Source organism: Paenibacillus sp. FSL P4-0176 (assembly GCF_037975265.1).
In the GTDB taxonomy this organism is placed as follows: Bacteria; Bacillota; Bacilli; order Paenibacillales; family Paenibacillaceae; genus Paenibacillus; species Paenibacillus amylolyticus.
The window spans coordinates 3056591-3114261 of sequence record NZ_CP150242.1; the positions used below are offsets into that span (position 1 = coordinate 3056591).

Here is a 57671-nt window from a genome sequence, read left to right on the forward strand (position 1 = left end):
ACTGAAGGGATTGCCAAGAGTATCAGCGGCAAGAGCCTGCAAAAAGGGATTGACGTACACGTCAAAGACGATCAGGCAACCATCCAGCTGCGCATCAATATTCAATATGGCAACAAGATGCACGAGGTCTGCCGTGAACTTCAACATAATGTTCAACAGGCTGTAGAACAATTAGCCGGCGTTATGGTCGATGAAATCAAAGTGCAAGTTGTTGGCATATCCATGCCGGAGACGGTATAAACCAACGTATAGAATGTAAGGAATCACGACTGTAAGGATAAACGATTGGCACAAACAGCACCTTCCCAATTAACAACTTAACTGGGAGGGTGCTGTTTTATGTTTGCGGTAGTAGGTGGGCGCTTCACCCATCACTTTTTTGAACATTTTGGAGAAAAGCAATTGATCCGTATAGCCCACAGAACGGGCAATATCACCAATGGTCAGGCCGGGATCAAGGGTCAATTCGGCAGCCCTGCGCATCCGGTAATGAACCAGATACGACTGGATGCTGCTTCCCATCTGGTCCTTGAAGAGAGAGCACAGGTAACTGCGCTGTAAACCGACATGGGCCGCGATGGACTGAACGGTAACGGCATTGGCATAGTTCATTTCAATGAAGTCCATTACCTGCGTAACGTACGTTTCCTTCGAATAATCCGGCATGGGTTGAAGATGCTCGGAATTAGCCTGATCAATCAAAATAGAGAAGAATTGATACAACAAACCAGTCATGCTAATCTCCCAGCCTTTATGGGTATTGCGGGAATTGATCATTCGGTGCAGGCAGGATCGCATCTCGTCATCCTCATTACCCAACTCAAAAATCGGGTGATGCTCGGACAGACAGGCCTGCTGTAAAAAGGATGGACTATTGCTGCCTTGAAAAGCAACCCAGCTGTATTCCCATGGGTCATCCTGATCTGCTTCGTAATGCACGACGGAATGCGGAACGATCAGAAATCCTTGACCTTTGTACAGGGTATACGTTTTGCCACCAACTTCGAAGGTACCTTTGCCATTCAGAATATAATGAATTTTGTAATAGTCTCTCATGGCTGGGCCAAAGTGGTGGCCTGGTGTACAGGCTTCCGTACCATAATGAAGGAGCTGTAGCTCCTGAAAATGATTGTTTTTGAACATATACGTAATCAAGGGTATTCACTCCTGTACGATTTTGTCTCATCTTGCATTTTAACATACTAAATAGCTAAAAAGATTAATTATTTAACATTAGTATATATAGATAACAATCATTATTCCATATGTTCAAAGTGAAATGCCATATCGTTTAGCCAGGAAAATGTCTAAGATGAAAAGGAATTCAACAAACCTTACAGGAAAGTGAGAATAACGATGCCCTATACTGCGAGTGAACAACGATATGATGAGATGAAATATGTACGTTCCGGCAAATCCGGAATCAGACTTCCGCAAATTGCGCTGGGTCTATGGCAGAACTTTGGTGGCAACCGTACATTGGATATTCAGGAAGAAATGATTTTGCGTGCCTTTGACCTCGGAATTAACCATTTCGATCTGGCGAATAACTATGGTCCACCTCCAGGATCAGCGGAAGAGAACTTTGGCGTGATTTACAAAAAACATCTTCGTCCTTACCGGGATGAACTGCTCATCTCATCGAAGGCCGGTTACCATATGTGGAGTGGGCCTTATGGTGAGTGGGGTTCCCGCAAAAACCTGATTGCCAGTCTCGATCAAAGTCTTGGTCGGATGGGACTGGATTATGTGGACATTTTCTATCATCACCGTCCAGATCCGGATACACCATTGGAAGAAACGATGACGGCATTGGATCATATCGTGCGACAAGGTAAAGCACTGTATGTAGGTTTGTCCAATTATAATGCAGAACAGACGCAAGAAGCGGTAACCATTCTTCGTCGTCTGGGTACGCCATGTCTGGTTCATCAGCCAAACTACTCGATGCTGAATCGCTGGATTGAAGACGGTCTGCAAGACGTACTGGATGAGCAGGGCGTAGGCTCCATAGCGTTCTGTCCACTCGGCCGCGGTCAGTTGACGAATAAATATGTCGACAAGATCAAGGAAGAACGCGCCAATCCAACAGGCAATTTGAAAAAAGAAGCATATACAGACGAACGGATTGCCAAGTTCGATGCGCTTCAGGCAGTTGCCGAGCGAAGAGGGCAGACGATCTCCCAACTGGCTCTGAACTGGATTTTGCGTGGTAACCGTGTAACCTCTGCATTAATTGGTGCAAGCCGTGTGTCCCAGATTGAAGAAAATGTCGCTGCCCTCCAGGCACCGGATCTGACAACGGAAGAGTTGAATGAGATCGAAAGCATTTTGGACGGAATGGGTAATTATCCGTGGTAAAATACACAGTCTGGACTGTGTGAAAATTATAGTTAGGGAAAACTAATGTAATATAAGTGAAGAATGAAAATGGCGCCTACCTGATCAATCAGGAAGGCGCCATTTTGTATATGTCATTTTCATTATAGGATAAGATCTATTATAATAGTTCATTAATTGACCTATGTTTATTTTTTTCAGAATGAACCTAGTTCATAGCACCTGGTCCTAGGATTTAGGGTATAATATATAGAAGCTTTACAATTGAACTACGAAGGAGAGGCTCCATTTGAACTTTGAACAGTGGATTTCGCCTGAAAGCTATAACCTGACATCCGAGATGGAGAATCATCCATCAGAGCGGATTGCACTTAGATGGCTCAGCGATCAACGAGAGGTGGAAGAGATCACGTATGGTGATTTATTCAAGCAGGCGAATCGTCTTGCTGGAGGTCTGCGTGAACTTGGACTAGAGAAGGGTGATCGGGTGTTGGTCATGGTACCACGCCGTATTATTGCCTATGTCATTTATATTGCTTGTCTGAAATTGGGGATTGCCGTTATTCCTTCCTCCGAGATGTTACGGGCAAAAGATCTGGAATATCGTCTGCGTCACTCTGAGGCGCGGGCTGTTATTGTATGGTCCGAGACGACCTCGGAAGTGGAAAAGATGGACGCGGATCTGCCGTCACTGGCACATCGCATCGTGGCATCACCGAATGAAGAAGTTAGCGTACCTGCTGAAGGTTGGGTCAATGTGCATCAGTTAATGCAGAATCAACCCGATGAGATGGCTGCGGTGGAGACTCATCGTGATGATACGGCTATCCTTGCTTATACTTCGGGCACAACAGGTAATCCCAAAGGAGTTGTACATAGCCACGGTTGGGGATATGCCCACCTGCGGATCGCTTCTTCATTATGGCTGGATATCCAACCTTCAGATACCGTATGGGCAACGGCTGCACCTGGCTGGCAAAAATGGATCTGGAGTCCGTTCCTGTCGGTACTCGGAAGAGGCGCGACTGGACTTGTCTACAATGGATCATTCCAGCCCAAGCGTTACCTGGAACTGATGCAAGAACATCAAATTAATGTCCTTTGCTGTACACCAACGGAATATCGGTTGATGGCCAAAGCCGATGATCTTGGACATTATGACCTGTCCCATCTGCGCAGTGCTGTTTCAGCGGGTGAACCGCTCAATCAGGAAGTCATTGAAATCTTCCAGCGTCACTTCGACCTGACTATTCGAGACGGATATGGACAGACCGAGAGCACGTTGTTAATCGGCAGTCTCAAAGATGCGCCTGTACGCATTGGCTCCATGGGTCAGTCGATTACACCTGGATTGATTGAAATTATTGACGATGAGGGACAACCTGTGCCTCCGGGTGAAGTAGGAGATATCGCGGTACACAAAGAGATGCCAGCTTTGTTCCGGTCCTATTATCAGGATGAGGGACGGAAGGAAGCGAGTCAGCGTGGCGATTATTTTGTAACAGGGGACCGTGCACGCAAAGACGAAGAAGGATACTTCTGGTTTGAAGGTCGCAGTGACGATATCATCATCAGTTCGGGTTATACGATTGGACCATTTGAAGTGGAAGAAGCACTTATGAAACACGCGAGTGTGAAGGAATGTGCGGTGGTTGCAAGTCCGGATGAGATCCGTGGCAATATTGTCAAAGCTTTTGTCGTGTTGAGAGACGATTCACTGGCTTCACCGGAACTGATGCGTGAACTGCAACACCACGTCAAGGAAATTACAGCACCGTATAAATATCCACGTAAGATCGAATTTGTTACGGATCTGCCAAAGACCAACTCTGGTAAAATCCGCCGGATCGAACTGCGCGAACAAGAAAAACGTAATGGTTAGATCATTTGTATAGATGAAATTTTGGGGATTGTGCCTGCGTAGTGAAAGAGAAGGAATCGATTCTGTAGAAGCGAAAGCGGTCGTATTTGTCTCCGAATTTTAACCTTTGAAAAATACGATGAAGAAAATTTGGAGACAACGACGATCTAAAGAACGATCCTTCGCTGTAACGGCCACTCAACAGATCCCAAGTTTGCAAACCATGCCATAATATATGAAACAGGAGTGAACACAACCATGAGTCAATTTGAACAGACCTTTGAAAAGTCATTGGAACAATACGCAGAACTAGTTGTTAAAGTTGGCGTGAATATTCAAAAAGGACAGGATCTGCTCGTCACTGCCCCCATCGAAACGCTTGAATTCACACGTCTGATTGTGCAAAAAGCCTATGCGGCTGGTGCAAACTATGTACAGGTGGACTTCGATGACGACAACATTACCCGCAGTCGTTTTGAGCATGGTTCCAATGACAGCTTTGACTATTATCCAGCGTGGAAAGCGGATATGATGGAGAAGTTTGCAGAAGCAGGCGGCGCTACCCTGACGATCAAAGTTCCAGATCCTGAACTGTATAACGGAATTGACTCCGACAGCGTTTCCCGTGCTACCAAGGCAGCTGCACACGCACGTCGCGGATATGCCAAATACACACGCAACCATGAAATTAGCTGGTGTCTGATCAAAGCACCGACCAAGGCCTGGGCGAACAAAGTATTTGCCGACATCCCGGAAGAAGACCGAATCAACGTGATGTGGGAAACGATCTTCAAAATGAACCGTGTAGATGGCGGAGACGCCGTACAAAATTGGAGAGAACATCTGGATACCCTGAATACCATGAGTGATCTCCTGAATAAAAAGAACTATAAGAGCCTGCATTACCGTGCGCCAGGTACAGATTTGAAAATTGAATTGGTCCACAACCACATCTGGGGTGGCGGTGGTAGCGAAAATAAACAAGGTGTATACACCGTTGCCAATATGCCAACTGAAGAAGTATTCACCATGCCTAAACGCAGCGGAGTGAATGGATATGTCAGCAGTACCATGCCTTTGAACCTGAACGGACAACTTGTAGACCAGATGAGAATCACATTCAAGGATGGACAGGTTGTAGCGTTTACGGCAGCATCCGGTGAAGAGCATTTGAAGAACCTGTTTGCCACCGATGAAGGAGCACGTTATCTGGGTGAGGTCGCACTCGTACCACATGACTCCCCAATCTCCAACCTGAATCGCATTTTCTACAATACGGGTATTGACGAAAATGCATCCTGCCATTTGGCTGTGGGAAGTGCGTATCCATTCAACATGAAAGATGGCACAACGATGTCTAACGAAGAGTTGCTGAAGCATGAATGCAATGTGAGCTTGACTCACGTTGATTTCATGATCGGTTCCGCTGAGTTGGATATCGATGGTGAGTTACAGGATGGTACGATCGAACCGGTGTTCCGCAAAGGCAACTGGGCATTTTAATTTCTAATATGAGTAGTGAAAAAGGAGAAGAGCAATCTCTAATGAGGTTGCTCTTCTCCTTTTGGTCATACGCTTAGCAGCATAGTTGAAGACTTGAATTTATGAAATGATGAAGTTGGAATCAATGCTTTGTTTGATTGCCAATTCGTAATGCTTATTTACCTCGCTCCAATTGATTACATTCCAAAATGCGCTAATATAAGCGCTAGCAATTAATATCCTACCTGGACATTACAAGCTGTGTGAACCTGGAGGGAATTCGTTTTACTCCTGATTTGAAGACCAATCTTTGAAGCAATCTAGTATATATTCTAAATTTGTTGCTCCACCAGCGCCGTGAAACACATCAACCCTTACAATATAGTAGAACCAATCTTCTTCAATCGTTTCAAAAAGTACTTCTTCTAAATAAGTATCAGTCAAGTTTCTGTAACGTTAGATGTTAGAGAGAGAGTACATAATATTAAATTTATAGTTCTAAGTTCCTATTTACTGTAGTAGGTTCTTTTTTTTTGCCTATCCATTTTCGTATGCAGAAAAGTTGGAAGATCAAAATTTAATAACCTGCATTCTGTAAGGATTTTATGTATGTACCAATACCATTTTGTTATTGATGTCGTCTCGATAGAAGGGGGGGTGTCCTAACGAATAGGTGTTTATCTGGACAGGAATATGTTTAATAGTGTAGTCAGATTTAATAAAATAGTCCTTGTAGGCGAGAGATAAATTATGCGTTTAAAACTTCAATCATTATTCACAAGATCCTTTAGTACTATAAATAAAAGCCACATTGATCATAGGGAGCGGGATATTATGATAACATCATATATACTGGATAAAGCGTTGGCGTTGGTCAACCAATATAAATCAGGTGACTTGTTTAGCATTGCCACAGGTGAAGGAATTCTGATTATGAAAGATCCAATCGATCTGCCTAAGGGAGTTGTCCTGGGGATTGCAGCTGTATGTAAATGGTACAGAAGCATTTATCTGTAAGAATGTTTGGATGAAATTGAGAAGCATCAGGTAATAGCACGGGCAATCGGAATACATATCCTTTTCTTATTAAATCTGCAGCCTGCATGTACAGCAGTAATGGAAAATGCAACGGATGAACAGCAAGAAGATATTATCAAGTTTGCTGAAGCATTACTAAAAGAATTACACGTTTTAGTTTGAGTAACGACGTACTCTAACAAGTACGTTTTTAATTAACATATGATGCTAGAAAGGCGATTAGATACCATACCGGAATCGAATGAGAGTAGGAAGCAACAAATAATTAGAAGTACCTGTTATTTATCTAGCCAGATAAGGCCCGCCTTTTAGTAAATCTTCAAATTTTGGAGCCTATATTTTCTCATGAAAACTACGTAAAATAGAAGTTTTCCATGATATCATGGATCCGTCAAATCAATCTGAGTAGAATTTGTTGGTTTCTGGTATTGACTTCTTTGTTCATTAGAATGCAAATTGGCCCAATTAACATTTTCTTTAGAAACAACACTCTCAACCCGTTCGACCAATAGTTGAAATGGAGTCTCTGAAACGCTATAAATTCCGGTCCTAGTAAGAAACATATACTTTTCTTGACGAAGTGTTTCACATACACTTCTATATTCAATCCAATTTTCATGGTATTTTTGCAAACTTAAAAGGCCCTCCACAAATGCTATACCTGCGCCCAACACACCAATTATAATCACAATCCACTGATTGTTGGTTGTTAAGCTTGTTAAAACTGGTATAAGAGTAGCTGCAACAATTTCTCCAACTTTCCACCATTTATATTTACTCTGGCAAGACATACTCATACGGTCATACCAATTGATTTGTCCCTCTAATCTCCGGCTGATATACTCTTCTTGTAGAATATCCATAAATCACCCCTTAGTTTAGAATATTGTCAAAAAAATTATTCTATGTGTTGTGCTGCTACTAAAAAGCCAATTATTTAATATTATTTCTGATTAAGATTATGAATTACCTCTTTTTGAACTAACGAATATAAGAAATTCTGAATATCACGGTAGACTATATTATGAGGATTAAAGGATAAATTAAGAATATATTTTCTTTCTCTCGAAGTCCTATTATTTTGGTCATATATTATGAACCTCATATCTTTATCAAGATAAGTAAAGACTCCAACACGATCCTCAGCAAATCCGAACTCATCTGGATACATAGAGAAGACAGAAGCTAGATGCTCGTCTTGCGTTATGAAAGAATATCCTTGTTTAGTACCGAATTTAAGGTAAATCCAGTCTTTTTCCGAAAATAACTGAGAGAGTTCCAAAAACAGATTGAATGATTTCTCGAAATTATAAGGAGAAATAATAAAAGTAACTTTACCCAGTTCACTTTGATATATGGAACCTTTCTCATCTTGCTTTTTCCCAATTGTGTAGATTATTTTGATTCCATACACTAGAATAGTTAACTTATCTTTATTCGGGGCGTATGCGTACCTTAGATTGTGCGTAATAAGGTATTGTTTTATGTTCTCGAAATACAATTCGACGTTATATGTAACTTTTCCGCCGTTCCCATCCCCGTACTCTGTTAGCAATTCATAATGAATCGTATTAAAAACATCTCGCAAATCAAATACAGACGATCCATTCTGATAAGCAAGCATATTCGCATAATCAACATCTGAAAAACTCTCTTTAAAGCGATATTCGAACTTTTTGTTTATTACTGAAATAAAATTATTAAGCCCATCACCTGAAGTAATGTTGAATCCTTGGAGTAAGCTTAAAGGTGCTTTTAAAAGGGCTACATCAATGCCAATTCCTACAGGGATAACATCAATACTTTTTGAGTATGCAAAACCTGCTTCAAAATAGATCCAACTACTAGAAATTGAATTAGGGCTCACAAACACAAACATCACTGAAGCGTGCTTTAAACCGTCTTCAATTTTGTGTACCCAGTTACTTCCAAAGGGGATGCTTTCACCATCGCTTGAAAGGAAAATATCCAGTACTCCACCAGTAATGGAATCCAATTTGGTTTTGATTTCAAGCATTGGTTCCTTATCTTTACTAGAATGGCTAAAAAAAATGGTTGGTTTTTTCATCTTTTAGTAGGGCTCCTTGCATCAAAAGTTAAGATAAAAGACACTCATCAAAAATTACATGGAATAATACCTTCGCGATTTCTGTCAGAGACTAGGATTTAGCAAGTTATAATATTTTTATTGAGGTGACCTGTGGCTTATATTTTGCCGTTCATTATGGTACTACTTAAGAATCACCTTGAAAACTGAATTTATTACTTTGTAAGACATAGCTAATAAAGGAGTAAAGTTCAAATTTTAACAAGTTGTTTCGGCCGTTTAACGAAACACTCACTTATATTTTATGATATAAGGTGAAAGACCAAAATATGGTTTATTCTTTTGATATTCCTAAATATTCATGAAATGCAGGATTAATTTTATACCTTTTAGGTTTACCTGAGCGCTCAGCAAATTTCTGAGCTAGCTTATTAGTAATTTGGGAAGGTCTCTTCTCACTGAAAAATTCAAATTTATTGGGCATTGTCTCCTGACCGATAAAAGTTATTTCACATAATATCTCTATTAATTCATTAGGAGCTTCCGTAGCCATAGTAATACAATGCAATAGTTCCTCATGGTTGATTATTTCAAATTGCCCTGCAAATTCAAAAAGAATAGCTTCTAAGTTTCTTATTCTCTTTCCATTCTCAGGAAGCAAAGAACTAAATGCATACTCAGAATATGCATATTCTGCCGCAATGAAATCTGCTTCAGTTACCTTGCTATGGTTATTGTTTAAAGCCTCTTGAAGTGCCATTTTAAATAAGAATATGATGTCTCGCGGTCGTGGTATAATTAATTCTTGTATATACTTTCTTAGCGGTTTTCCTTTTACTGTACTGCAAAAGTAGTCATTCCAGAATGAATCTGGGCTAGTAATTCCATTACTACTATAATTAATTCTTTTTTCAATTACTCGAAATAATAGTTGTGAATCCGTCCAATCTAGATGTTTAGTTGCGATTTTATCCCGCTCGGGTGTTAAGCTCATTACTCTTGAGAAGATATCACTTCTTAAGAATACGATTAATGATACATTTACAGGCTCATGTTTATAAGTGTTTCTTTGGAATTCAGAAGTGATTTTTTGAACAACATTAAGCAATCCTAATAATAAATCGCTTAAACTACTAAGATTTGCACTATCATTCCAACCTTTATCTAAATTATCAATTAATATTTTTACACCTTCCTTTCTTTGAAGGGTAGAACCTAAGTGTCTTCTTAGTTGTGTAAGCATACTAGAGTGTAAGTATTCGCTTATTTTTTTTCGTTGCTCATCAATACTGTCTCCGACGTTAACTTTTTTTAGTTCCTTAACTGCATTTTCTAATCTCAATGTGAAATCTGCATTTATAATTCGAGAATTGTTACTAACATATAATTCAAACTCTTCTTCTGCCTTTGTCTTCTCGTAATGTAAAGGCTGACTATCCAGCCATTCATAGTATTGTTTTGAAATTTCAGTATATATAAGGTATTTCCAAATACTCTCAATAAAATTTCCTTGCTCTGAGTTAGCACGAAGTTGTTCCATAATATCAAGGACACCCTCAAACTCATGACCTTGTGGCTGAATAGACACTACAAAATTCCTTCTGTCATCAGATAGAGTCTTCTTAAGTTTTATTAAATTTGCTGTTTTCCCAGTTCCCTTTCGTCCAACGAATAATATTTGTTGGGCTTTTAGTGCTTCATTATATTCTGCAGTTTCGAGAAAATATTCTGTTAAATCTTTTGACTCATTTTCTGCTACATAGTCGCCAACTATTAGGTTGTTCAACTGACCAACTGCAGACTGGTCAGCTTTGAAGGTTTTATGTTCGTCCACCATAGTTTGGTATTCATCAATTAAAGGTGACAACCACTCTCTAGCAATCTCTTCACACTGAGATGGAGTGGAGTGAGTTTTAACATCTTCATGATAATCAAGAGGAGCTACAAAAGGATGATGAGCAAGTAATATAAAAGGAATTTTAAGTCCTTTTGCAAGACCTGCTATCATTGATTTTCGCGCCAAATCATGCTCTCCTTCAATTTCACTATTTTGTTTATGGAAATGTATAATCACTCCAAATGAATGAGGGAGAAACTTAAGGTACCAATTTAGTGGCTGAATTGCCTCAGAAAGATCGTCAATTTTTACTGGAAGCTTGGATTTTTCTTGAACTAATGTATGTAGTAAGCTAGAAGAACTAGTCCCTGCCTCACACTTTAAGTATAAGAGATTACGGTTAATATCAGGATCATTGAAAATTATGGTTGGCTTATCTGTATGTTCATAAGGAATATCTGAATAAAAAATTGATTGAAGTTCAATTGCATTTTGATATACAGAATACCCAATTCCAGTAATAAGATTAAACATCTTATAGTTGGTAGCAGCATTAGTATGGGTTGAATTAACTGAAATCCAAATAGCCTTTTTCTTAGCTATTGCATAACCAAGCTCATACAATACGTTATTGTTCAAATACGTCAGATCACACATGAACAAGTCACATTCATCAATTGCTTTTAAAATGTTAGTTATAATGGGTTTACCACTGATTGAAAAATCTTCCCATGATGTAATGTTTACTTCATTAGATACTTCATTAATTTCTGCGATAGCTTTAATTATGTGTTCAGAACTACTACTAGAATATGCGTAAAATGCTTTTTTTTTCTTCAAAATTCTTTCACCTCGATTTATATAATTTATTCTTAGAATATTTTAACACTTTTTCTTAGATAGGGTTGATATATTTCTCTACTTAATTTGAAAACATTTGAATGTTAACAAAATTTGTGCAAGTTAACTTTGTTCGTTTAAAATTTATATATAAATTGATATAAAGCTCTATATGCAAAATTAGTTTAAGCTAGACTGTTACTAATAGTATAAGCACTAAATGAATTTTCTCTCAGTATTCTACGGGGGAATGGTCGTTTAGGTTTTGGTATTTGTTATATAGAGCAGAAAAATTGAGACAATCAAGATCACTAATCGGGAAGGGTCACATCAACAAATTAACAAAACAAAATGTACCAACACCTCATGTTAATGGTAAATCAATACCAGGAGCGTTAGACCAGCTAGACCAGATGAGATTCCTAAGAAGAGGTAGAGATGATGAACACATTAAAATGGCTTCAAAACTGGTATCATGAGAACTGTAATGGTGATTGGGAGCATTCATACGATGTGAAAATTGATACAGTGGATAATCCCGGTTGGTCTGTCGAAATCAAGTAATCATAATCATTTAACTGCGTTGGATATCAGCCATAATCCAGCATTGAAAAATTTTAAGATGTTTTAATAACCGCATCACGAAGCTGGACATCATTCACAATAAACAACTGGAAGAGCTCTACTGCTCGTAAAATAAACTTGCGGAGCGGGATTCTAAACAAAATCCCATGTTGGAGAGACTTCAATATGCGGACAACCTGATTACAGAACCGGATTGTGTGGTGCCGGGGGTTGGAACTTTTCAATACAATGTTTCGTTGATCAATTATATTGTAACCGTGCCGTATAAGGGGAGAGAGCTTGTAGTTACAGCAAGTGTACCTACCAAAGCAGCTATGGAAGTGCTCACTCCTGTCATTGAAGTAGCGGACACTTCAACTCATTGGAGAAGCCCATCCATATGAGGATGTGAATGAATTGGTTATGACTGAAGTGGAATTTCAGGAAGGTGTCACTTTAAAGTAGGGTATGACGCAAGCGATACTCCTGCTGGTCGACTTTGTCTATATGCGGAGTTTGACGGCAGACTTCAAATGTCTGAAAGACTCATCTATGAATCGTATTAAAGGATAGGATGAAACCTATTCGAACGAATTAAAGCCACGAGATCGTGGCTTTTTGTTTTATCATTGAACTAGTTTGTCATTTTATATGTTACTCAGCGTGCATTTTGTTGAAGCTAACATATTCGTTAATTGGTTTACGGTAACCGCGCGGGCGCTGTTTGGCTTCCGACTTTTTGCCGATGGTGATCAGCATAACCGGTACGTAATGGTTAGGGATTTCCAGACTCCGTTGCAGTTCTTCCGAGTCAAAACCAATCATTGGACAAGTGTCCCAACCGCGATCCTGAGCGATCAGCATCAATTGCATGGCAGACAGGCTGGCATTGCGAATCGCATCCTCACGTTGGAAGAATCTGCCGCGAGATTCGTAAAATTCGGTGACACTTTGGGATTCCTGCTCGTATTGGAACGGAGTAAGAGCGCCCAGGTTCAGCAGGCCTTCGTTAATCGTGCGGATATGATGATGCGCATTGACGTCGCCCAATACCACGATGACTGCAGAAGCTGTTTTTACCTTATATTGCTGGGAAGCCTCATAGACTTTCTCTTTCTGTTCCTCGTCTTTAATCACAAGATAGTGCGTGTGTTGCAGGTTAAAGGCAGATGGTGCAAATTTGTTCAGGGCAAACATCTCTTGCAGTTCCGAATCCGAAATTTCAATTCCTTCTTCAAATATAACGGCTGATCTACGGTTTTTGACTAGATTCTCCAACTCACTCATGGTAGTTTCCCCTCGCTTATGTATGATTTATAAACTGACTATAACACACTTAGTTACTTTATGTAAGTATTATTTTAGAATAAGACAAGGATCGTCTGCCATACGCTAAAATAAAACACTAGAGGTGATTCATGAAAGCATTGATCGCAAAGTATATGGGAGGACATGACCCTCATGAATTTCGGGTATATGTGATCCAATCTTCGACGTTAAAACGTTTTGTAGTCGTGGAGATTATTCTAGGCCCTATCGTGTACAATGTCGCACTTTATTTGTGCCATAATGTAATACTTGCTGGAGTAGGCTCTTGGGCTGGAACAGAAGGTCTGAAGAGACTGCCACTGGTCTTTAGAAAAATCGTTGGGACATGATGAAGTGTGTAAATGAAAAATTGAAGCAGAAGAGGGCCAGTTGCGGCCCCATCTTCTCCTTCAGTCATGTTATCTATAGTCACGCTTCTTTTATCTAATCACATAACTGTCTACGCTTTGGGTTCAAACTTGCCTTATTTGGCACGTTCCAAATACTGCTCCAGCGTAAGTTTCTGGTTGGTAATCTCACCAGCAATATATACCCCTACATAACGTACATGCCATGGCTCATAGGAGTAACCAGTCAATTTCTCCTGATCTTTGCCATAACGGATGATGAAGCCGTATTTGTGGGCATTGGCTTTCAGCCATTTGCCTTCTTTGGTGTTGCCAAAGCTTTGCTGAAGATCGTAACCGGCCGAAGCGCTGGAGATATCCATGGCTAGACCCGTTTGATGTTCGCTTTGTCCTGGTCGAGCACTTGTTTTATTGGCAACAGCTTCACCTTTGATGCTGGCATTACGGTCAAAGATCGATTTCTGGGTCGCATAAGAGCGATAGCCAGACACCGCTTTGATATCGATGCCGTCTTTTTTGGCAGCCGCAAATAATTTTTCAATCGCGGTTGCAGCCACTTTACGCATTTGTTTCTTCGGACTGGAACCTGAGAAGCTAAAAGGAATATTAGGTACAACCAAATCTTGAGGTGCATAAGTTGAAGGCAGATTTCTCTTTTTATTGACAAGTACAACCGTACTGGACACATTGGTCACAGTTGCGACATTTTTAATCGTTTTGATCGTACGACCAGGTGCATTATCATGCAGAAATTGAGTGAAGCTAGAGCTTGCAGCAGACGCGACAGGATTCAGGCTTGAAGTGATGGGAAACGTAGTAAATGCAGAACCTGCTACAACAGAGCCTATGAGAATTGTAGATATGATGGATTTACGAGTAAAAGGTTTCATGATGTGTGTTCCTCCTCGGAATATATGAATCTATATACCGAGTATACTAGAGGATTATATCCATAGGTTCTCCAATTGTTTCCGAGTTGTAAACAAAGTTTGCTAGATTCTTCTTCAACTCTGATAGAGGCATATAAAGAAAAGCACGTTAAAAAAGCCGTTGCATAAGATGCAACGGCTTTTGATGTGAAGAGAGATAATGCTAGATTACTCCAAGTATGCTGGAGACTGTGTTACAACATGCAGGCGTCAGATCCACCGGAGCTTCCCGCAGTTACAGCACGGGTGTCACGAACGCGAACGTTGGCGCTGAGCACACCAGAATCACTGCTTAATTTGAAAGAAGGATAATTCTCTTCTGTATCCAGCTTCATGTGTTGTTCAAGGTTCAGCTGCTGCTTCGGATCAACATAGAACGGAACCAGATTGGTTTCAATCTGCGCGTCGAGAGCCGCAAGTTCATCAACAATGATAATAGCGATAACTCCGTTACATCCGCAACCTTCCAAGTCATAGATCACTTTGAAATATCCAGGTTGGTCATTCAGGCTTTCCGTCAATCGTTTTGCAGCCAAATCTGTAATTTGAATATACATATAGGTACACTCCTTTATATGTGGTCATGGTTGGTAAATAGTAAAAGAATTCATTCAGCTTCTATTCCCATTATACCACTTTGGCAAAAATCAAAGCATTTATTTTCTTGACTGATCAGTCTAGAAAAGGTATTCTTTAGTTAATGAATAGGGAGGTGAGGTCTTAAATTGGGAAGAGCCAAGGAGTTCGACACGGAGACTGTTCTAAGAAAAGCAACGTCTGTATTTGGAGCGTACGGTTATGAAGGTACATCTTTGAGCTTACTGCTGAGTGAACTTGGCATTGCGCGGCAAAGCCTGTATGACACCTACGGAACTAAACATGATTTATTTGTCTCTGCTCTTAAATTCTATATTCAGCAGAAGACAGAGGCGGGGATCAGACTATTAAATGAATGTACAAATGTGAGGCAAGGCATGACGGAGTTGTTCAACGAAGCGGTTAACGTGTTGACAGACAACGAACGTCGTAATGAATGTTTCATCATTAATAGCGCGGTTGAACAGGCACCACAAAATCACGAAATCGCCGTCTTTATTCAAACCACTAACCAACAAATGGAAGATGTTTTTCATACTGCGCTGTTACGAGGCCAGAGGAGCGGCGAATTGAAGCACGCAGAGGAAGAATTGCCCGGGCTTGCCCGTTTTCTGAATTATTCCCGACTCTCATTGACCTTTACGGCTAAGAGCGGTGCAAGCACAGAAGCGCTGCGGGATTTTGTACAGATGACCCTAAGGGCTATGGATTAACGTTTTACATGATTTGAGTAAGAATTCTTTACGTTTTCTTGAAAATGGACGCTTAGGGCGTTTATTTTTTGACTATTATAGACCGATTGGTCTGGAAAAAGAACACCAAACAAACTGAAGGAGGAAATAAGGATGACACAATCTCAGCAGTTGGAAGCGGGCAATAATATACCGTATCGGATCATGCATGGATTTACTCAATTGCTACTGGAGGGAAAACTAGAACAATGGTTGGAGCTATATACATCTGACGCTATTTTCGAATTCCCATATGCACCAGCAGGATATCCTCAGAAACTGGAAGGCAAAGCCGCAATTACGAATCATCTTCATAATCTACTGGGGATGATTGAAATTCAGCAGTTTTCTGAACCGGTGATCTTGGCTGATTCCACGAAACAACAGTTTGTGGCTGAATTTACTTGTAAAGGGCGTTCATTAGTTACAGGCAAGCCATACAACCAAACGTACATCTCTGTAGTGAGCCACTCTAATGGAAAAATTACACATTATAAAGACTATTGGAATCCGATGATTGTACTGGAATCGGACTTGGGGGGAAGTAAACATGATCAATGATAAACCGTTGACACTTATTACCGGAGCTAATGGAAAGACAGGAAGCCGTGTTGCGGCCATACTTCAAAAGTATCAATATCCGGTGCGTTTGGCAGGAAGAACTAAACCATCTCTTTCTGGTTCTGCCGATAATTATGTCTATTTTGATTGGTATGATTCCGAGACATATGCGCCGGCGCTGAAAAATGTGAATCAGGTGTACCTTGTTGTGCCAGCAATGGATATGAGCCCAGAAGACGTCATGATTCCATTCATCAAGGAAGCATTATGGAGCGGCATTAAGCGATTTGTCTTGCTTGGCAGTGCTTCAATTGATGGAGATGGTCCTATTTTTGGCAAAGTACATCAGTATATAAAAGCCCATGCTCCTGAGTGGGCTGTATTGCAGCCTTCCTATTTTATGGAGAACTTTACGGAGGGACCGCATCGGGAGACGACGAAACAACTCGGGAAAATATACAGTGCTACGGGTGAAGGGAAAATTGGATTTGTTAGTGCAGATGATATCGCGGCAGTTGCGTTCCATGCTCTGACGGATATTGTTCCTCATAATACGGAGCATATTATTACAGGGCCGGAGACGTTGTCCTATGGACAGGTTGCAGACGTCTTGAGCCGTGTACTGGGTCAGTCCATCCAGCATGAATCTTTGTCCGATGATGAATTGAGGAACAGCATGATTCGCACAGGAATGTCGGAAGAATACGCTGCTGCCCTCGCAGGACTGGATGTGCCTATCCGGGAGGAGGGGAGAGAAGATCAAACGACGGATACGGTGAAAAAATTAACGGGGAATAACCCGATTTCATTCGAGCAATTTATTCAGAATCATATGGAAGTATGGAAATAATGGAAGAAATATTTTCATATTATGAGAAGACGGTGCCTAGTGCCCGTCTTTTTGCATGTCTACCAGCATGTTGACATCGTTGATTCAAATATGGATCTCTCCCTAACAAAGGACACTAAGGAAAGCAGTGATTATACGAACACACTTTTGGGGAAATAGATGAAGATGAATGTTAGGGCGTGTCTGAAACACGCCCTAGATAAAGGGGCGAAGAGAGCGAATGATTCAGTTCGAAAATGTATCAAAACAATATCCTGATGGAACAACGGCTTTGCGTCAGGTTAACCTCAACATTAACAAGGGAGAACTGTTTGTCATGATTGGTCCGAGTGGATGTGGCAAAACCACCATGCTCAAAATGATCAATCGCCTGATTGAGCGAACAGATGGAACAGTGCGTATTAATGAACGCCCAATCGATGAATACAACATTCACGAATTGCGCTGGAATATAGGATATGTACTGCAACAGATTGCACTATTCCCGCATATGACAATTGCCGAAAATATCGCAGTTGTTCCTGAACTGCGAAAGTGGAAGTCAGATCAAATCAAGGAGCGTGTACATACGTTACTGGACATGGTGGGTTTGCACGGAGATACGTACAGTGAGCGTAAACCGTCCGAGTTATCCGGAGGTCAACAGCAGAGAATTGGTGTGTTGCGTGCACTCGCTGCCGATCCCGAGATAGTTTTGATGGATGAACCGTTCAGTGCACTCGATCCAATGAGTCGGGAGAAATTACAGGACGATATTCTGGATATCCAGCGTCAGATGAAAAAAACAATTGTGTTTGTCACCCATGATATTCAGGAAGCGATGAAGCTGGGGGATCGCATCTGCATTATGAAGGATGGACAGGTTTTGCAGGTAGGTACCCCGGAAGAACTGATCCGACAGCCAGCTAATGATTTCGTACGTGAATTTGTTGGAAGTCCTAACACCGATACGAGTTCACAATCTGATTTTGATCTCGAATCCATCATGTCACCACTCTCACCGGGTCAGGTGCCAAAATCAGCCAAAACTGCCGTTCCTGCATCCATTACGTTAACGGAATTAGTTGATATCATGGCTTCCCATGACCATCTGTTGGTTGAACGTAACCGCCAGATTATTGGCGAGATCAGTCGAGTTGATCTGATGAAATACTGGTCTGGTCAGTTACAGGAACGAGGTGAAGGACATGAGTAGATTCACGGAGGTGTTCAGTGAGCGCAAAGGTCAGTTGTTGTCTGCTCTGCTGGAACATATTCAGATCTCATTTATCGCATTGTTCTTTGCTGTCCTCATCGCTATTCCGCTTGGTATTTACTTGACACGCAAGCCAAAAGTCGCTGAACCGATTATTGGGGTTACGGCTGTGTTGCAGACGATACCTTCCTTGGCGCTTCTCGGATTGCTCATCCCGTTATTCGGCATAGGCACACTTCCTGCAATCATTGCACTGGTGGTGTATGCGCTGCTTCCGGTACTCCGCAACACGTACACAGGCATATCCGAAGTTGATCCTTCCATGGTCGAAGCGGCGAATGCGATGGGCATGAATAGTTGGCAACGTCTAATCAAAGTGGAACTGCCACTGGCGATGCCTGTCATTATGGCCGGAATTCGGACCGCGATGGTGCTTATTGTAGGAACGGCGACACTTGCTGCCTTGATCGGCGCAGGAGGTTTGGGTGCATTAATCTTGCTGGGCATTGATCGGAACGATACGGAACTGATCATTCTTGGAGCCATTCCGGCTGCCTTGCTGGCTATTTTGTTTGATGCACTATTGCGTCAGTTCCAGCGGTTATCCTTTAAGAAAACATTGGTTACCCTTGGTTCGCTGGCAATAATCGCGATACTTGTGATTACCATTCCCTTCGTGGCACGTGGTGGTCAGAAGGATCTCGTCATTTCCGGGAAATTGGGGGCGGAACCCGAAATTCTCATTAATATGTACAAATTGTTAATCGAAAAAGACACAGACCTGACCGTTGAACTAAAACCCGGATTGGGCAAAACACCATTCCTTTTCAATGCACTCAAGTCGGGTGATATTGACATCTATCCCGAATTCACGGGGACAGCGATCTCCGAATTCATGAAGGAAACGGCTGTGAGTACGGATCGAACAGAGGTCTACGAACAAGCAAGAGACGGAATGTTAAGCCAGTTCAACATGGTGCTGCTGAACCCAATGGATTACAACAATACGTATACGTTGGCCGTTCCAAAGAACATCGCAGATCAATACAATCTCAAGACCATTTCGGATCTCAAACCGGTTGAACAGCAGATCAAAGCAGGATTCACACTTGAATTCTCGGATCGGGAAGACGGATACCTTGGCATACAGAAAAAGTATGGGATTGAATTCCCGAACGTTGCAACAATGGAACCCAAGCTTCGCTATGGTGCTCTTCAGCGCGGAGATATTAATCTCGTTGATGCTTACTCCACCGACAGTGAGTTGAGACAATATGAACTCGTTGTGCTGGAGGATGATCAGGAGTTATTTCCACCGTATCAAGGCGCGCCGATGCTTCGTCAAGAAACGGCAGATCAATATCCACAACTGGTTGAGGTGCTGAATCAGCTTGCTGGCAAAATTACGGATGATGAGATGCGTCAGATGAACTATGACGTGAACGTAGAGGGAGAGAATCCTGAACAGGTTGCAGCAGAGTACCTTAAACAGGCTGGATTGCTGTAACTTCAGGCATCCCTGCAATAGATGCACCAAAAGGATGAGGAGGAACCATGATGACACAAGAAACGTATGACTTGATTGCAATTGGAACAGGAAGCGCGGCAAGCTCTGTTATCACCCGTTGCGCTGAAGCTGGCTGGAGAGTTGCTGTAATTGATGAACGTGAGTTCGGCGGAACGTGTGCACTTCGTGGCTGTGATCCCAAGAAAGTGCTGGCTGGAGCGGCTGAGCTGATTGACTGGAATGAACGGATGCAAGGGAAAGGAATTCAGGGACAGGCGACCATCAACTGGTCTGAACTTATGGCCTTTAAACGCACCTTTACCGAGAGCATACCTAGAGCAAGTGAAGATCAATTCAAACAGGCCGGAATGGATACGTTCCATGGTAAAGCTTCATTTGTCGATGAAAATCATATTCGAGTTGGTGAAGAAGTTCTCCATGGGAAACACATTCTGATTGCTACCGGTGCAAGACCTGCGCCACTTGAGATTGAGGGCTCGGAGCATCTTATATATAGTGATGACTTTCTGGATCTGGAACAGCTGCCGGATCGTTTAGTTCTGGTAGGCGGTGGATACATTGCATTTGAGTTTGCGCATATTGCGGCTAGAGCCGGGACGGAAGTTCATATCCTGCATCGGAGTGAACAGCCTCTGAAGTCGTTTGATGCGGAGCTTGTAGAATCTTTGCTGCAAAAATCAAAAGAGATCGGCATTCATGTTCACTTGAACGCGGAGGTGAAGTCCATACGGCAAGAGGGGAACGCCTATGTCGTTCATGGCACACGTAATGGTGCAGATCACCAGTGGCAGTGCGGACTTGTCGTTCATGGAGCCGGGCGTGTTCCCAATGTGGATGGGCTGGAATTGGAGAAAGCCAACGTCAGCTACAGCAAAAAGGGGATTACGGTGAACGAGTACTTGCAAAGTGATAGTAATCCGAGAGTGTATGCTGCTGGCGATGTAACGGATACAAAAGGGTTGCCTTTAACCCCGTTAGCAGGTCAGGAATCCCGGGCTGTATCGTTCAATTTGTTGGAGGGAAATCAACACAAACCTAATTATAAGGTGATGCCTTCCATTGTGTTTACTGTCCCTGCCCTTGGAGCTGTAGGTATGAGCACGGAACAAGCCAAGAAAGAGGGCTACGAGGTGCAGGTAAATGATATGTCGAAATGGTATACTTACAAACGAACTCATGAAAAATTTGCCATGGCCAAAGTGGTGATCGACAAATCAACCGGGCGTATTCTGGGCGCACATGTGCTCGGGAGCAAAACAGAAGAATTGATTAACCTTTTTGCAATGGCGATTCAGTTCAATCTGACTATCGATCAGTTAAACACCATGAATTTTGCATATCCTACTGCTGCATCGGATCTGGGTTCTTTAATTTAGAAGTGATGAAGTGGTGATGAACTCCCCTTTGGGATGGAAGGAAGGATGAAAATAACGATGTCATCGGATTTTATTGGGCTTCATGAAGGCAAGTGGACTAAGGAACCCGTTGCTGCACGGATGGATGGGGATCGTTTCGTTGTGGAAGCTCGGGAAGGCAGTGACTTCTGGGAGAACACATTCTACGGGTTCTGTCATCGGGATGGACATGCCATGCTTGCTCCATGGGACGGAACGGAAGCGATTGAGGTATCGTTTGATCTAAGCTCATTCACCGAATTATATGATCAGGCGGGATTGATGTTATGGTATGGAGAAGACCAATGGATCAAGGCCGGAGTTGAGGTCAATGATGGCGTGGCACATGTTGGAGCCGTCGTGACGGATACGTATTCCGATTGGTCACTCTCTCCTGTGCCAGAGTGGGGTGGACGAATCGTAACAATCAGAGCCTCCTACAGTAATGAGGCTGTTGTCATTCGTGCTCGCACAGATGAGCATCCTTGGCGTACAATTCGGGTTGCACGGTTTGCCTATCCAACGAACAAACATGCAGGTCCATTTCTGTGTTCACCAAAGCGTGCAGGGTTCGAGGTAGCCTTTACCAAGTGGAGATCCACGACACCCGATCAAGACTTGCATACAGATCCGCCGATTACGGATTAAAACAAGTTAAGATGCACGATAAACAATAAAACATGAACAGGTGTATCTGGCTTAGAAAGCAAGACAACATGAATAAGCAAGTCTTCCATTAACGGAGGACTTGCTTATTTGTGTGTTTAAACTTTGGACTGTGAAAAGTTTCCAGTTACTCATTTCATCATTCACCGGGTACAGTGAGTTCTTTTCGCACATACAATAGAGTGCTTGCGAACTTTACTTGAGTTTAACGTTTATTTACTCGTGTCCGTATCCAGGGACTGGGGTTCGGTCTCTTTTTCAACCTCATCATCATTGGACTTATTGAACTCCAGCATACGCTCCTCGTAATCGTCCAGGAACCATAACGGGTCCATACTGTCTTCCTCACCGTTGTAATTGATCACGATTTCTTCTCCAGCTTTGATGTCTGTATACGCGTAGAAGTCAAAGGTGTGGTTATCAAAATTGATATCGTAAGTAGCGTTAGGTTCATAAGAGTGGTTGATCAGACTGCCGTAACCGAGCAGAATTGCGGTATGATTCGCCCCATATTCGAACACGTAATCTTCCAAAATCGTTTTTTCGACATGCTCATGATCTTCATTTGGGTAAGGCACAACGGGTGCCTGATGGATAAGCGTTCCTTTGGCAATATCAACGGTAGCAAATACCCCGCGGTTAAACTCACCACCATCACCCAACTTGGATTGTTTCACTTCAATCATAATCTTCACCTGATGCTCTTCGAAGAGCTCCGTTCTATATAATAGTAATTCGTTAAGGCAAAATTTTAACCCATACTTTCATATAAGGCAAATTTCAGACAAAAAGGTGGAATAATTTTTAATATGGCGTTGAGTTGTGCAGGATATAACGCTTATAATATACAAAGAATTAAGTCTATATAGAAAAGGTGTCATGAATGAGCATATTAAATGTAGAAAAATTAAGTCACGGTTTTGGTGACCGTGCTATCTTTAACGACGTTTCATTCCGCCTGTTGAAGGGCGAACATATTGGTCTGATCGGGGCCAATGGTGAAGGTAAATCCACCTTCATGAACATTATTACAGGAAAACTTCAGCCGGATGAAGGTAAGGTGGAGTGGTCCAAACGGATGCGTGTTGGTTATCTGGACCAGCATGCTGTATTGAACAAAGGCCAATCGATCCGTGACGTACTTCGCGGCGCGTTCCAGTATTTGTTTGACATGGAACAGGAAATGAATGATATGTATGGCAAAATGGGCGATGTTACACCGGAGGAGCTTGAACAACTGCTTGAAGACGTGGGTACGATTCAGGATACACTGACAAATCAGGATTTCTACATGATCGATGCCAAAGTGGATGAAACCGCACGTGGTCTGGGTCTGACGGATATCGGTCTGGATAAAGATGTCAATGATTTGAGTGGTGGACAGCGTACCAAAGTCCTGCTTGCCAAGCTGCTGCTGGAAAAACCTGATATTTTGCTCTTGGATGAGCCTACGAACTACTTGGATGAATTGCATATCGAATGGTTAAAACGTTATTTGCAGGAATATGAGAATGCATTTATTCTGATCTCTCACGATATTCCGTTCCTGAACAGTGTTATCAACTTGATCTATCACATGGAGAACCAGAATCTAACTCGTTATGTGGGCGATTATGATCACTTCCAGGAAGTGCATGAGATGAGAAAACAGCAGCTGGAGTCGGCTTACAAGCGCCAACAACAAGAGATTGCTGACCTCAAGGATTTTGTAGCGCGTAACAAAGCAAGTGTTGCTACACGTAATATGGCGATGTCCAGACAGAAGAAACTCGACAAGATGGATGTCATCGAGATCGCCAAGGAGAAACCGAAACCGCAGTTCAACTTCCGTGATGCAAGAACATCCGGCAAGCTCATTTTCGAAACCAAAGGTCTTGTAATTGGTTACAACGAACCGTTGTCCAGACCACTGGATCTGCGTATGGAGCGTGGACAGAAGATTGCCCTCGTTGGTGCGAACGGAATCGGTAAAACAACCCTGATGCGCAGTATTTTGGGTGAAATTCAAGCTCTGGAAGGAACCGTTCAACGTGGTGAACATCTGGAGATTGGTTACTTCCAGCAAGAGATGAAGGATGCCAACTACAATACATGTATTGAAGAGATCTGGCAGGAGTTCCCTTCCTATACCCAATTCGAGGTGCGTGCTGCACTTGCAAAATGTGGTTTGACTACAAAGCACATTGAGAGCAAGGTAGCTGTACTAAGTGGTGGCGAGAAAGCTAAAGTGCGTCTCTGTAAGCTGATCAATAATGAAACCAACCTGCTTGTGCTCGATGAGCCGACGAACCATCTGGACGTTGATGCCAAGGAAGAGTTGAAACGTGCGCTCAAGGCCTACAAAGGCAGTATTCTTCTGATTTCCCACGAACCGGAATTCTACCGTGATGTCGTTACGGAGACGTGGAACTGTGAGTCGTGGACCACGAAAGTATTCTAAATAGAGGTTGTTCAAAAAGTCCGCTTTTGATTACGAATCACGTGCGAGCTTGCGAACAAGCTCGAAGCGTGAGAAAAGGTGCGAATTTTGCTTGCAAAACAGGCAGAACTCGCGCCTTTTTTGCGTGGTTTTAACGAAAAATGTTTGAGCACAATTCACAGTTGACAGCTTGAATAAGGCAATAATATAATTCAGGAAAGCGATTACATTTATATGTTAAAAACCTGTTTCACTGCATAGGGGCAAAGAAAACACGGTATTCCGTATGGGTATCATTGCACTTAGAAGGGAAGACGGGTCTTTTTTTGCACTCCAATGAAACCGGTTTCATTAAAATAAGGAGGTGGAGAAAAGCTCGTTACTGACCACTGGTTGCTGAGGATAGGCTGAGCAATAACACCGCGCGGATTCAAGAACCATGCTTTCATCTTTCACGCCAAAGGAGAGAATGAACATTGGATAAACTCAGGAAACCCATGATATTTATGTTATCAGCAACACTTGCGCTGTCTTCGGGACCGTTGATGCTGCCGAGTAAGGCGTATGCCGATCTGAGCAGTATACCCGCCACATTGTTGCAGGACGATTTTTCGGATGGGAATTACACGGAATCACCCGCGTGGAACGTAAGCTCAGGCAACTGGGAAGTGTTCGCTGACCCGACAGATGCGTCCAACTTTACGCTTTTCCAGAGCGATACCAATGAAGGCATCATCTCTACTGGAGACTCCATGTCGGACATGACCGTGTCCATGCGCTTTTACACGGGAGCCGGTCAAGGATATCCGGGAATATTGCCGCGGTTTCAGGATAAGAGCAACTATTATTATTTTCAAATGCAGGTACCTAACAACAAATTGGTCTTCAGCAAAAAGGTGAATAACGGCGATACAACGTTGAAAACGGTGGACTATGCGTTTGCCAAAGATACGTGGTACACACTCAAAATAGTGCTGTCGGGTGCCACCATTCGAGGATATATCGCCGAAAATGGCTCCGATCGGTTGGTATTTGATTTAAACGATTCTTCCATTGGGTCAGGTGTTGTTGGCATTCGAAATAAGTGGCAGTCGGTACATATGGATGACGTGATCATTGCCGAGCAACCGGCTGGGAACGATATTCAGCTCTCCATTGCTGAGCAGACGGCGTCTTCGGTTTCACTGCAATGGTCTGAAATCGCGGGTGCATCAGCCTATCGCTTGTACCGTTCCTCTACGCCTGAAGGCGGTTATTCCCTGGTAACCAATACCGGGACTTTGGGACACACGGATGAAGGATTAAGCGGGGATACGGTGTATTATTACAAGATTGCTTATGAATATGGAGGTCTAACCGAGTCATTATGGACTGCTCCTCTGGAAGTTCGGACGATTGCGGCGGCACCACAGGCTCCTGGCGAATTAAAGGCCGAAGCACCTAATGCCACAAGCGTGAAGCTATCTTGGTCCGCTGTGGACAAGTCAACTGGTTATCGCGTGGTTCGGGCCGAAGCTGGAAGTGAGCAATACGAGCAAATCTATGAAGGTAAAGGGCTCACATTCACGGATAATGCACTTGAGCCGGGCACCAGCTACAGCTATCGTGTGACGGCCTATAATGCAGCAGGTGAGTCAGCATTCACTGTTGCAGAAGCCACGACGTACTCCATTGACTCTCCAGCAGAGTTCGCCGCCACAGCTGTGACGGATACATCAATCTCTCTGGGGTGGAATGTCCTGCCTGGATCTGATGTAACATATACCGTGTCCCGTGCAACCAGCGCTACGGGTACATATCAGCAGGTCTATAGTGGCAAAGAAAACACGTATAACGATAGCGGTCTAACGATGGGCACAGGATATTTTTACATCATTCAGGCGACCGTGGACGGTGTAACTTCTCCAGCATCCGCACCGCGTGGTGTTGCGACGATTCGTACAAGCATTACACCGGGGCAATTGTGGCCAGATCTGGACGGGAAGCCGATTGATGCTCATGGGGCTGGCTTTTTCTATGATGAACAGACGGAGACCTATTACTGGTATGGCGAATATCATAAGGGCGGCTGGCCAGCTGTTGGTGTGCGTGTGTATTCATCCAAGGATCTGATGAATTGGAAGGATGAAGGCATGGCTTTAACAACACTTCAATCCATGGATGATTTTGACAATGACCCGTTGATCTCCAAATTGTATGCGGGGCGTGAAGACCGCGTGGATATCTGGGCAGATATCCGCAAAGGACGGATTATTGAACGACCGAAGGTCATCTACAACGACAAAACGAAGAAATATGTGATGTGGGCCCACATGGACGGCGACAAGGACCCCTATAACGATAATGCGAATTACGGTAAGGCGCGGGCCGGTTATGCGATCAGCGACTCTCCAACAGGGCCTTTTGTGTATCAGAAGAGTTACCGGATGGACAGAGCTCCTGAAGGGGAGAAAGATTACTTCCCAAGCGATAAGGGCATGGCACGTGATATGACGTTGTTCAAGGACGATGACGGCACTGGCTATCTGATCTACTCCAGTGAGGAAAACCTGACACTCTATATCTCCAAACTGAATGAAGACTACAGTGACGTAACAGGGTGGCATAAGGAAGGACGAACGGATGACAAAGGCAATCCGGTACGAGATTCCACCTATCAGGCGGAATACGGCGTCGATTACGTGCGTGTGTTCCCGGGAGGGCAACGCGAAGCACCAGCGATGTTCAAGTATCAGGGGAAATATTATATTTTGACTTCCGGAGCTTCTGGCTGGGCCCCTAACGAAAACAAAGTGACGGTGGCGGACAACATCTTTGGCCCGTGGTCAACGCAGACCAATCCGTTCGTGCGCACGTTGCCAACCGATCCTGATCCAGGCAAAGCATTTGGCACACAGACCACTTCCGTCATTCCGGTCGATCCGGAAAAAGGCAAATTCATTTATGTGGGGGATACATGGAATGGTGGCAATTTCTCAAATGACGCTGCAAAATACGTGTTCTTGCCAATTGAGTTTGGAATAGGCTCCGACATCGCGATCAAGTGGTATAACAGCTGGACACCTGATCTGCTGAGTTCGATGGGCAAGGTAGATATTGCTGATCCGTTGCCAGAAGCCGTGGCGTTAGGCAAAGTACCATCCCTGCCAACAACATTGAATGTGCGCGACGGTGGAGCACTGGTATCAACGCCAGCAGTATGGACGATTGATAACCGGGCCATGACGGCAGAGGATTTTGCCAAGCCAGGACCGCTCACATTACAGGTAACGACACCGGAATATAACAACAAAAAGCAGGCAGTTCGCGTAAATGTCATTCCGGAGAATACACTCTATTTCGTGAATAGCGGAGGTTACGAAACGGCTGATTATAGTCTCATGGGTGCTTATATGAAAGGAACGCTTGCGAACCCGGGAACGGCGGACCAGATGTACGCTCCGGCTGAGGGACGTAATTGGGGTTATGTCAGCGCAGATGCACTGGCATCCGGTTCGAATGGCGGGGATATATTCTCGACCGTACGTTATCTGAACGGTGGAAATGTCAGCAATTCCCCTAAAGGCACGGACTTAACCTATACATTTGATGTGCCAAACGGGACATACGATGTATATGCCGGATTCAACGATCCATGGACGAATGCATCGCGCAGAGCGAATTTCCTTATCAATGGCACCAATACGGGTGCAGTCACTTTTACACCGGCCAGTGTGAGAACGCACAAAGGCATTAGTGTGTCGGACAACAAGCTGGAGCTGACCGTACGCAACACGGCATCGCAGGACCCGATGATTAGTTGGATTATGATCGTTAAGCCAGATGCCGCGCCACCTGTCAATGACAGTGCTGGCCTTAATGCTGATGCGTTAGATTCAACGAGCACAACGCTTCACTGGGATGCTCATCTTGGTGCAGCAAGCTACAAACTCTACCGCTCAGATCGTGAAAAAGGTGAGTATAAGGTGGTTTACAGTGGCAATGGACGGAAGTACACGGACAGTGAACTGAACCCCGGCACAGAATATTATTACAAAGTGGAAGCTTTTGATGCGACGGGGCAATCCTTGAGAGGTGTATCTTCCGCTTATCAGGTGCACACGGCTCAGCAGAGCGCTGCCGATGTAGCTACAGGCATCACAGCATTGGAACAGCCTTCGGCAGGTGCGAAAAAACTGAAGTTACCATCCGTACCGCAAGGGTTCACGGTGAAGATCGCTTCCAGTTCGGTACCGTCGGTCATTCAAACCGATGGAACGATTGTCCCACCATCCAAGGAAACAACAGTAACACTGGAGTTGGAAATTACTCGAACTTCTGACGACAGTAGAGCCCTGACTATACCGTTGACAGTGAAGGTGCCAGCATCTGTTCCTTCCCCTGGAGGCACGGACCCTGGTTGGGGTGGCAATTCCGGTGGAAATCCAGGAAATGGTTCTGGTTCATCCAGCAATGGTGGACAATCCGGAAGTGGTAACTCAAGTGCAGAGAATGCGGTACCACAACCTAAACCGGAGAAGGACCGTTCTGTTCTGGAGTTGCAGGGACAGTCTGATCAGAAGGGTGTAGTGCAGTCCAACGTGGATGTTTCAACGATTAAAGATGCTTTTAAAGTTGCCCCCTCAACAGATGCGGGTCAGCGCTTGGTCGAACTTCGGCTGAAGCCGGTTTCGGGAGCAACGGTATATGAAGTATCTCTGCCTGCCTCTGCGTTAATAGATCAGGGCGAGTCACATGTGTTCAACATTGTTACAGAGCTGGGAATGTTGGAGCTTCCCGCGACACTGTTAACAAAAGATATAGTTGGTGATGGGATTGCATCAATCCGATTGGTCAGAACGGAGCTGCCAAAAACAGTCGCAGATCAGCTTGGCACGCAATATGGAGTCCAGCTTGAACTTCAACTGGATGGTCAACCATGGCCATCGGAAAGCGAGTTAATACTTCGTCTGCCTTTCCAATCCTCACAAAATGCTCAGCAGGATCGGATTGTAGCATTTGCCATTGGTGCGAACGGTGTGGCAACCCCATTGCCGCAAAGTTACTACGATCCAAACAGCGGGCAGCTTGTATTTTCTGTAACATCACTCACTGGAAATTATGCTGTTGTGCCTGTGGAGCAGACATTCGCAGATCTTGCAGAAGTGCAGTGGGCCAAGAAAGCAATGGAGGCTTTGGCTGTTAGAGGTGTAATTGATGCTGAGGCAGGCGGTGCTTCCACGCAGTTACATCCAAAAGAGGAGATGACCCGCGGCCAATACATGCAATGGTTGATGACTGCGCTGGGTTTGAATGCTTCTTCCGGGAATGCGTTCTCTGATGTAAACGAAAAGGCTCCGTACTACGAAGCAGTTACAGCTGCACGTTCGCTAGGTGTCACCAGTGGTACCGGTGACGGGCGCTTCTTGCCAGAGTCGACGATCACTCGTCAAGAGATGATGACGTTGACAGTGAGGGCACTTGCGGCGGCTGGACTGGTTGACTCCGAGACGGCTGTAACAGATAACCTTACTCGTTTCCGCGATGCTTCCGAGATTCGCTCCTATGCCCGGGATAGTGTGGCATTACTTGTGTATCTGGGCATCGCTCACGGATACAATGGTGAGGTGAAACCACTTGCCGAAGCGAGCCGAGCTGAATCGGCTACGTTGTTATATGCGATGATGAGCAAACTGGTATGGAAGAAATGATGTTACACCAGAATCGTAGCGTGTGAAAAAGAAGGCTTACTTTAACCTGGAACCCAGGTTGGAGTAAGCCTTCTTGATTGTACGCCCGTCATGGGCGAAAAGTCAGTTACTCAACGAACGAGTAACCTCCTATCGTTTTGCAGTTGTTATCTGTAATGTCTGTGAATTGTTATTTGTAATATTTGTAAATTTTTAATTGTAATGTTTGCCGATTTGATATGCTTGCTCAAGCAAGCCTTCGATATGTTCTTTGGATTCTGAAATGGTTTCATAGAGGAATTCGACTCGGGATTCCTGCATTCTTGCATAACCTGCGATCCCATTATTCAGATAATTGGAAATCATGTTGTAATAGTCGTATTTATGGAATGAAGCCTCCGTTCCTCCAGCTAGTGCAATCCACAGTGCCTTTTTGGAGTTTGCCTTGTTCAGCAGACCCATGTTCCATACCTTGTCCAGATAAGCTTTGAGCATGGAGGGAACGTTGTACCACCAGATCGGGAAAACAAATACAATGGCATCAGCCGCAAGCACACGATCCAGCTCTTTGCGAATCACAGGGGCATGCTGTTTATCGGGATTTTGCCAGTCTCGCTCATCTTCTACACGATATAGGGGATCGAATCCGTCATGATATAGATCGAGGATATCGATTTCATGGGAATTCTCCTGCATACCTTCTATAAAACGATTCATCACGGCAAATGTTAGGGAATCCTGTCTTGGGTGAGTAACGACCAGTTTAACTTTCATGTAGGAGTAACCATCCTTTTTTCTTTTTATTTTGGTTAAACATTCTGACCAATGTTATTATAAGTTTCATGACATCTTCTTGAGAAGTACGCACCTGAGAGTGCTGTAGATACTTTGGGGTTCTTCGGTTACTTTTAATAACGGATATACATATATGTGAATTATGGGGGAGTACAAGTGGAACAAGAAATGAAAAAATATGAGAGTGGTGTGCAGGCGATGCTGGAACTGGTCGGTGGAAAATGGAGGATTCTTATTCTGCATCAGCTGATATCAGGTAAAAAACGAACAAGCGAACTTCGCAGAGCCATTCCTGGCATTACCCAGAAGGTCTTAACCCAGCAGCTGCGTGAACTGGAAAAGAATGAAATCATCCATCGGATCATTCATCCTCAGATTCCGCCCAAGGTAGAGTATGAGCTGACAGAGTACGGCTTGACACTACAGGACATCATTGACCGCATATGTCTATGGGGAGAGAATCACTTGGACAGAGTATACGGAGATAAAAGCAGAGTGCTTGGAGATCATTTTAGTGACTATATTCCACTTTCAACTTCAACTTGAGCTGGCCGCCAAATTAAAATTAAAACAAAAACCGTCCTTGATTTGAAAAGGAGGGTTTTTGTTGTTTTTTGTCCTTTATCAGCGAAACTGATAAATGCTATAAAATCATTGAAATTGACCCTCAACACCCGGTGTGTTAGGTTTTAGAGAGAAGAAATTAAATTAATGTGATGATTTTAGTCGGAATTAAAATCGAAGCAATGCGCGAGGTGGCAAACAGTGGAACTTCAAGTGACAAACAGCCCTTTTAATCAAGAACAAGTTGAACTGCTTAATCGTCTTATTCCTACATTGACCGATGGACAACGTACTTGGTTGAGCGGATATATTGCAGCAATTCAGGCAAGCGCGACAATAACAGCTCCAGATAACCTGGTACAGGCTGCACCAGCTACAGGTATTGCACCTGTCAGTGCTCCGCCAGTATCCCGGGAAGTTACCGTGCTTTTTGGTTCACAAACCGGGAATTCCAGTGGCCTATCGAAAAAGCTGGCCAAGAAACTTGAAGAGCAAGGTCTTCAGGTAACGTTGTCATCGATGGGAGATTTCAAACCGAACGGACTCAAGAAAATTGAAAATCTCCTCATCATCGTCAGTACGCATGGCGAAGGCGAACCACCGGATAATGCGATTCCGCTGCATGAATTCCTGAACAGCAAACGGGCTCCGAAGCTTGAAGGACTTCGTTACTCGGTGTTGGCTCTGGGAGATACCTCCTATGAGTTCTTTTGTCAGACAGGTAAGGACTTCGATAAACGATTGCAGGAATTGGGTGGTACAGCCCTTGTACCGCGTGTGGACTGTGATGTTGATTTTGATGAAGCAGCTGCGGAGTGGATGAATGAAGTACTGGCATCCTTAAGCAGTACATCTGCTGCTGCGAGTACGGTAACCACTGAGGCTGTTACAGCTGCGGTGAGCGGCGGGGAATCCGAATATGATCGCACGAATCCATTCAAGGCTGAAGTGTTGGAGAATCTCAATCTGAATGGCAGAGGATCGGACCGTGAAACACGCCACATTGAGTTGTCTTTGGAAGGCTCCAGCCTGGATTACGAGCCAGGTGACAGCCTTGGGGTATTCCCTGAGAATCATCCGCGTCTTGTAGATGAATTGATTGCAGCCATGGGATGGAATGCCGATGAACGCGTGACCGTGAGTAAAAACGGCGATCAGGCATCTGTGCACGAAGCGTTGCTGCGTTATTTTGAAATTACAGCTGTGACGAAACCGGTCGTGGAACAACTTGCGAAACTGAATCCTGGGAGTGGCCTGACAGCGTTACTCGCAGATGGTTCCGAATTCCGCACGGTCATGAATAGCTGTGATCTGCTGGATCTGGTTCAGGATTATAATCTGAAAGGGATTCCTGCCGGAGAATTTGTAGCTGCTCTTCGCAAAATTCCCGCACGTCTGTACTCCATAGCGAGTAGTTCGAAGTCTTTCCCGGATGAGGTTCATCTTACTGTTCGCTCGGTACGTTATGAAGCGCGTGGCAGAGAACGTTACGGTGTATGCTCGGTACATCTGGCTGAACGAATCGAAGCTGGCGACACCTTGCCTGTATATATACAGCATAACCCGAATTTTAAGCTGCCTGAGAACCCGGATACACCGATCATCATGGTTGGCCCAGGTACAGGTGTGGCGCCGTTCAGATCTTTCCTTGGTGAGCGTGAAGAAACAGGAGCAGAGGGCAAGACCTGGCTGTTCTACGGAGATCAGCATTTCGCCACGGACTTCTTGTACCAGACGGAATGGCAACGTTGGCTCAAAGATGGTGTGCTCACGAAGATGGATGTAGCCTTTTCACGTGATACGGAACAGAAAGTGTATGTACAACATCGCATGCTGGAACACAGCAAAGAACTGTATCAGTGGCTTCAGGAAGGTGCAAGCGTATATATCTGTGGTGACGAGAAAAAAATGGCACATGATGTGCATGCTGCGCTCACCACGATTCTTGAACAAGAAGGCGGTTTATCGCCTGAGCAGGCATCGGAATATCTGACACGGTTACAGCAGGAGAAACGTTATCAGCGGGACGTCTATTAATCACCGGCCCAGCCGGATTGCACCATCCCGCAGAGACGAGAGGAGAAAGCAGCATGGTTTATAATAACTTACTTAACCCACAGCGCACGAATAGCGATGTGGAAGATATAAAGATCAAAAGTGATTACTTGCGCGGAAGTCTGACCGAAACGTTGGCTGATCGTATCACGGGGGCTATTCCAGAGGACGACAACCGTCTGATGAAACACCACGGTAGTTATATGCAGGATGACCGTGACCTGCGTAACGAGCGTCACAAATCCAAGCTGGAGCCTGCATACCAATTCATGTTACGTGTGCGTGCTTCCGGTGGGATTGTAACCCCGGAGCAGTGGTTGATGATGGATCGGGTAGCGCATAAATATGCGAATGAGACGATTCGTCTGACTACACGTCAGTCTTTCCAACTGCATGGCGTACTGAAGTGGGATCTTAAAAACACCATTCGCGAAGTGAACGATTCGTTGTTAAGCACACTGGCTGCATGTGGTGACGTAAACCGTAACGTGATGTGTAACCCGAATCCGAATCAATCTGATGTGCATGCTGAAGTGTATGAGTGGGCATGTCAGGTGAGCAATCATTTGGACCCTCGGACCCGGGCTTATCATGAGCTGTGGCTGGACGGAGAGAAAGTGGTTGATTCCCAGGACTCGGACGAAGAAGTTGAACCAATCTATGGCAAAGTGTATTTGCCACGGAAGTTCAAAATCGGTATTGCTGTACCACCATCCAATGATGTGGACGTCTATTCACAGGATCTTGGCTTTATTGCTATTGTGGAGAACGGCAAGTTGCAAGGCTTCAACGTTTCCGTTGGTGGTGGCATGGGGATGTCTCATGGTGACGCCAAAACCTATCCTCAGGTGTCCAAAGTCATTGGTTTCTGTACGCCGGAGCAAATGATTGATGTGGCAGAGAAAACAGTTATGATTCAGCGTGATTATGGAGATCGTGCAGTTCGTAAACATGCTCGTTTCAAATATACGCTGGATGATCGTGGTGTGGAGTGGTTTGTCGAAGAGCTGACCACCCGTCTGGGATGGAAACTGGATGCGGCACGTCCATATCATTTTGAGACTAACGGAGATCGATATGGTTGGGTAAAAGGTAATAATGGTAGATGGCACTACACGCTGTTCATTCAGAATGGTCGTGTAAAGGATGTTGATGGATATCCTCTCATGACGGGTTTACGTGAAATTGCCAAAGTGCATACGGGTGATTTCCGTCTGACTGCAAACCAGAATCTGATCATCGGTAATATTAGCAGCCAGAAAAAGAAAAAGATTGAAGCGCTGATTCAGCAATACAATCTGACCGATGGTGCACATTACTCTGCGCTACGCAGAAGCTCGATGGCTTGTGTTTCGCTTCCAACTTGCGGCCTTGCAATGGCTGAGTCCGAACGTTACTTGCCGTCCCTAATCGATAAACTGGAGCCTGTACTCGACGAAGCTGGGCTGAGAGACAAAGAGATTGTCATTCGGATGACCGGATGCCCGAACGGATGCGCAAGACCGATGCTGGCAGAGATTTCATTTATCGGTAAAGCACCTGGGAAATACAATATGTATCTCGGTGGCAGCTTCACCGGACATCGCTTGAATAAGCTGTACAAAGAAAACATTGGTGAAACTGAGATTCTGGACACGTTAACTCCAATGGTGAATCAGTATGCCAAAGAGCGCAACGAAGGGGAACATTTCGGAGACTTTGTCATTCGTGCGGGTTATGTTCCTGAAGTGTTGGATGGTCGACAATTTCACGCTTAATTGACCGAGTAAGATAACTGAAATTAGGACTGATTTAGGGCGGAAGCATTCCTTTATGGGGTGCTTCTTGTCTGCTATATATGGAGTGAATAGAGGTAACGTTAGTTGCTGCTGAGAGATTTATAAGAGGATAAACTGAGGTTAATCTTCAAATGGAGATGGATAATCACCGCAGTTATTCCCATTATTTCGTGTGTATTAACTTGTTGAAGTACGCTCAACAAGATATAATGGCATAGTAGAAAGCAGATTACATGTTGAAAGTGAGCGGAAACGATATGGGTCGTAAGTGGAATAATATCAAGGAAAAGAAAGCTTCAAAAGATGCAAACACGAGCCGGGTCTACGCTAAATTCGGCGTTGAGATCTATGTAGCTGCCAAGAAGGGCGAACCCGACCCGGAAGCGAACCGTGCACTGAAAGTCGTGCTGGAACGTGCCAAAACGTATAATGTACCCAAAGCCATCATTGATCGTGCGATGGAAAAAGCAAAAGGCAGCGGGGATGAGAATTATGAAGAGCTGCGTTATGAAGGCTTCGGACCGAATGGTGCGATGGTCATCGTTGATGCACTCACCAACAATGTAAATCGTACAGCGCCGGAAGTGCGCTCTGCGTTTAACAAAAACGCTGGCAACATGGGTGTCAGTGGTTCTGTTGCTTACATGTTTGATCCAACAGCGGTTATCGGTATAGAAGGCAAAAACTCCGAGGAAGTACTGGAACTTTTGCTTGAAGCAGATGTGGATGTACGTGATATCGTGGACGAAGACGATGCTGTAATTGTATATGCAGAACCGGATCAATTCCACGCTGTACAAGAAGCATTCAAAGCTGCTGGTATTACTGAGTTCACAGTAGCCGAGCTGACCATGCTTGCGCAAAACCATATTGAACTTCCAGAGGATGCACAAGCTCAGTTCGAGAAACTGATTGATGCGCTTGAAGACCTTGAAGATGTTCAGCAGGTCTACCATAACGTAGAGTTCGTTTAAAAGAACGAGGCGATACGTGGTGGTTTGATTGCATAAAAAGAGTGTCTGACCAATCTGCGGGATTGGACGGACACTCTTTTTTTTGTTCGTTTATGAGTCAGACTGAAGTTTTCCAGGGGACTGCTCTGATTTTTCCGATTTACTTCCACCGAACTTGAACAACACAATTCCCCCAACAATGACAAGTACACCGAGCAGCTGATTCCACGAAAAAGGAATTTGCTCCAGACCGAGCCATCCCATGGAATCAAACAATAGAGCAAAGCTCAGTTGGGATGTTAGCACGATCGAGATGGCATATGTGGGACCAAGTAGCTTCATCCCTTGCACGAGACAGAAGACCACGCCAACGCCGATGGCTCCACTGAGCCAGTACCAGGGCTGCATATGCTGGAAGCTGAATGTATTTTTGCCCTCGACTAGCAGAGAGATGAGGAAAGAAGCAATAAACCCGGTGAAAAGCACCATCGTTGTTGTGGACCATGAACCGGTACGTTCATTGACTTTGCTATTAAAAATCGTCTGCAGACTGACAAGTGCACCTGCCATTAGTGCAAGCGAAATACCTGTGATTAACATGGTTGTCGAACTCCTTATTCATAAATATTGTGAGCTGCTATTTCCCTTAGACCCGCTCGATCCTTGATCATAATCAATCCCTGATGTCGTTCAATTAACCCGTCTGCACAGAGCTTCTGGATGACCCGGTTCAGGTGTCGGTAACTGGTGCCGATCAGATTCGCGATGTCGGTCAGATTGAACGCGTCCAGCTCTTCATGAACGACGTTGCCCGCTTCTTCTGTTGAGATGGAGAGCAGGTAGCTGACTAGACGAACCTCAACGGGATACATCAGGTTGAAATTGGAAAAGTTCGAGTCAATGTAGAATTTGTGTGAGATGATTTTGAGCAAAAATTTAAGCAAAGGTGCATAATCGCTGGCAAGCTCAGCGAGCCATTGATAATGAATGCGAAGCATCACCACAGGTGACACGGCCTGAACCGTATTAACAATATCGCTTTCACGGACATACTCTATGTCACCGACAACTTCAAGCGGTGTTTTGAAACAAAGCACCAACGTTTTGTCCTGTGCGGAGGTGGTGAAAATCTTGATTTTACCTTCGACCAGTACGTACAAATATTCGGAAGTTTCCCCTTCACGACAGATCAATTCACACTTCTCGAAATGGCATAACGTCATATGTGTACGCAGGGGCTCGTGAAATACAGTTTCGAGTTGATATTGCTTCAGATATTGTATTAATTGTTGCTCGTTATGGATCTCTTGCACGCTGTTATTCACCCCCGACGATATGTTTCAATCCTTTTTCAAAAACTATAGTTTCATAATAATGACACCAGTCACCATTAAGGCAATGCCCAGAAATTGCGGCAGTTTCATCTTTTGTTTCACCACGCCGAACCATCCGTTACTATCCACCAGAAAAGTCAGGAACAGCTGAGCAATGAGCAGAGCCGAGATCGTGAATGTAACCCCAATTTGCTGAATGGCCGTCACTTCGCTGAAAATAATGACGGCGCCAAAAGCACCTCCAGCCAAGTACATAGGTTTTACTTGTTTGAGTCCTTGAAGGTTGGTGTCTCTAACAAACATTAGTATCAGCGCCGCTAAGATGAATCCCGTCAGTTGTGTAATCGTAGCGGCCTGCCATGTGCCCATGTCGGTGCTAATCCGAGTATTGGCAACACCTTGGAGCGTGATACACGCGCCGCCCAGTAATGCAAAAATAATTCCTCTCATATGTACGCTCCTTATTCAATCACTTCGACTTCTATTATTAAATGATAAATTGACTCTGAACGCCAAGGACAAATGTCCTGAGCTTTGAAGTCACAGCATTTAGAGTACAATAAAGAACTCGGGAAATCCAGATGGGGTATTAAAAGATGCGTGGCATATGTGCTCAGTACTCATTTTTCATCATAATCTAACGAACCAGTGACACCTTATTGTACTGATTCAATTGAATTGAGAAATCTAACAAATCTCAGCGACGTTAAATGGGCTTTGTCGGGTAGAAAGTGGCTATAAAACAGGGGGAATGGAGGGATAGGGTGTCTACGATTCGTTACTTTTGAAAATCAGCAAATATTCGCTAAATAGAGTGTGTCAGGTTCGTTAGTTATCCAAGAAATGAAACGAGAGTCTGCCCAGCGTCCCCGGAGCATAGTAAGTATCCAAAACTCCGGGGTAGGATAGGTAATGAGATTAGAAGCAATGCAATCAGCTAGAAGATCCTCTCCGTACACATCAAATTCATATCATTAGATCACAGTATACAAAGGCTTCTCGCCTACAAAACGAACAGACAATTCGGGAAAACGTTCTGCCAACCTGTCTGCCAATAGCTTCATTCCCGGAGCCTCGCTCTCTGCATGCCCCATCATGATCAGTGCCTTGGACTTGCCCTGTTGCACGGCATCACGGATATATTCCGGTGTCTCCCATTCGAATCCTTCTCCAGCAATGATGAGGTCCACTTGCTCGTTCTGAATCAAGGGAATCGTCACATGTCCATTACCACGAAAACCTACCAGTACCGCTGCGCGTCTACAGACTATTTCCGCATTGCCTACAACGCGTACATAATCGATGCCTAGGGAACTTTTCACATGGTGAGCAATAGCTTCAACGGTGCTTCCTTCCGGAAAAAAAAGAATGTCTGCTTCCGCTAGTCGTTGCTCCACATAAGAGGACCATCCCAAGGCCTGAATCAGTCCTTCGGTAATGCCATCCGGTTGGAAGCGGTGGATGATATCATGACATCGATAGATGGAAATGCCTGCATCGTCGATCAACTTTCTTTTGTCCACATAAACCGAATCATTTGCAAGCCAATCCGTATGACTGTGATGGTTGTAAAACGGAGATTCATGCGCAATGATCAAGTTCGCCCCACGCTGTATGGCATGTTCAATGACATGTTGAGTGGGCATAAAAGTAACAAACACACCTGTGACCGTTTGGTCGGACGAGCCAGTAATCAGCCGATCTACCGTGTTCTCCGGTAACTCTACATGGGCTGTGAGATACTGTATAATGTCTTGAATGGTTATATTCATGAACATAAGTCCTCCCAAATAATAGATTTTATAGTTATTGTATCATTTTGAAGAATAAACAGTAGAATAGAAAGGTCTTGCTTGAAGTGACAAAAGGAGTTATACTAATCAAACATAACGGAATGAACGTTCATTCCTATGTAAAGGAGGGGTAGCCACATGGCTAAAAGCAGCAAAAAAGATGATATTTTTGCAGCTGCTTTAACGCTTTTTGCTCAGCGGGGATTCGATGCAACAACCATGCCGATGATTGCCGATTCGGCTCAGGTGGGAGCAGGAACTATTTACCGTTATTTCACGAACAAGGAAGTATTGTTGAATGAACTTTTTCAGAAAAGTATCAGGGAGTTTCTTGATGCCTTAAAACAGGGATTTCCGAATGAGCCGATACCTGTACGTGACCAGTTTCATCATATTTTTCGTGGATTGTTCAAGTTCGCAGAGTCCGACCCGGATCGCTTAAAGTTTATTAATTCTACGGGTAATGCATTGCATTTTCACGATGAAAGCAAGGAAAGTGTCAATGAATTTATGGGGTTTCTGAATGAATGCATACATAAGGGGCAGCAGCAAGGAGCCATTCTTATACTGCCTACAGAAGCTTTAATGAATATAGTCTACGGTGCTTTCATACATTTGTTTGAACACTTTAACAAAGGTCTCCTGGAAGCGACGCCGGAGTTAATGAACCAGCTTGAGGAGTGCCTGTGGAATGCCATTAGAGTCCATTGATTCTATTGGCCTTTTTTACAACATAAACGGAATGAATATTCATTCCTATACTAGACATAAGGTGTGTGAAGATAAATCATGAATAAACTTAGGAATCCCAGAACGATTTCCCTGATTTTTTGGATACTCATTACTCTCGTATCTGTAGTGGCGATGCCTGATTTTGGTCAACTGGTAAAAGAAAAAGGACAGATTTCAATTCCTGAAACGGCACAAAGCCAGGTTGCTGCGACTATGTTGAAAGATATGGATAAGGATAGCGGGAATACTTATTCCATCATTGCTGTATTTAATAGTGGAGAAGATACACAAGCATTAACGAACCAGCAAAAGACGGAGATCGAATCCGTTTTATCCAACCTGAAAAATCAGAAAAAGCAACTGAATATTGAGACGATCACAAGCCATCTGGATGGTGAAGAGCAAGCTGATCGGCTTATATCCGAGGACCGAACCACGATCCTGACTCAAATCACCGTCACTAAAGATGAGAATATTCCTCTTTCGGAAGTGATTAGTCTATTAAAAGAATCTACAGCCATCCCTGATGTGGATACATATCTGACGGGAGCTGACCTGATCGATGATGATTTTGGTAAATCGATTGAAGACGGTGTGCAGAAAACAGAAATTATCGCGATCATTTTCATCCTCGTTATCCTGATCATTATTTTTAGATCGCCGATCATACCTGTTATTTCACTGCTCACGGTAGGTATATCTTACGTTGTTTCATTAGCTATTGTGGGATATCTTGTAGATTGGTTTAACTTTCCGTTCTCGAACTTTACTCAGATATTTATGGTCGTTATCCTCTTTGGTATTGGTACGGATTATAATATCCTGTTATATACCAGATTCAAGGAGGAACTAAGTAGACAAGATGGCGATGTGATTCTTGCGACCAAAACGACATTTAAAACAGCAGGCAGAACCGTATTGTATAGCGGCATCGCTGTATTCATCGGGTTTCTTTCACTCCTGCTTGCCAAGTTTCAGTTATATCAGGCAACCTCTGCGGTGGCGATCGCAGTAGCGGTTCTCATTATCGTCCTCAATACGTTGAACCCGTTCTTCATGGTTGTCATGGGCAAAAAAATGTTCTGGCCATCGAAAAAATTCGAAGGTCATGCGGACAGCCGACTGTGGGGATTTTTATCCCGTCAATCGGTACGAAGACCTTTCCTGGCAATCATTCTGGTTGCGGTGATTAGTGTTCCTTTATTATTCAGTTACAGTAATCGACTAAGTTATAATGACCTGTTTGAAGTCAATAATGACTACAATTCCAAACAGGGGATTAATCTGATTATGGAGCATTATGCACCAGGATTCTCAGCGCCAACAACATTGGTTGTGCAATCCGAGCAGGCAATGGACAATCAGACATTGCTGAAGGCACTGGATGATCTAACGGATAAGATGTCCAAGGTGGAAGGTGTCTCTGAGGTTTACAGTGTCACTCGACCAACTGGAGTCCAAATTAAAGAGTTGTATATTAACGATCAAGCAGAGGAGCTTAATCAGGGTATTGGTAAAGCAAACGATGGTGTGGGCGAAATTAAGGAAGGTTTGTCCTCTGCAGCTGGACAGCTTCAGTCATCAAATGATTTAAGTAACGTACAGCTGTTGATTGACGGGACAAGCCGGTTGCAAGTTGGAGTAAATGCATTGGGAGACGCCATGAATCAGGTATCTGATGGGCTGAATAATGGGAAAGATGGGGCAGAGACGTTGAAAAACGGACTTACTACCCTTAAAGAAAAGGTTGGAGTCCTGTCTAAAGGTGCCAGTGATCTGCAAAAAGGGTATACGCAACTTGAACAGGGATTTGGTTCCTTCCGTGGTACTTTCACAAGCATCAAGACAGCTATTAAGGGAGCGCTTGATGCCTATGCTCAGATCGAAGGCAGCATGACCCGTCTAATTGCGAATCACCCTGAGTTACAACAAGAAGAAGATGCTCTAAAAGTGATTGGTATTTCGCAAGCGGCTCAAACTGAACTGAACGCGTTATACACACAGTTGGACCCGTTGATGCAGCAGTACAATGGAGCTATGGTTTCTTTCAAGGAAGCCAACGAGTCAATGGCTCAAATTAGTGGCGGTCTGACTCAGGTTGCTGTAGGTGTCGGTCAGCTTGAAGACGGTGCTGGTGAGCTATCCAAAGGTTTGGCCACTGGAGCCAATGGAACCAAGCAGATAGCGGGTAAAACATTGGAAGTGAAAGATGGGCTGGGTCAGATTAATGAAGGACAGAGTCAGTTGTTAAGCGGCCTGAACGATTTGCAGGACAAAATGGGTGAGTTGAAATCCGGATTGACCGAAAGTACAAAAGGACTCTCAGATGTGTCGAAGGGTCTTGGTGATGCCGAAGATTATTTGGGTCATCTTGGCCAGTCTGATGCTGCGAAAAGCTTCTACATTCCAGAAGAAGTATTAAAAGGAGAAGAGTTTCTAAGTTCGCTCGACATGTATATGTCTTCGGATCGGAAGACAGCGGAAATCACCATCATTTTGACCGACAATCCTTATTCGAAAGAAGCGATGGATGTTGTTCAAAATCTTAAAAAGCAGTTGGAAACGGCTTTGGTTGGCACGGATTTGAGTGAGGCGAAAGTGGCACTGGGCGGCATACCGTCACAGAACCTGGATATGAAAGAATTATCCGGAGGTGATCTGAATCGGACGTCCATGATCATGCTGATTGGAATTGGATTGATACTTTTGTTCATTATTCGTTCGTTTTGGCAGACTGTAATCATTATAGGTGCGTTATTCCTGACGTATTATGTGGCCCTTGGTCTGAATGAATTGCTGATGGTTGGCCCGCTTGGCGTTGACTATCTGAGCTGGAACGTTCCTTTCTTCAGTCTGATCATGATTGTTACACTTGGTGTGGACTACAGTATCTTCCTCATGATGAAATCTCGTGAGATTGAAGGAGATCCAATTCATAAAATTACGGAAGCTTCCCGTAATATAGGAGGGGTCGTGATCTCGGCGGCAGTAATATTGGGAGGTACCTTCGCCGCACTAATTCCTTCCGGTGTTGTTACACTGATTGAAGTAGCTATTTCTGTCATCATCGGATTGGTTTTGCTAAGTTTTGTCATGCTTCCAATCTTGCTTCCGGCTCTAATCAGTCTATTACACAAGTTAAAAAACTGGGGTTCGGGGTCCGATCCCACAAGCAAATAAATAAATAAATCATCTTTATATCAAACGATTCCTGACAAACATGACGTCAGGGGTCGTTTTTTATTTTTTTATCCTATGAATTATAACTAGTTATCATAACAATGCGGGAAATAATCTAACGTGAAACAATGACGGATTCATATAGTTTTCTCAAACAAGAATAAGTATACTTACATAGAGCCTTGTTTGTATTAAATGGAGCTGATTGCAGCGCAAGTAGTTCTATTTTAAGGCGCAATGAGAATCAGTTGAGGATCAGCGTTCATTTGCAACAATAGAACAGATTGTGAAAGGGGATAACTAAGATGACTGCAACAACTATTATGGAACGTCTGAAGAGCGAGACAGCTCATTATCACAGACAAGTAGAACAGAACCCTTATGCAAAAGCCATTATGAATCAAACTGTGACTATAGAAGAATATAGAACATATTTAGAGAAATTTTATGGATTCCTGAAACCACTGGAAGATCAGGCTGTACAACAGCCTTTCTGGGGAAGTACGGGATTGGATATCGAGATTAGAGGCAAGGCTGGACTGTTGGAGAAAGATTTACGAAATCTGGGTGCCAGTGAAGAAGAGATCAGCCAACTTCCGCTCTGTGAAGAACTGCCGGATATTTCAACACCTGCCCGTTTGTTTGGATACCTGTATGTAATTGAGGGGTCCACGAACGGTGGACAGATCATGACCAAGCGTTTGTCGCAGTTCCTGCCCATTGAAGCTGATCGTGGATTGGAATATTTCAATGCTTACGGCTCTGAGACAAGAACAAGATGGAGCGAGTTTACAGGTTTGCTGCAGCAGTCCATCAGCACTCCAGAAGATCATGACAACATGGTACACAGTGCATCAGAGACATTCCGACTATTAGATCAATGGATTAATACGTAGGGCGGACTTTTTTTCATATATTAAAAGGAACCTATCTATATAAGTTGAAATAATACATTTACACCTAACGGAGAGGACAGAAAAAAGTTAAATAGACATGATGAAAAGAGGGCAGGAATGCCTTCTTTTTTGTGTCCAGGAATGTCTAAATTTCGTCACCGCAGACACAGGACAAGTGATATAATGATCCCTATGGATACACTTGTTCGTATTCTGTCTTGGAGGAGGGTGAGATAACGTTCTATGAAAGACAACTCAAGACAATTGGAATTTATGGAGATAGATCTGAGTGAAGAACCTGAAACAGCAGCAGTTCCGGTTCCTGATCGTTCAACCATTATGCAGTCTGCACATGATACGATGCAGCATCGTGGAGGCATATTGTCCTCGGAGAAACGTTTTGTAGAAGAAGCAAAGCAGTGGGCAGAGATGGAGGGGGATGTTTCCCCATGGGTTCCCTTTATGAGTTACTGGCCAACGTATGGCGTGATGAACGAAGCCCAGCGCAAGTGGTATATGTTTTGGAGGAAGGAAGTACGTGAGGGGAGATATCCGGATACCGATCTGTCTTATCTATTTGTTCATATTTACGAGTTAATTAACGGCATTGGCTGGCAGAATCCTCAGGATGGTTATGATCAATTGAAGCAGCTATGGGTGAACTACCGTGAACGGTTGCCCCAATTAAATATATATATGCAAGAGTGGATGGTCGATTATGTGCTGGTCCATCAGATGGAGATGTCCTTATCCGAGGTTATGGGCCTTTCGGGCGGATACCTGCCAGCAGAGATGCTGGATAGGGAGCTGCAACGTATTTTACAGGATAATGAATCGGATATATCGCTGAATATGCTGCAAAGATACTATGATTACGATATTACGCTCAGTAAATTCTACAGAGATGGCGGCAAAGAAGTGATGGAGCAGTACATCCCGCGGGTCATGGCCTTGGTTGATTCGTACCTGGAACGTACGCGACAAGTTGGACTGTTGCCTGAGTGTGATCCTAACGATGAACGCACGATGGAGCGCATTCTGTTTCGCAAAGCAGTCTATGATGATTCGATTTATGGAAGATCGGTATCGTTCAGATATATGCCCATAGGTGAACAGGCTGAATTTGTGCAGATGGTTACGCGGATCTATCGATGTACTGAAAATAAACTTCGTGAACTGCTCGGATTCAGAGGCCGATTGCGAGGACAGACTCTTGATCCCGAACTTGCAAATCTGATTGAACGTTACCTGGACAAAACATATGCGACCGAGCAGGCGGAGTCTGTGGAACAACCGATGATTCGGATTGACACAGAGAAATTAGCATCGTTACAACAGGAAAGTGAGTACGTGCGATTGGCGCTTACGATTGAGGATGATCACCCTTCTGAAGTGAAGGATGAAGAGGTTAACAGTGCAAATGTTGCAAGTAATCCAGTAGATGTACTGGAAGCAAGGAATGAGATCACTCCAACTGAAGGTTCCATGGAGTCGGAGCCATCTGCAGTAGAGATTGCAACAGGAGCGCAAGTAGAATCGATTAGGTTGCAGTGGGACGAGTCTGCTGAGGCTGATCTGGATGAAGAATGGCTGCTCTTTGCCAAGGAACTCTCCCCTCAGCAGGTACAAACGATTCATGTTCTACTTGGCGCAAATCCTGATACAGAGCTGATGCGTCTGGCTGAGCAATATGGAACGATGCCTGCGCTTCTGCTGGATGAAATTAATGATGTGGCTATGGAAACGATCGGTGATCTTCTGATTGATGGTGATCGGATTGTTCCTGATTATATAGATGTGTTCGAACATGTGAAGAGGTGATACGCAGTGACAGAACTTAAAATACCAAAGCGGCTGACCACCGCACTTGTAAATTCATTGACGGCGGGTGTTGTCCCGCGCATAGGACTCGAGCAGATTGCTGTTGGCCGGAAACCGGAAGTGGAAGCCATCTTGCGGGATATGGACAATATTGCGGAGGGTGGAGCAGCGTTCAAACTCATTACCGGCCGTTATGGCAGTGGTAAAAGCTTTCTTTTGCAGATGATTCGTAACTATGCGATGGATCGGGATTTCGTTGTGGCAGATGCCGATCTGTCACCAGAGCGACGATTGGTGGGAACCAAAGGCCAGGGACTTGCGACATATCGCGAACTGATGACTCGTCTGTCTACACGCACACGCCCGGATGGGGGAGCGTTGGAGCCGATTTTGCAAAAATGGATCGCAGGGCTGCAACAATCCACGATGCAGAGTCAGAACCTGCGCCCTGATGATCCCGCTCTGCCGCTTGAGGTAGAGAAACAGATCTACGTGGTGACGGGGGAAATGCAGAATCTGGTTCACGGCTTTGATTTTGCCAAGGTATTGGCTTCGTATTGGAACGGGTACAAGCTGGCTGATGATGATCGCAAACAGGCGGCCCTTCGCTGGCTTCGAGGAGAATTTGCAACCAAAACGGAAGCGAAAAAAGAACTGGCTGTTGGGGTTATCATTGACGATGACAACTGGTATGACTACTTCAAATTGTGGTCTGAATTCACAGCGCGCATTGGTTACAAAGGATTGCTGTTGTTCATTGATGAAGCGGTGAATCTGTACAAAATTACAAACAGTGTCTCCCGTCAAAGCAACTATGAGAAATTGTTGACCATGTTCAATGATACGATGCAGGGCAAGGCGGAGCATCTGGGCATATTTGTAGGCGGTACGCCACAGTTTGTGGAGGATGAACGGCGTGGATTATACAGCTATGAAGCGCTTCGCTCCAGGCTTATTGATGGTCGCTATGCAGCCAAAGCGTATGCGAATTATACAGGCCCGATTCTGAAGCTGGCGATGTTATCGCATGAAGAGATTCTGATTTTGCTCCAGAAGCTACGACAGATTCATGCTCTGCATTTTGGATACAGTGCAAGTCTGACGGATGAACAATTGGTTGATTTTATGCAAACGGCGGTGAACCGACTGGGTGCGGATGAATTGCTGACCACGCGTGAAGTGGTACGAGACTTTATGGATGTACTGCATACGTTACACCAGAATCCTGAAGTGACTTATACTCAATTACTTGGCGAGCGGGTTGCCAAACCTCAGGAAACGAGTAAAGGGGCAGATGCATCCGCGAATACAGATGATCTGGACGACTTCCTAGCGGAGTTTGAATTATGAGTGATAATCCATTCTATCGGCTGGCGCCGTTTGTTCAGGAATTTATTTATAAAAAAAGATGGGAATCGCTTCGTCCTGCCCAGATTGAGGCCTGTAATATCTGTTTTCATACCCCGCATCATATGCTGATTGCGGCGGGAACAGCCTCCGGCAAGACGGAGGCGGCTTTTTTTCCTGCATTGACCGAGCTGTATGAACGGCCTTCCAAGTCGGTTGGCATTTTGTACATTGGGCCTCTGAAAGCCCTGATTAATGATCAATTCGAACGTCTTAAGGATCTGTTATCCGAAGGAAATATTCCGGTTTGGCATTGGCACGGGGACGTACCTCAGGCGGAGAAAACAAAACTGATGAAAAATCCGTCCGGTGTGCTCCAGATAACGCCAGAATCGCTGGAAGGTCTGCTCATGAATCGACCGAATGCAATCCCGGCGCTGTTTCATGACCTGCGGTATGTCATCATCGATGAGGTGCATGCTTTCATGGGAGCGGATCGGGGCATTCAAGTACTCAGCGAACTTGCCAGAATCGAGCGTATGGCTGGCTGTGCACCGCGAAGAGTGGGCTTGTCGGCTACACTTAGTGACTATGATGCGGCTACGTCTTGGCTTGCTGCCGGAACGCAGCAGGGGGTGGATGTGGTCTCTTCCCCGGGCGGCCGCAAGCTGCGATTGCGGGTGGAACATTTCTCTTTTCCAGATGCGCAGGACGAGGAGCAAGCGGAGCAGCTTCATAACGCACGTAAAGCGTACTACGACTTCATCTATGAGAGCACACATCGTAAAAAAGCGCTGATCTTCACCAACAGCCGTACAGATGCAGAAGTCACCATTCTTGAGATGCGGCGGGTCGCGGCTCGCAGGCAAGAGCGTGATGTGTTCCATGTGCATCATGGAAGTATCTCCGCCATGCTGAGGGAAGAGACGGAAGCTGCCCTACGCACTGGATCGGGTCCCGCGGTTGCTGCGGCAACGGTCACGCTTGAACTGGGCATCGATCTGGGCGAGCTGGAACGTGTGGTTCAGCTCGGTGCGCCGTATAGTGCGTCCAGCTTTGTACAGCGTCTGGGACGTTCAGGGAGACGAGAGGATATGGCATCAGAGATGCTTTTTGTATGTCCGGAGGAAGAGGATGAGGAAGCCCAATTGCCAGCACGTATGCCGTGGACGTTAATGCGTGCGATTGCTGTCATTGAGCTCTATGTAAAAACCAAGTGGGTCGAACCTCTTGAAGCTCGCAAAATGCCCATAGGTGTGCTCTACCATCAGACGATGAGCATGTTGAAAAGTATGGGGGAGGCGGAGCCGAGAGATCTTGCAGAAGCCATCCTTTCGCTGGCTCCATTTGCGTTGATTAGACCTGATCAATATCAGGTTTTCCTGAATTACCTCATTGAGACGGATCATCTGCAATGGACAGAGGATCGAACATTGATCATCGGTCTGACAGGTGAGAAAATTGTGAATAATTATCGCTTCTATGCCGTGTTCAAGGACGATGAGGAACATAAAGTATTGAACGGCTCGGAAGAGATCGGTTCGATTACAACCGTACCCCCACCTGGCTATTGCTTCTCGCTCGCAGGCAAACTGTGGAAAGTGGAAGAGGTCGATCATAAGCACAAGGCTGTGTATGTGAAGTCTGCAAAAGGTAAGGTAGATACGTTATGGCTTGGTGCGGGAGGAGATATTCATACGTCGGTAGTGCAGAAAATGCGTGAAGTGTTGTCCGACTCGACCATCTATCCTTACCTGTCACCACAAGCCGTCAATCGACTTGAACGGGCACGCCGCTTAGCTCGTGAAAGCGGACTGTTGAAGCAGGTTGTGATTCCGGCAGGGGGAGATTCGATGTACGTTCTTCCTTGGGTGGGAAGTAAATCATTCCGTACATTGGAGCGCCTGATGAAGCATAATCTGTCCAAGAAACTTGCCTTGCGTTCGGTTGTGCCCATGGAGCCATATTATTTTGTAGTGTCCGGCAAGGTCGATGAACGAACATTGTTAGCCGAGATTATGAGTGAGTGTCGGGCGGCTGAAGACGCATCTGCGTTACTGGCTGAAGATGAAGCACCTTATCTGGGTAAGTATGATGAATTCGTCGCGCCGCCTTTGATCCGTGAGGCTTTTGCTGTGGATGGGCTGGATCTGGGTGGATTGAAGGCAGGTTTACAGCAAACATTGGAGTGGGACTCTTCAGGCTCCAATCGGATATGACGTTTTTACGTAATCAGAGTACTCGAAGAATGGTACAGCGATCGAAGCGACTCGGTGTAATAATGTAGTTCAACTTTTTATACGGAATAGGGTTGACACCATCTCACCTCCCATGTAATATATGAAAAGTCGTCACACACGAATTACATCAAATTGCATATATCATTTCGTATAACCTCGCAGGCCGAAAGTGTACACAGGGCGAGGGTCTCTACGGGAAGCCTATACTTCCTAACTACGATGCCAAGGAATCAATGTATTCCTTGCTCGTAGTTAGGATTTTTTGCATTTAGATGGTGTTGTGACCTTGGCATGAACCAACATGCGGGCGTATTTTTCTTATCATCAGGAGGTTTATTCACAATGAAATATTATCTGTCCGTTCTCGCGGGAGCGATGAGCTATGGCATATTATCCACGATTGTGGTTCTGGCGTACGGCGAAGGATATAAACTTGGAGAGGTTGTGGGAGCACAGCTGATCACGGGTTTTCTTCTATCCTGGATGCTGGCGCTATACACAAAATTTAGAACAAAACGTAAGTCACAGGCAAATGGCAAAGCATCAGGAGCCATGGCACAGGTATTCAAGCGGTTGACGTGGAAACAACGTCTGATATTGATGGCTGCTGGAACACCAACGGTAATTACAGGTCTCGTGTATTATCAGTCTTTACGTTATATCCCGGCTTCACTTGCCATTATCCTGTTGTTCCAGTTCACTTGGATTAGCGTATTGATTCAGGCGATAAGCAAACGTCAACGTCCAGACAAAGTCACATTCCTGACGTTGATCATTCTGTTTGGTGGAACCTTGCTGGCAGCGGGTTTCCTGGAACAAGGATTGGGTGAGTTCAACGGTCTGGGTATTGCTCTTGGGCTAATGGCAGCCGTAAGTTATTCCCTGTTTGTCTTGTTCAGCGGCAAAGCAGTTCCTTCAGCGCATCCAGCCTTCCGCAGTGCGTGGATGGTTACAGGCGGATTGATCCTGCTGTGCATTTTGTTCCCGCCGACATTCCTCTTTAACGGATTGATCTGGAGCCAGTTGCTTGTATTTGGATTGCTGCTTGGATTCTTCGGGGCATTCATTCCACCAGTACTGTTCGCTATCGGCGTTCCGCATATTGGTGGTGACATGGCCGGAATCCTGGGTGCAGTGGAGCTTCCAATTGCAGTATTGTTATCTTCAATCGTGCTCCATGAGCATGTCAGCGGTTTGCAATGGTTCGGAGTTATTATTGTGCTCATTGGTGTAGCCCTGCCAGAGTTGTATAAATTACGCATGAGACGAAGTCGGAATACACCGATCTATTCCTGAGTTATACAAAAAGGGATATTGCGAAGCATGAACGGGAATACCCGTAGATAAGCCTGAGAAATCAGGCTTTTTCTATTGAGGTAATATGGCTCAATCGCAATAGCCCAGAGGGGTCATTTTCATTGTCATGCGAATCAGGTATGCTTAAAGAATACATCCGTCTGTTGATTGAATATTGATGGGACATCGAATGAGGAGTGTTTATATGAAAAGCTGGTTTGGAAAAACATGGCCTTGGTTAACGCTGGGTCTGACTGTTGTTGTACTGCTTGGATCATTTTTGGTTTATTTTATGGGCAAAGACGTATCCCCCGGATCGGGAAGTGCGGTAACAGCACAAGCCGAGACTCCGGAGGATTTGAAGGGATATGAAGTCATTGATGTGGACGTGAGCAACGATGGTTTTGGACCAGACGTTATCGAGGTGAAGGCTGGCGTACCGACCAAAATCAACTTTATTCTGACCCGGTCGGTGACACATGTGAAATCAGTGGGATCACAAAAGCTTGGCATGGATCTATACATGCAAAAGGGACCCAATTATTATACGGTCGACAAAGATCTGCCCAAGGGAGAATATGAGATCCATTGCGGCATGTACATGATATATGCAACGATTAAGGTCGTATAAGCAGAAGGAGCGAGGTTTCGGGTCACCGAGCTTTGCTCCTTTTTTTGGTGCGTGATATCATGGAAAAGTGGGTAAAATCGATCAGGAGGTGGCGAAATGAAAGCGCTATTTATTGGAGGGACAGGCACCATCAGTACGGCCATTACGGAGATGCTTGCACAGCAAGGCTGTGAACTTTATTTAATTAATCGCGGCAATCGGAACGATGAGTTGCCAGCAGAAGTCAAGGTACTTCAAGCGGATATTAATGACGAGGCACGTGTAGCGGAACTGATAGCTGATCTGGAATTTGATGTTGTGGCGGATTTTATCGCTTTTGTACCGTCTCAATTGGAGCGAGATTACCGTTTGTTCAAGGATAAAACCAAGCAGTTTATTTTTATAAGTTCAGCATCGGCGTATCAGACACCTTTGGCTGATTACCGGATCACGGAAGGGACGCCCTTATCGAATCCATATTGGGAGTATTCACGCAACAAGATTGCCTGTGAAGACTATCTGATGAAACAATACCGCGAGCATGGATTCCCTGTGACCATCGTGCGTCCGAGCCATACGTATAGCGACAAATCGGTACCTCTCGGTGTTCATGGTGCTCAAGGCAGCTGGCAGGTTCTCAAGCGTATCCGTGAAGGCAAACCCGTTATCATCCACGGAGATGGCACCTCACTGTGGACCATTACGCACAATACTGATTTTGCCAAAGGGTTTATCGGGCTTATGGGAAATATCCATGCCATTGGTGAATCGCTACATATCACCTCGGATGAATCCGTCACCTGGAATCAGATTCATGAGATTATAGCTGGCGTGTTGGGAGTTAAGCTTCAAGCGGTACATGTACCCTCTGAGTTCTTGGCCGCATGCAGTGATCAGGATCTTCGCGGCGGATTGCTGGGTGACAAAGCCAATACCGTTGTGTTTGATAACAGCAAGCTGAAGCGGCTTGTACCGGAATTTGTAGCAACGACAAGAGCTGATCAGGGCATTCGACGTACGATTGAGCACATTCTGGCGCATCCTGAATTACAGACCGAAGATCCGGAATTTGATGTATGGTGTGACAAGGTCGTTGGCGCACTGGACGAAGCGTTATTAAAGATCAGAGATGAGAAATGAGAAGTAAGGCGTTCATGATCAAGTGTTTACATTCATGCGCTTAATCGTTATAATCAAGAAAAAATGACACTTGTTAGGGGAGGCACCCCAACTTAGGACATCGTTCCTTTGTTGGGGTGCCTCCTTTTTTTGTGTGCCAAAAAGGAGAGTAGACGTTGAAGAAATCAGGAAAACGTGTGAAGAAACAAGCAGAACAGTTAACCAAAGTGGTGCTGGCATTTGCATTATTATCACCTCAAGCCCTGTTGCTTGAATGGGGTGCAGCCACGGTAATGGCTGAAACGGTTGAAACGATCGGGATTGTATCCGATACGTCCAGCATGAAGGCGGTACAGTCATCCAAGGTGAAAGTAGAGATGAACAGTGATGGCAAATACAGAATTGTATTACTACCAAACACAAATGTATTTTACGGTGGTGATACAGGGAATGTATCCACGATTATCGACCATAATGGATCACCCGTGAACTTCAAAACATTGCCGCTTAATTATTACCGAATTAACAATAATGTGATTGAAATGTCCCGGCAAAAGGACAATGTCGAATATATTTTGCGTGTATCTATCGTTAATGCTACCTCACAAGGTGGATACATGAAGGTTGAACTGGAAGCCATCAACCGTAGTGGATCGGCACTGAATTTGGGTGGAACATTTTATTGGGATACGATGGTGAATGGCAATGATGCTTCTCCGTTTGAAGTCATCGAGAATGGATGGCGCAATTACAGCGGCGGTGTACAGGTCACGGCTTTTTATGCGAATACGTACAATGTTGTGAATGCAGATCGCATATATATGGGACAGTACAGCGGTCCGGACAATGCGCAGCTAACAGGGGGTTCTTCACCTTCGTCATTCACTCCAGGCCAGACCGTTACGGCTAGTGATACAGCTGCGCAATTCTGGTGGAATGCCAAAGCAACAGCGAATCAGGCTTCACGCAAATTTTCAACGATCGTGGGAATCGGCCCTCAGAACGTTCCGCCTTCATTTACACTAACGGCTCCTTCTTCGGGGCAAACGTATTACAAAGGCGAGCAACTTCAGATCTCTGGTACAACACGAGATACGGATGTAGGCGACCTGTTGACCGTGAAATGGTCCATTGATGGTGGGTCTGAGAACATTTTGACCCAGATGACCGCGACGGGTTCGAATCAGTCTTTCAACACCAATTACACATTGCCTGACACCCTGCCAGATGGCACACACACGTTGCAAGTATGGGTCATGGATGACAAAGGTGGAGTATCCTCGGCAGGAACCGTTAACTTTACAGTAAGAAGTTTTGTTGTGCCCGGAACGCCGACATACACATTGGTTAATTCTAATAACTTGACGGTCAACTGGGATAAGAAGGCCAATGACGCCTTTGTTACATATGAGCTGAAGAATATGACGACGAATCAGATCGTGGATACAGGTACATCAAACAGTCGGCAGGTGACTGGACTCACTCCGAATACCAGTTATTCTTTTGCTGTACGTGCCAAAAATTCAAGTGGTTCCTTCACGGGGTACTCCAGTCCATCCACCAAATATACATTGGCGAATCCACCCGCTGCTGCGGCTGTGACACAATCAGGCAACTCTGTTACAGCGAGTTGGAATAATAATAGCAATCCTGCGGGCACTCATTACAAAACGGAAATACGCAGTCCAGGTGGGCAAGTCCTCGCAACGGGAACAACAACTTCCACACGTACAGAATTTGCCCTGACCGGACTCGCGGACGGAAAATATGAAGTTTTTGTGGCGGCACTGAATGGTGAAGGGATACAGACCCCGTTTATATCCGCTGGAGAGATGATTAAAGATACAACGGGTCCAACTGCTCCTTCCGTTACAGTCACTCCATCCTCATGGACCAAGGAAGATGTTCTCATCACGGTTGAAGAAGGAAAGGATGCCTTGAGCGGAACTCAGAAGACTGAAGTAAAAGTTGGTCCGGCAGGAGAATGGCGTGAATACAGCGCTCCGTTTACCGTAAGCAGTGAAGGAAACACAACTGTTATGGCACGCAGTATTGATGCGTTTGGTAATACAGGACAGGAAACGGCTGTGACAGCTAGGGTAGATCGGACGGCACCAACGCCACCTGTCATCTCGCTGAATCCGCCCGATTGGACAAAAGCGGCGGTAATCGTGACATTAACGGAGGGTACGGACGAAGCAAGTGGCATTAGTCTGACACAGTATAAGCTGGGAAGCGAGGGAGAATGGATCGACTACAAGGCCCCTCTTACACTCAGTGAAGAAGGGATAACCGAGATTTATGCACGAAGTGTTGATCGGGCCGCCAATGTCAGTGCTTCCACTTCGGCAACAGCCAGAATCGACAAGACTGGGCCTGAGCAACCAACGTTTACGTTAAGTGAAGAGGATTGGACGAATCAGGATGTAACTTTTGCGATAAACAGTGGTGAAGATGCGGGTAGTGGGCTTGCCAAGAGCCAATATCGACTTAACAAAGAAGGTCCTTGGATCGATTATACGGGCGAAGTGACGGTTACCGATGAGGGAGAAACGATCGTATATGCACGCTCAATTGACCGTGTAGGCAACATAAGCACGTCCGCTCAGGCTACAGTTCGAATTGACAAGACAGCTCCAACCGAGCCGGTGATTCGTTTAAGTCCTTCTGGATGGAGTAAAGAACATGTGCAATTCACTATCGCTGGAAGTGTGGATGAACAAGCGATATCCTATGAATACAGCATGAATGATGCCCCGTATATGACAGGAAATAGCGGTACAGTTAGTACAAACGGCGCTACCACCATTCGGGCCCGAGCAAGAGATACCGTTGGTAATGTGAGCAAGGAAGTGAGTCGAATCGCCTATGTGGATCAGATGGCTCCAACGATAACATTTGCCCCGAACGGACATGGCTGGACGGACATGGATATATCCACTACCATTCAGTATGCCGACGCCCACTCAGGCATTCAGGAACTGGAACGATTCTATCAAGTTACGAACAGTGCAGAATCACCGGACCATTGGCTTGAAGCTCGCTCTGACCAGCATAAAATATCCATCGAATCGGAAGGTATATGGTACATCCATGCGAAAACCATGGACAGAGCAGGGAATACATATGAGACAACATCATCACCTTACCTTATTCAACGCAAGCCCCAGCAACCGACTCATGTGAAAACGACACAGATCGCTGAGACTTCAGCTGAACTTACAGTGGATTTGCCAACTGGGGAAAGGTATACCGATGGATATCAGTATGAGATAACGAACAAAACTACAGGGCAGTCATGGACACTCGATTATCCTGACCACAGTATAATCGATCACTCCCTAAGTGGTGGTCAGGTCTATGAATATGAAGTTAGAGTGAGAAACCATACCGGAGTAAGTGATGCAGTAAGCGTTCAAGTATTAACTACCCCGGCAGCTCCCGGGACGTTGCACGTTCGAAAAGTAGATTCACAGCCCAATTTGGCCGAAATTCAATTTGATCCAGTACGAGGAGCAGATGCTTACCGCATTATTGCGACTACTTCAGACGGTGCAATCGTATTTGATCAGACGGTATCTGATCCGGGCAGCCTTCCCTATGTCAGCAACCTCGTTCCAGGAACCATTCATAACATCTCGGTAACCGCAATGAATGAAAGTGGCGCAGGTGGTAGCAGTAGGACCGGATTTCTCACACTGCCGGCAATGCCCGGAGAGTTTATGGCCGTTCAAATTCAGGAGCATGATATTTCATTAACGTGGGAGACAGTGACTTCTGCAACGTATTATGGGCTTTCACGTGATGGAAAAGCCATATATGAAGGAGAGCAGACGGAGTATCTGGACTCGGGTCTGGATAGCGGAACGGAGTACAGCTATACGTTAATTGCCGGAAATGAGACAGGAACAGGACCGTTGGCAGGATTACCTTTGCTCAAGACTTTACCTGGGCAAGTGTCCGGCTTACAGGTATCCGATGCTTCCACAGCGAGCCTTCGTCTGAATTGGGAAGCAGTACGAGGAGCCGATCGTTATGAGTTATGGTTGAATGGAGAGATGTCGGGAACGGTTTCTGCCGGAACCCAAGAATGGGTCTATGCGGGACTGAGTTCAGGAACATCTTATCAACTGGATGTACAAGCAGTGAACGGAAGTGGTCAGGGGATGCGCAGTTCGGTATCAGGAACAACGCTACCAGAGAGCCCGTCGGGACTTCACGTTGTTCAAGTAACTAAACAGGGAGCAATCTTGAGCTGGGAGCCTGTAGCTGGGGCAACGAAATATCGGGTGGTCATCGATGGACATAACCATGAGATATCAGATACACAACTCGCAGTTCACCACCTGTCAAGCAGTCGTGAGTATACTTATGAAGTACAGGCGGGCAATGCTGCCGGGTACGGTGCATCCACCAGTAGTACAATTCTTACGCTACCTAGCAGGCCGGAAGGACTGAATGTCACATCGACTGATGAGACAAATATGGGACTTGCATGGCAAGCTGTAGATACGGCAAATCTCTATATTGTGAAAATCAATGGAACAGAAGTGGGCAGAACATCAGAACTAGCTTACACAGTTGAGGGATTATTGCCAGGTACAGAGTACGCTTTGCAAGTTCAGGCTGTGAATGCTTCTGGTGCAGGTGAGACAGCGCAGCTCATCCGATTGTCCAAACCTGTGTCGCCTGCCGAAGTACTTGTTGATTCAGGAGTACATCATGCAAAAGTTTCCTGGTCTGTCGTGGAAGGTGCCGCTGAATACGTGATTGAGCAGAATGGCAAGGAGATCTATAGAGGAATGGAGAATGAAGCGACGATTACAGGGCTCCAAGATGGAACGTGGCATCGCTATCAACTATGGGCGGTCAACAGACAGGGAACTCGTTCTGAAGCCACGGATGTATCTCTACTGACTTTGCCTGAGAAACCC

Annotated in this window: 45 protein-coding genes and 1 riboswitch (2 of these 46 running past the window's edge); of the genes, 32 read left to right on the forward strand and 13 right to left on the reverse strand. The window is 44.8% G+C overall.

The window, feature by feature from the left end:
* Nucleotides 1–240: the 3' portion of an Asp23/Gls24 family envelope stress response protein gene (locus tag MKY95_RS14105; RefSeq protein WP_047842725.1), read on the forward strand. Its footprint begins 159 nt before the window's first position; only the last 240 of its 399 coding nucleotides appear in the window; its start codon lies beyond the left edge, outside the window; its stop codon occupies nucleotides 238–240.
* A 69-nt stretch (nucleotides 241–309) separates the two neighbouring features.
* On the opposite strand, the gene MKY95_RS14110 is transcribed toward MKY95_RS14105, so the two are convergent.
* Nucleotides 310–1155: an AraC family transcriptional regulator gene (locus tag MKY95_RS14110; protein ID WP_339199284.1), complete on the reverse strand. Its 846-nt coding sequence runs from the start codon at nucleotides 1153–1155 to the stop codon at nucleotides 310–312.
* 201 nt (nucleotides 1156–1356) lie between these two features.
* On the opposite strand from MKY95_RS14110, the gene MKY95_RS14115 reads away from it, so the two are divergent.
* From MKY95_RS14115 to MKY95_RS14135, 5 genes are all read left to right on the forward strand, one after another.
* Nucleotides 1357–2361 carry an aldo/keto reductase gene (locus MKY95_RS14115; protein ID WP_091016774.1) on the forward strand — a complete coding sequence of 335 codons (1005 nt, stop codon included), beginning with the start codon at nucleotides 1357–1359 and terminating at the stop codon, nucleotides 2359–2361.
* Between the two features lie 268 nt (nucleotides 2362–2629).
* Nucleotides 2630–4222, forward strand: coding sequence for an acyl--CoA ligase (locus MKY95_RS14120; protein WP_339199287.1), 1593 nt, complete (start codon nucleotides 2630–2632; stop codon nucleotides 4220–4222).
* A 237-nt stretch (nucleotides 4223–4459) separates the two neighbouring features.
* Nucleotides 4460–5704: an aminopeptidase gene (locus MKY95_RS14125; protein ID WP_036608587.1), complete on the forward strand. Its 1245-nt coding sequence runs from the start codon at nucleotides 4460–4462 to the stop codon at nucleotides 5702–5704.
* A gap of 813 nt (nucleotides 5705–6517) precedes the next feature.
* Complete coding sequence (locus MKY95_RS14130) at nucleotides 6518–6700, forward strand: hypothetical protein (protein ID WP_338708667.1); 183 nt, start codon at nucleotides 6518–6520, stop codon at nucleotides 6698–6700.
* Between the two features lie 6 nt (nucleotides 6701–6706).
* Entirely contained in the window at nucleotides 6707–6883 is a 177-nt protein-coding gene (locus MKY95_RS14135) for a hypothetical protein (RefSeq protein WP_338708668.1), read from the forward strand.
* Between the two features lie 218 nt (nucleotides 6884–7101).
* Here the strand turns inward: MKY95_RS14135 and MKY95_RS14140 are convergent, their stop codons facing one another.
* The 3 genes from MKY95_RS14140 to MKY95_RS14150 all read right to left on the reverse strand — a co-directional run bounded on the left by MKY95_RS14140 (nucleotide 7102) and on the right by MKY95_RS14150 (nucleotide 11445).
* Nucleotides 7102–7584 carry a DUF4231 domain-containing protein gene (locus MKY95_RS14140; protein ID WP_338708669.1) on the reverse strand — a complete coding sequence of 161 codons (483 nt, stop codon included), beginning with the start codon at nucleotides 7582–7584 and terminating at the stop codon, nucleotides 7102–7104.
* Nucleotides 7585–7664: 80 nt separating this feature from the next.
* Nucleotides 7665–8789, reverse strand: a complete 1125-nt coding sequence (locus MKY95_RS14145; RefSeq protein WP_338708670.1) for a toll/interleukin-1 receptor domain-containing protein — start codon at nucleotides 8787–8789, stop codon at nucleotides 7665–7667.
* Between the two features lie 313 nt (nucleotides 8790–9102).
* Nucleotides 9103–11445, reverse strand: coding sequence for a hypothetical protein (locus MKY95_RS14150; RefSeq protein ID WP_338708671.1), 2343 nt, complete (start codon nucleotides 11443–11445; stop codon nucleotides 9103–9105).
* Nucleotides 11446–11883: 438 nt separating this feature from the next.
* Here MKY95_RS14150 and MKY95_RS14155 point away from each other — a divergent pair, with 438 nt between their 5' ends.
* Nucleotides 11884–12009 carry an Imm53 family immunity protein gene (locus MKY95_RS14155; RefSeq protein ID WP_338708672.1) on the forward strand — a complete coding sequence of 42 codons (126 nt, stop codon included), beginning with the start codon at nucleotides 11884–11886 and terminating at the stop codon, nucleotides 12007–12009.
* 167 nt (nucleotides 12010–12176) lie between these two features.
* Nucleotides 12177–12413, forward strand: a complete 237-nt coding sequence (locus MKY95_RS14160; RefSeq protein ID WP_338708673.1) for a hypothetical protein — start codon at nucleotides 12177–12179, stop codon at nucleotides 12411–12413.
* 250 nt (nucleotides 12414–12663) lie between these two features.
* Here MKY95_RS14160 and MKY95_RS14165 read toward each other — a convergent pair whose 3' ends face one another.
* A complete protein-coding gene (locus tag MKY95_RS14165; protein WP_076214767.1) occupies nucleotides 12664–13296 on the reverse strand; it encodes a nitroreductase family protein in 633 nt (210 codons plus the stop codon).
* 131 nt (nucleotides 13297–13427) lie between these two features.
* Here MKY95_RS14165 and MKY95_RS14170 point away from each other — a divergent pair, with 131 nt between their 5' ends.
* Entirely contained in the window at nucleotides 13428–13667 is a 240-nt protein-coding gene (locus MKY95_RS14170; protein ID WP_243391427.1) for a hypothetical protein, read from the forward strand.
* A 134-nt stretch (nucleotides 13668–13801) separates the two neighbouring features.
* On the opposite strand, the gene MKY95_RS14175 is transcribed toward MKY95_RS14170, so the two are convergent.
* Nucleotides 13802–14575 (reverse strand): M15 family metallopeptidase, encoded by a 774-nt coding sequence (locus MKY95_RS14175; RefSeq protein WP_076214769.1) that lies wholly within the window; start codon nucleotides 14573–14575, stop codon nucleotides 13802–13804.
* A gap of 233 nt (nucleotides 14576–14808) precedes the next feature.
* Nucleotides 14809–15171 (reverse strand): iron-sulfur cluster biosynthesis family protein, encoded by a 363-nt coding sequence (locus MKY95_RS14180; RefSeq protein ID WP_076214772.1) that lies wholly within the window; start codon nucleotides 15169–15171, stop codon nucleotides 14809–14811.
* A 168-nt stretch (nucleotides 15172–15339) separates the two neighbouring features.
* Between MKY95_RS14180 and MKY95_RS14185 the strand changes: the two genes are divergently transcribed.
* The 7 genes from MKY95_RS14185 to MKY95_RS14215 all read left to right on the forward strand — a co-directional run bounded on the left by MKY95_RS14185 (nucleotide 15340) and on the right by MKY95_RS14215 (nucleotide 22118).
* Nucleotides 15340–15924, forward strand: a complete 585-nt coding sequence (locus MKY95_RS14185) for a TetR/AcrR family transcriptional regulator (protein ID WP_339199293.1) — start codon at nucleotides 15340–15342, stop codon at nucleotides 15922–15924.
* Nucleotides 15925–16056: 132 nt separating this feature from the next.
* Entirely contained in the window at nucleotides 16057–16503 is a 447-nt protein-coding gene (locus tag MKY95_RS14190; protein ID WP_339199296.1) for a nuclear transport factor 2 family protein, read from the forward strand.
* Complete coding sequence (locus MKY95_RS14195; RefSeq protein WP_339199299.1) at nucleotides 16493–17353, forward strand: ergot alkaloid biosynthesis protein; 861 nt, start codon at nucleotides 16493–16495, stop codon at nucleotides 17351–17353. The genes MKY95_RS14190 and MKY95_RS14195 overlap by 11 nt, the downstream gene beginning before the upstream one ends.
* 220 nt (nucleotides 17354–17573) lie before the next feature.
* The gene (locus MKY95_RS14200; protein WP_282321621.1) at nucleotides 17574–18548 is read left to right on the forward strand and encodes an ABC transporter ATP-binding protein; all 975 of its coding nucleotides are present in this window, start codon (nucleotides 17574–17576) and stop codon (nucleotides 18546–18548) included.
* Nucleotides 18541–20055, forward strand: a complete 1515-nt coding sequence (opuFB, locus tag MKY95_RS14205) for an osmoprotectant update ABC transporter permease/substrate-binding subunit OpuFB (protein ID WP_127545642.1) — start codon at nucleotides 18541–18543, stop codon at nucleotides 20053–20055. Before MKY95_RS14200 ends, opuFB begins: the two co-directional genes overlap by 8 nt.
* Nucleotides 20056–20105: 50 nt before the next feature.
* Nucleotides 20106–21452 (forward strand): NAD(P)/FAD-dependent oxidoreductase, encoded by a 1347-nt coding sequence (locus MKY95_RS14210; RefSeq protein ID WP_339199966.1) that lies wholly within the window; start codon nucleotides 20106–20108, stop codon nucleotides 21450–21452.
* Between the two features lie 45 nt (nucleotides 21453–21497).
* A complete protein-coding gene (locus tag MKY95_RS14215) occupies nucleotides 21498–22118 on the forward strand; it encodes a DUF1349 domain-containing protein (RefSeq protein ID WP_235193804.1) in 621 nt (206 codons plus the stop codon).
* Between the two features lie 230 nt (nucleotides 22119–22348).
* Here the strand turns inward: MKY95_RS14215 and MKY95_RS14220 are convergent, their stop codons facing one another.
* The gene (locus MKY95_RS14220; RefSeq protein ID WP_047842741.1) at nucleotides 22349–22822 is read right to left on the reverse strand and encodes an SET domain-containing protein; all 474 of its coding nucleotides are present in this window, start codon (nucleotides 22820–22822) and stop codon (nucleotides 22349–22351) included.
* A 197-nt stretch (nucleotides 22823–23019) separates the two neighbouring features.
* On the opposite strand from MKY95_RS14220, the gene MKY95_RS14225 reads away from it, so the two are divergent.
* Nucleotides 23020–24576, forward strand: coding sequence for an ABC-F family ATP-binding cassette domain-containing protein (locus tag MKY95_RS14225; protein WP_017688769.1), 1557 nt, complete (start codon nucleotides 23020–23022; stop codon nucleotides 24574–24576).
* A 485-nt stretch (nucleotides 24577–25061) separates the two neighbouring features.
* Nucleotides 25062–30245, forward strand: a complete 5184-nt coding sequence (locus tag MKY95_RS14230) for an S-layer homology domain-containing protein (protein WP_339199305.1) — start codon at nucleotides 25062–25064, stop codon at nucleotides 30243–30245.
* Between the two features lie 192 nt (nucleotides 30246–30437).
* On the opposite strand, the gene MKY95_RS14235 is transcribed toward MKY95_RS14230, so the two are convergent.
* Nucleotides 30438–30998, reverse strand: a complete 561-nt coding sequence (locus tag MKY95_RS14235) for an NAD(P)H oxidoreductase (protein ID WP_036608534.1) — start codon at nucleotides 30996–30998, stop codon at nucleotides 30438–30440.
* Nucleotides 30999–31175: 177 nt separating this feature from the next.
* Between MKY95_RS14235 and MKY95_RS14240 the strand changes: the two genes are divergently transcribed.
* The 4 genes from MKY95_RS14240 (at nucleotide 31176) to MKY95_RS14255 (ending at nucleotide 36390) form a co-directional block, all read left to right on the forward strand.
* Nucleotides 31176–31565, forward strand: a complete 390-nt coding sequence (locus tag MKY95_RS14240) for a winged helix-turn-helix transcriptional regulator (RefSeq protein WP_280523071.1) — start codon at nucleotides 31176–31178, stop codon at nucleotides 31563–31565.
* 219 nt (nucleotides 31566–31784) lie between these two features.
* Entirely contained in the window at nucleotides 31785–33620 is a 1836-nt protein-coding gene (locus tag MKY95_RS14245) for an assimilatory sulfite reductase (NADPH) flavoprotein subunit (protein ID WP_076318055.1), read from the forward strand.
* 53 nt (nucleotides 33621–33673) lie between these two features.
* Nucleotides 33674–35395, forward strand: a complete 1722-nt coding sequence (gene cysI / locus MKY95_RS14250; protein ID WP_076318054.1) for an assimilatory sulfite reductase (NADPH) hemoprotein subunit — start codon at nucleotides 33674–33676, stop codon at nucleotides 35393–35395.
* A 278-nt stretch (nucleotides 35396–35673) separates the two neighbouring features.
* On the forward strand, nucleotides 35674–36390 hold the full coding sequence (locus MKY95_RS14255; protein ID WP_036608916.1) for a YebC/PmpR family DNA-binding transcriptional regulator: 717 nt from the start codon (nucleotides 35674–35676) through the stop codon (nucleotides 36388–36390).
* A gap of 90 nt (nucleotides 36391–36480) precedes the next feature.
* Here MKY95_RS14255 and MKY95_RS14260 read toward each other — a convergent pair whose 3' ends face one another.
* The 4 genes from MKY95_RS14260 to MKY95_RS14275 form a co-directional block, all read right to left on the reverse strand.
* Nucleotides 36481–36969: a DMT family transporter gene (locus MKY95_RS14260; protein WP_076318053.1), complete on the reverse strand. Its 489-nt coding sequence runs from the start codon at nucleotides 36967–36969 to the stop codon at nucleotides 36481–36483.
* A 14-nt stretch (nucleotides 36970–36983) separates the two neighbouring features.
* A complete protein-coding gene (locus tag MKY95_RS14265; RefSeq protein ID WP_076318052.1) occupies nucleotides 36984–37682 on the reverse strand; it encodes a cyclic nucleotide-binding domain-containing protein in 699 nt (232 codons plus the stop codon).
* A gap of 45 nt (nucleotides 37683–37727) precedes the next feature.
* On the reverse strand, nucleotides 37728–38153 hold the full coding sequence (locus MKY95_RS14270; RefSeq protein ID WP_036608521.1) for a DMT family transporter: 426 nt from the start codon (nucleotides 38151–38153) through the stop codon (nucleotides 37728–37730).
* A gap of 524 nt (nucleotides 38154–38677) precedes the next feature.
* Nucleotides 38678–39475 carry a Nif3-like dinuclear metal center hexameric protein gene (locus tag MKY95_RS14275; RefSeq protein ID WP_076318051.1) on the reverse strand — a complete coding sequence of 266 codons (798 nt, stop codon included), beginning with the start codon at nucleotides 39473–39475 and terminating at the stop codon, nucleotides 38678–38680.
* 159 nt (nucleotides 39476–39634) lie between these two features.
* On the opposite strand from MKY95_RS14275, the gene MKY95_RS14280 reads away from it, so the two are divergent.
* From MKY95_RS14280 to MKY95_RS14325, 10 genes are all read left to right on the forward strand, one after another.
* On the forward strand, nucleotides 39635–40207 hold the full coding sequence (locus MKY95_RS14280) for a TetR/AcrR family transcriptional regulator (protein ID WP_017688759.1): 573 nt from the start codon (nucleotides 39635–39637) through the stop codon (nucleotides 40205–40207).
* Nucleotides 40208–40285: 78 nt separating this feature from the next.
* The gene (locus MKY95_RS14285; RefSeq protein ID WP_076318050.1) at nucleotides 40286–43408 is read left to right on the forward strand and encodes an MMPL family transporter; all 3123 of its coding nucleotides are present in this window, start codon (nucleotides 40286–40288) and stop codon (nucleotides 43406–43408) included.
* 305 nt (nucleotides 43409–43713) lie between these two features.
* Nucleotides 43714–44304 (forward strand): biliverdin-producing heme oxygenase, encoded by a 591-nt coding sequence (locus tag MKY95_RS14290; protein ID WP_076318049.1) that lies wholly within the window; start codon nucleotides 43714–43716, stop codon nucleotides 44302–44304.
* Between the two features lie 243 nt (nucleotides 44305–44547).
* Complete coding sequence (locus tag MKY95_RS14295) at nucleotides 44548–46125, forward strand: TerB N-terminal domain-containing protein (protein WP_076318048.1); 1578 nt, start codon at nucleotides 44548–44550, stop codon at nucleotides 46123–46125.
* Between the two features lie 6 nt (nucleotides 46126–46131).
* Nucleotides 46132–47475, forward strand: coding sequence for an ATP-binding protein (locus MKY95_RS14300; protein ID WP_076318047.1), 1344 nt, complete (start codon nucleotides 46132–46134; stop codon nucleotides 47473–47475).
* Nucleotides 47472–49691, forward strand: coding sequence for a DEAD/DEAH box helicase (locus MKY95_RS14305; RefSeq protein WP_076318046.1), 2220 nt, complete (start codon nucleotides 47472–47474; stop codon nucleotides 49689–49691). The genes MKY95_RS14300 and MKY95_RS14305 overlap by 4 nt, the downstream gene beginning before the upstream one ends.
* A gap of 147 nt (nucleotides 49692–49838) precedes the next feature.
* A riboswitch (purine riboswitch) is annotated at nucleotides 49839–49949 on the forward strand.
* Between the two features lie 105 nt (nucleotides 49950–50054).
* The gene (locus MKY95_RS14310; RefSeq protein ID WP_076318045.1) at nucleotides 50055–51008 is read left to right on the forward strand and encodes a DMT family transporter; all 954 of its coding nucleotides are present in this window, start codon (nucleotides 50055–50057) and stop codon (nucleotides 51006–51008) included.
* A gap of 205 nt (nucleotides 51009–51213) precedes the next feature.
* Nucleotides 51214–51639 carry a cupredoxin domain-containing protein gene (locus tag MKY95_RS14315; protein WP_017688751.1) on the forward strand — a complete coding sequence of 142 codons (426 nt, stop codon included), beginning with the start codon at nucleotides 51214–51216 and terminating at the stop codon, nucleotides 51637–51639.
* A gap of 96 nt (nucleotides 51640–51735) precedes the next feature.
* Complete coding sequence (locus MKY95_RS14320) at nucleotides 51736–52758, forward strand: SDR family oxidoreductase (protein WP_076318044.1); 1023 nt, start codon at nucleotides 51736–51738, stop codon at nucleotides 52756–52758.
* Between the two features lie 155 nt (nucleotides 52759–52913).
* Nucleotides 52914–57671: the 5' portion of a fibronectin type III domain-containing protein gene (locus tag MKY95_RS14325; RefSeq protein ID WP_076318043.1), read on the forward strand. Its footprint extends 2745 nt past the window's final position; only the first 4758 of its 7503 coding nucleotides appear in the window; it begins with the start codon at nucleotides 52914–52916; the stop codon falls past the right edge of the window.

Bases quoted from the DNA above. Each gene is read 5' to 3' on its own strand.
- MKY95_RS14115 (WP_091016774.1), top strand. From the start codon at position 1,357: ATGCCCTATACTGCGAGTGAACAACGATATGATGAGATGAAATATGTA.
- MKY95_RS14125 (WP_036608587.1), top strand. From the start codon at position 4,460: ATGAGTCAATTTGAACAGACCTTTGAAAAGTCATTGGAACAATACGCA.
- MKY95_RS14130 (WP_338708667.1), top strand. From the start codon at position 6,518: ATGATAACATCATATATACTGGATAAAGCGTTGGCGTTGGTCAACCAA.
- MKY95_RS14140 (WP_338708669.1), bottom strand. From the start codon at position 7,584: ATGGATATTCTACAAGAAGAGTATATCAGCCGGAGATTAGAGGGACAA.
- MKY95_RS14145 (WP_338708670.1), bottom strand. From the start codon at position 8,789: ATGAAAAAACCAACCATTTTTTTTAGCCATTCTAGTAAAGATAAGGAA.
- MKY95_RS14155 (WP_338708672.1), top strand. From the start codon at position 11,884: ATGATGAACACATTAAAATGGCTTCAAAACTGGTATCATGAGAACTGT.
- MKY95_RS14160 (WP_338708673.1), top strand. From the start codon at position 12,177: ATGTTGGAGAGACTTCAATATGCGGACAACCTGATTACAGAACCGGAT.
- MKY95_RS14165 (WP_076214767.1), bottom strand. From the start codon at position 13,296: ATGAGTGAGTTGGAGAATCTAGTCAAAAACCGTAGATCAGCCGTTATA.
- MKY95_RS14170 (WP_243391427.1), top strand. From the start codon at position 13,428: ATGAAAGCATTGATCGCAAAGTATATGGGAGGACATGACCCTCATGAA.
- MKY95_RS14175 (WP_076214769.1), bottom strand. From the start codon at position 14,575: ATGAAACCTTTTACTCGTAAATCCATCATATCTACAATTCTCATAGGC.
- MKY95_RS14180 (WP_076214772.1), bottom strand. From the start codon at position 15,171: ATGTATATTCAAATTACAGATTTGGCTGCAAAACGATTGACGGAAAGC.
- MKY95_RS14190 (WP_339199296.1), top strand. From the start codon at position 16,057: ATGACACAATCTCAGCAGTTGGAAGCGGGCAATAATATACCGTATCGG.
- MKY95_RS14195 (WP_339199299.1), top strand. From the start codon at position 16,493: ATGATCAATGATAAACCGTTGACACTTATTACCGGAGCTAATGGAAAG.
- MKY95_RS14200 (WP_282321621.1), top strand. From the start codon at position 17,574: ATGATTCAGTTCGAAAATGTATCAAAACAATATCCTGATGGAACAACG.
- opuFB (WP_127545642.1), top strand. From the start codon at position 18,541: ATGAGTAGATTCACGGAGGTGTTCAGTGAGCGCAAAGGTCAGTTGTTG.
- MKY95_RS14210 (WP_339199966.1), top strand. From the start codon at position 20,106: ATGACACAAGAAACGTATGACTTGATTGCAATTGGAACAGGAAGCGCG.
- MKY95_RS14215 (WP_235193804.1), top strand. From the start codon at position 21,498: ATGAAAATAACGATGTCATCGGATTTTATTGGGCTTCATGAAGGCAAG.
- MKY95_RS14220 (WP_047842741.1), bottom strand. From the start codon at position 22,822: ATGATTGAAGTGAAACAATCCAAGTTGGGTGATGGTGGTGAGTTTAAC.
- MKY95_RS14225 (WP_017688769.1), top strand. From the start codon at position 23,020: ATGAGCATATTAAATGTAGAAAAATTAAGTCACGGTTTTGGTGACCGT.
- MKY95_RS14230 (WP_339199305.1), top strand. From the start codon at position 25,062: ATGTTATCAGCAACACTTGCGCTGTCTTCGGGACCGTTGATGCTGCCG.
- MKY95_RS14235 (WP_036608534.1), bottom strand. From the start codon at position 30,998: ATGAAAGTTAAACTGGTCGTTACTCACCCAAGACAGGATTCCCTAACA.
- cysI (WP_076318054.1), top strand. From the start codon at position 33,674: ATGGTTTATAATAACTTACTTAACCCACAGCGCACGAATAGCGATGTG.
- MKY95_RS14255 (WP_036608916.1), top strand. From the start codon at position 35,674: ATGGGTCGTAAGTGGAATAATATCAAGGAAAAGAAAGCTTCAAAAGAT.
- MKY95_RS14260 (WP_076318053.1), bottom strand. From the start codon at position 36,969: ATGTTAATCACAGGTATTTCGCTTGCACTAATGGCAGGTGCACTTGTC.
- MKY95_RS14270 (WP_036608521.1), bottom strand. From the start codon at position 38,153: ATGAGAGGAATTATTTTTGCATTACTGGGCGGCGCGTGTATCACGCTC.
- MKY95_RS14275 (WP_076318051.1), bottom strand. From the start codon at position 39,475: ATGAATATAACCATTCAAGACATTATACAGTATCTCACAGCCCATGTA.
- MKY95_RS14280 (WP_017688759.1), top strand. From the start codon at position 39,635: ATGGCTAAAAGCAGCAAAAAAGATGATATTTTTGCAGCTGCTTTAACG.
- MKY95_RS14285 (WP_076318050.1), top strand. From the start codon at position 40,286: ATGAATAAACTTAGGAATCCCAGAACGATTTCCCTGATTTTTTGGATA.
- MKY95_RS14290 (WP_076318049.1), top strand. From the start codon at position 43,714: ATGACTGCAACAACTATTATGGAACGTCTGAAGAGCGAGACAGCTCAT.
- MKY95_RS14295 (WP_076318048.1), top strand. From the start codon at position 44,548: ATGAAAGACAACTCAAGACAATTGGAATTTATGGAGATAGATCTGAGT.
- MKY95_RS14305 (WP_076318046.1), top strand. From the start codon at position 47,472: ATGAGTGATAATCCATTCTATCGGCTGGCGCCGTTTGTTCAGGAATTT.
- MKY95_RS14310 (WP_076318045.1), top strand. From the start codon at position 50,055: ATGAAATATTATCTGTCCGTTCTCGCGGGAGCGATGAGCTATGGCATA.
- MKY95_RS14315 (WP_017688751.1), top strand. From the start codon at position 51,214: ATGAAAAGCTGGTTTGGAAAAACATGGCCTTGGTTAACGCTGGGTCTG.
- MKY95_RS14320 (WP_076318044.1), top strand. From the start codon at position 51,736: ATGAAAGCGCTATTTATTGGAGGGACAGGCACCATCAGTACGGCCATT.